51 protein-coding genes, 1 other RNA gene and 1 riboswitch (1 of these 53 only partly in view) are annotated in these 55345 nt (G+C 68.5%); of the genes, 19 read left to right on the plus strand and 33 right to left on the minus strand.

The features are described 5' to 3' along the window. From AC06FD_RS15340 to AC06FD_RS15350, 3 genes are all read right to left on the minus strand, one after another. A protein-coding gene (locus AC06FD_RS15340; protein WP_478078270.1) for a TonB-dependent hemoglobin/transferrin/lactoferrin family receptor crosses the window boundary here: on the minus strand, nucleotides 1-63 show its 5' end (the start). The gene continues 2184 nt to the left of window position 1, outside the view; 63 of the gene's 2247 nt are visible here — the first part of the coding sequence; the start codon lies at nucleotides 61-63; the stop codon falls past the left edge of the window. Between the two features lie 171 nt (nucleotides 64-234). Next, nucleotides 235-432, minus strand: a complete 198-nt coding sequence (hemP, locus tag AC06FD_RS15345) for a hemin uptake protein HemP (RefSeq protein WP_019182448.1) — start codon at nucleotides 430-432, stop codon at nucleotides 235-237. A gap of 987 nt (nucleotides 433-1419) precedes the next feature. Continuing rightward, nucleotides 1420-2391 (minus strand): potassium channel beta subunit family protein, encoded by a 972-nt coding sequence (locus AC06FD_RS15350; protein ID WP_478078271.1) that lies wholly within the window; start codon nucleotides 2389-2391, stop codon nucleotides 1420-1422. A 193-nt stretch (nucleotides 2392-2584) separates the two neighbouring features. On the opposite strand from AC06FD_RS15350, the gene AC06FD_RS15355 reads away from it, so the two are divergent. Together AC06FD_RS15355 and AC06FD_RS15360 are read left to right on the plus strand one after the other, a co-directional pair. After that, nucleotides 2585-3883 (plus strand): NupC/NupG family nucleoside CNT transporter, encoded by a 1299-nt coding sequence (locus AC06FD_RS15355; RefSeq protein ID WP_259209156.1) that lies wholly within the window; start codon nucleotides 2585-2587, stop codon nucleotides 3881-3883. A gap of 26 nt (nucleotides 3884-3909) precedes the next feature. Next, entirely contained in the window at nucleotides 3910-4875 is a 966-nt protein-coding gene (locus tag AC06FD_RS15360) for a ribokinase (RefSeq protein WP_478078272.1), read from the plus strand. A 71-nt stretch (nucleotides 4876-4946) separates the two neighbouring features. On the opposite strand, the gene AC06FD_RS15365 is transcribed toward AC06FD_RS15360, so the two are convergent. Next, on the minus strand, nucleotides 4947-5603 hold the full coding sequence (locus AC06FD_RS15365; protein ID WP_478078273.1) for a phosphatase PAP2 family protein: 657 nt from the start codon (nucleotides 5601-5603) through the stop codon (nucleotides 4947-4949). A 76-nt stretch (nucleotides 5604-5679) separates the two neighbouring features. Between AC06FD_RS15365 and AC06FD_RS15370 the strand changes: the two genes are divergently transcribed. The 6 genes from AC06FD_RS15370 (at nucleotide 5680) to AC06FD_RS15395 (ending at nucleotide 11268) form a co-directional block, all read left to right on the plus strand. Then, a complete protein-coding gene (locus tag AC06FD_RS15370) occupies nucleotides 5680-6537 on the plus strand; it encodes a hypothetical protein (protein ID WP_478078274.1) in 858 nt (285 codons plus the stop codon). 51 nt (nucleotides 6538-6588) lie between these two features. Next, nucleotides 6589-7173 (plus strand): hypothetical protein, encoded by a 585-nt coding sequence (locus tag AC06FD_RS15375; protein WP_478078275.1) that lies wholly within the window; start codon nucleotides 6589-6591, stop codon nucleotides 7171-7173. Next, the gene (locus AC06FD_RS15380) at nucleotides 7170-8507 is read left to right on the plus strand and encodes a YcaO-like family protein (RefSeq protein WP_478078276.1); all 1338 of its coding nucleotides are present in this window, start codon (nucleotides 7170-7172) and stop codon (nucleotides 8505-8507) included. The genes AC06FD_RS15375 and AC06FD_RS15380 overlap by 4 nt, the downstream gene beginning before the upstream one ends. Nucleotides 8508-8521: 14 nt before the next feature. Next, nucleotides 8522-9268: a SagB/ThcOx family dehydrogenase gene (locus AC06FD_RS15385; protein WP_478078277.1), complete on the plus strand. Its 747-nt coding sequence runs from the start codon at nucleotides 8522-8524 to the stop codon at nucleotides 9266-9268. A gap of 169 nt (nucleotides 9269-9437) precedes the next feature. Beyond that, entirely contained in the window at nucleotides 9438-10430 is a 993-nt protein-coding gene (dusB, locus tag AC06FD_RS15390) for a tRNA dihydrouridine synthase DusB (protein WP_259209168.1), read from the plus strand. A 10-nt stretch (nucleotides 10431-10440) separates the two neighbouring features. Further along, nucleotides 10441-11268, plus strand: a complete 828-nt coding sequence (locus AC06FD_RS15395; RefSeq protein WP_478078278.1) for a methyltransferase domain-containing protein — start codon at nucleotides 10441-10443, stop codon at nucleotides 11266-11268. Between the two features lie 24 nt (nucleotides 11269-11292). Here the strand turns inward: AC06FD_RS15395 and AC06FD_RS15400 are convergent, their stop codons facing one another. The 3 genes from AC06FD_RS15400 to AC06FD_RS15410 are packed head-to-tail and all read right to left on the minus strand — an operon-like array spanning nucleotide 11293 to nucleotide 13653. Next, the gene (locus tag AC06FD_RS15400; protein WP_478078279.1) at nucleotides 11293-11733 is read right to left on the minus strand and encodes a hypothetical protein; all 441 of its coding nucleotides are present in this window, start codon (nucleotides 11731-11733) and stop codon (nucleotides 11293-11295) included. Then, the gene (locus AC06FD_RS15405; RefSeq protein WP_478078280.1) at nucleotides 11730-12806 is read right to left on the minus strand and encodes a metal-dependent hydrolase; all 1077 of its coding nucleotides are present in this window, start codon (nucleotides 12804-12806) and stop codon (nucleotides 11730-11732) included. The genes AC06FD_RS15400 and AC06FD_RS15405 overlap by 4 nt, the downstream gene beginning before the upstream one ends. A 40-nt stretch (nucleotides 12807-12846) precedes the next feature. Continuing rightward, on the minus strand, nucleotides 12847-13653 hold the full coding sequence (locus tag AC06FD_RS15410) for a UDP-2,3-diacylglucosamine diphosphatase (RefSeq protein WP_394163875.1): 807 nt from the start codon (nucleotides 13651-13653) through the stop codon (nucleotides 12847-12849). Nucleotides 13654-13991: 338 nt separating this feature from the next. On the opposite strand from AC06FD_RS15410, the gene metK reads away from it, so the two are divergent. Further along, entirely contained in the window at nucleotides 13992-15203 is a 1212-nt protein-coding gene (gene metK, locus AC06FD_RS15415) for a methionine adenosyltransferase (RefSeq protein WP_259209175.1), read from the plus strand. Nucleotides 15204-15234: 31 nt separating this feature from the next. Here the strand turns inward: metK and AC06FD_RS15420 are convergent, their stop codons facing one another. Continuing rightward, nucleotides 15235-15408: a hypothetical protein gene (locus AC06FD_RS15420; RefSeq protein WP_478078281.1), complete on the minus strand. Its 174-nt coding sequence runs from the start codon at nucleotides 15406-15408 to the stop codon at nucleotides 15235-15237. Between the two features lie 255 nt (nucleotides 15409-15663). Here AC06FD_RS15420 and AC06FD_RS15425 point away from each other — a divergent pair, with 255 nt between their 5' ends. Next, the gene (locus AC06FD_RS15425; RefSeq protein WP_256774928.1) at nucleotides 15664-16164 is read left to right on the plus strand and encodes an acyl-CoA thioesterase; all 501 of its coding nucleotides are present in this window, start codon (nucleotides 15664-15666) and stop codon (nucleotides 16162-16164) included. A gap of 167 nt (nucleotides 16165-16331) precedes the next feature. On the opposite strand, the gene ppc is transcribed toward AC06FD_RS15425, so the two are convergent. Both ppc and AC06FD_RS15435 read right to left on the minus strand, forming a co-directional pair. Then, nucleotides 16332-19043: a phosphoenolpyruvate carboxylase gene (gene ppc / locus AC06FD_RS15430; protein WP_478078282.1), complete on the minus strand. Its 2712-nt coding sequence runs from the start codon at nucleotides 19041-19043 to the stop codon at nucleotides 16332-16334. Between the two features lie 199 nt (nucleotides 19044-19242). After that, a complete protein-coding gene (locus AC06FD_RS15435) occupies nucleotides 19243-21768 on the minus strand; it encodes a S9 family peptidase (protein WP_478078283.1) in 2526 nt (841 codons plus the stop codon). Nucleotides 21769-21893: 125 nt separating this feature from the next. Beyond that, a riboswitch (S-adenosyl-L-homocysteine riboswitch) is annotated at nucleotides 21894-21980 on the plus strand. Nucleotides 21981-22060: 80 nt separating this feature from the next. On the opposite strand from AC06FD_RS15435, the gene ahcY reads away from it, so the two are divergent. After that, the gene (gene ahcY / locus AC06FD_RS15440) at nucleotides 22061-23506 is read left to right on the plus strand and encodes an adenosylhomocysteinase (RefSeq protein ID WP_259209192.1); all 1446 of its coding nucleotides are present in this window, start codon (nucleotides 22061-22063) and stop codon (nucleotides 23504-23506) included. Nucleotides 23507-23581: 75 nt separating this feature from the next. Here ahcY and AC06FD_RS15445 read toward each other — a convergent pair whose 3' ends face one another. Continuing rightward, the gene (locus AC06FD_RS15445) at nucleotides 23582-24409 is read right to left on the minus strand and encodes a tetratricopeptide repeat protein (protein ID WP_478078284.1); all 828 of its coding nucleotides are present in this window, start codon (nucleotides 24407-24409) and stop codon (nucleotides 23582-23584) included. A gap of 92 nt (nucleotides 24410-24501) precedes the next feature. Between AC06FD_RS15445 and ybaK the strand changes: the two genes are divergently transcribed. Genes ybaK through AC06FD_RS15460 form a run of 3 tightly spaced genes read left to right on the plus strand, consistent with a single transcriptional unit; the run spans nucleotide 24502 to nucleotide 25860 of the window. Continuing rightward, complete coding sequence (ybaK, locus tag AC06FD_RS15450) at nucleotides 24502-24975, plus strand: Cys-tRNA(Pro) deacylase (protein ID WP_259209196.1); 474 nt, start codon at nucleotides 24502-24504, stop codon at nucleotides 24973-24975. Next, a complete protein-coding gene (locus AC06FD_RS15455; RefSeq protein WP_478078285.1) occupies nucleotides 24975-25490 on the plus strand; it encodes a hypothetical protein in 516 nt (171 codons plus the stop codon). Before ybaK ends, AC06FD_RS15455 begins: the two co-directional genes overlap by 1 nt. Then, the gene (locus AC06FD_RS15460) at nucleotides 25483-25860 is read left to right on the plus strand and encodes an Imm10 family immunity protein (RefSeq protein WP_394163870.1); all 378 of its coding nucleotides are present in this window, start codon (nucleotides 25483-25485) and stop codon (nucleotides 25858-25860) included. Before AC06FD_RS15455 ends, AC06FD_RS15460 begins: the two co-directional genes overlap by 8 nt. Nucleotides 25861-25959: 99 nt before the next feature. On the opposite strand, the gene AC06FD_RS15465 is transcribed toward AC06FD_RS15460, so the two are convergent. Genes AC06FD_RS15465 through AC06FD_RS15480 form a run of 4 tightly spaced genes read right to left on the minus strand, consistent with a single transcriptional unit; the run spans nucleotide 25960 to nucleotide 29318 of the window. Beyond that, a complete protein-coding gene (locus AC06FD_RS15465) occupies nucleotides 25960-26517 on the minus strand; it encodes a DUF3228 family protein (RefSeq protein ID WP_449335776.1) in 558 nt (185 codons plus the stop codon). A 52-nt stretch (nucleotides 26518-26569) separates the two neighbouring features. Further along, nucleotides 26570-27310: a LytR/AlgR family response regulator transcription factor gene (locus tag AC06FD_RS15470; protein ID WP_478078286.1), complete on the minus strand. Its 741-nt coding sequence runs from the start codon at nucleotides 27308-27310 to the stop codon at nucleotides 26570-26572. Then, complete coding sequence (locus AC06FD_RS15475; RefSeq protein WP_478078287.1) at nucleotides 27307-28377, minus strand: sensor histidine kinase; 1071 nt, start codon at nucleotides 28375-28377, stop codon at nucleotides 27307-27309. The genes AC06FD_RS15470 and AC06FD_RS15475 overlap by 4 nt, the downstream gene beginning before the upstream one ends. Nucleotides 28378-28397: 20 nt before the next feature. Continuing rightward, the gene (locus AC06FD_RS15480) at nucleotides 28398-29318 is read right to left on the minus strand and encodes an alpha/beta fold hydrolase (protein ID WP_478078288.1); all 921 of its coding nucleotides are present in this window, start codon (nucleotides 29316-29318) and stop codon (nucleotides 28398-28400) included. A gap of 307 nt (nucleotides 29319-29625) precedes the next feature. On the opposite strand from AC06FD_RS15480, the gene metF reads away from it, so the two are divergent. Beyond that, entirely contained in the window at nucleotides 29626-30453 is an 828-nt protein-coding gene (gene metF, locus AC06FD_RS15485) for a methylenetetrahydrofolate reductase [NAD(P)H] (RefSeq protein WP_259209213.1), read from the plus strand. 49 nt (nucleotides 30454-30502) lie between these two features. Then, the gene (locus AC06FD_RS15490; protein ID WP_394163866.1) at nucleotides 30503-31087 is read left to right on the plus strand and encodes a DUF4124 domain-containing protein; all 585 of its coding nucleotides are present in this window, start codon (nucleotides 30503-30505) and stop codon (nucleotides 31085-31087) included. A gap of 48 nt (nucleotides 31088-31135) precedes the next feature. Here AC06FD_RS15490 and AC06FD_RS15495 read toward each other — a convergent pair whose 3' ends face one another. From AC06FD_RS15495 to AC06FD_RS15505, 3 genes are all read right to left on the minus strand, one after another. Beyond that, nucleotides 31136-32089 (minus strand): Nudix family hydrolase, encoded by a 954-nt coding sequence (locus tag AC06FD_RS15495; protein ID WP_259209217.1) that lies wholly within the window; start codon nucleotides 32087-32089, stop codon nucleotides 31136-31138. Nucleotides 32090-32260: 171 nt separating this feature from the next. Beyond that, nucleotides 32261-34993: a preprotein translocase subunit SecA gene (gene secA / locus AC06FD_RS15500; protein WP_259209218.1), complete on the minus strand. Its 2733-nt coding sequence runs from the start codon at nucleotides 34991-34993 to the stop codon at nucleotides 32261-32263. Nucleotides 34994-35160: 167 nt separating this feature from the next. Then, entirely contained in the window at nucleotides 35161-36111 is a 951-nt protein-coding gene (locus AC06FD_RS15505) for a M23 family metallopeptidase (RefSeq protein ID WP_038690496.1), read from the minus strand. 12 nt (nucleotides 36112-36123) lie between these two features. Between AC06FD_RS15505 and AC06FD_RS15510 the strand changes: the two genes are divergently transcribed. Continuing rightward, complete coding sequence (locus AC06FD_RS15510; RefSeq protein ID WP_478078289.1) at nucleotides 36124-36564, plus strand: DciA family protein; 441 nt, start codon at nucleotides 36124-36126, stop codon at nucleotides 36562-36564. A 289-nt stretch (nucleotides 36565-36853) separates the two neighbouring features. Here the strand turns inward: AC06FD_RS15510 and lpxC are convergent, their stop codons facing one another. The 15 genes from lpxC to mraZ all read right to left on the minus strand — a co-directional run bounded on the left by lpxC (nucleotide 36854) and on the right by mraZ (nucleotide 53772). Further along, nucleotides 36854-37765, minus strand: a complete 912-nt coding sequence (lpxC, locus tag AC06FD_RS15515) for a UDP-3-O-acyl-N-acetylglucosamine deacetylase (protein WP_259209224.1) — start codon at nucleotides 37763-37765, stop codon at nucleotides 36854-36856. 179 nt (nucleotides 37766-37944) lie between these two features. Further along, nucleotides 37945-39171 (minus strand): cell division protein FtsZ, encoded by a 1227-nt coding sequence (gene ftsZ, locus AC06FD_RS15520; protein WP_478078290.1) that lies wholly within the window; start codon nucleotides 39169-39171, stop codon nucleotides 37945-37947. A gap of 284 nt (nucleotides 39172-39455) precedes the next feature. Beyond that, nucleotides 39456-40691, minus strand: coding sequence for a cell division protein FtsA (ftsA, locus tag AC06FD_RS15525; RefSeq protein WP_259209228.1), 1236 nt, complete (start codon nucleotides 40689-40691; stop codon nucleotides 39456-39458). Beyond that, nucleotides 40688-41419 carry a cell division protein FtsQ/DivIB gene (locus AC06FD_RS15530; protein WP_259209231.1) on the minus strand — a complete coding sequence of 244 codons (732 nt, stop codon included), beginning with the start codon at nucleotides 41417-41419 and terminating at the stop codon, nucleotides 40688-40690. The genes ftsA and AC06FD_RS15530 overlap by 4 nt, the downstream gene beginning before the upstream one ends. Beyond that, nucleotides 41416-42411, minus strand: coding sequence for a D-alanine--D-alanine ligase (locus AC06FD_RS15535; protein ID WP_259209233.1), 996 nt, complete (start codon nucleotides 42409-42411; stop codon nucleotides 41416-41418). The genes AC06FD_RS15530 and AC06FD_RS15535 overlap by 4 nt, the downstream gene beginning before the upstream one ends. Beyond that, on the minus strand, nucleotides 42408-43844 hold the full coding sequence (gene murC, locus AC06FD_RS15540; RefSeq protein WP_394163862.1) for a UDP-N-acetylmuramate--L-alanine ligase: 1437 nt from the start codon (nucleotides 43842-43844) through the stop codon (nucleotides 42408-42410). The genes AC06FD_RS15535 and murC overlap by 4 nt, the downstream gene beginning before the upstream one ends. A gap of 31 nt (nucleotides 43845-43875) precedes the next feature. Beyond that, nucleotides 43876-44970, minus strand: a complete 1095-nt coding sequence (gene murG / locus AC06FD_RS15545; protein WP_478047947.1) for an undecaprenyldiphospho-muramoylpentapeptide beta-N-acetylglucosaminyltransferase — start codon at nucleotides 44968-44970, stop codon at nucleotides 43876-43878. After that, on the minus strand, nucleotides 44967-46295 hold the full coding sequence (gene ftsW / locus AC06FD_RS15550) for a putative lipid II flippase FtsW (RefSeq protein WP_259209238.1): 1329 nt from the start codon (nucleotides 46293-46295) through the stop codon (nucleotides 44967-44969). Before ftsW ends, murG begins: the two co-directional genes overlap by 4 nt. Next, a complete protein-coding gene (gene mraY, locus AC06FD_RS15555) occupies nucleotides 46295-47380 on the minus strand; it encodes a phospho-N-acetylmuramoyl-pentapeptide-transferase (protein ID WP_068849228.1) in 1086 nt (361 codons plus the stop codon). The genes ftsW and mraY overlap by 1 nt, the downstream gene beginning before the upstream one ends. Next, on the minus strand, nucleotides 47370-48764 hold the full coding sequence (locus AC06FD_RS15560) for a UDP-N-acetylmuramoyl-tripeptide--D-alanyl-D-alanine ligase (protein WP_478078291.1): 1395 nt from the start codon (nucleotides 48762-48764) through the stop codon (nucleotides 47370-47372). Before AC06FD_RS15560 ends, mraY begins: the two co-directional genes overlap by 11 nt. Continuing rightward, entirely contained in the window at nucleotides 48761-50242 is a 1482-nt protein-coding gene (locus AC06FD_RS15565) for a UDP-N-acetylmuramoyl-L-alanyl-D-glutamate--2,6-diaminopimelate ligase (RefSeq protein WP_478078292.1), read from the minus strand. The genes AC06FD_RS15560 and AC06FD_RS15565 overlap by 4 nt, the downstream gene beginning before the upstream one ends. Further along, entirely contained in the window at nucleotides 50239-52086 is a 1848-nt protein-coding gene (locus tag AC06FD_RS15570) for a peptidoglycan D,D-transpeptidase FtsI family protein (protein ID WP_478078293.1), read from the minus strand. The genes AC06FD_RS15565 and AC06FD_RS15570 overlap by 4 nt, the downstream gene beginning before the upstream one ends. Beyond that, a complete protein-coding gene (ftsL, locus tag AC06FD_RS15575) occupies nucleotides 52083-52346 on the minus strand; it encodes a cell division protein FtsL (RefSeq protein ID WP_259209254.1) in 264 nt (87 codons plus the stop codon). Before ftsL ends, AC06FD_RS15570 begins: the two co-directional genes overlap by 4 nt. Continuing rightward, nucleotides 52343-53311, minus strand: coding sequence for a 16S rRNA (cytosine(1402)-N(4))-methyltransferase RsmH (rsmH, locus tag AC06FD_RS15580; protein ID WP_259209257.1), 969 nt, complete (start codon nucleotides 53309-53311; stop codon nucleotides 52343-52345). The genes ftsL and rsmH overlap by 4 nt, the downstream gene beginning before the upstream one ends. 14 nt (nucleotides 53312-53325) lie before the next feature. After that, on the minus strand, nucleotides 53326-53772 hold the full coding sequence (mraZ, locus tag AC06FD_RS15585) for a division/cell wall cluster transcriptional repressor MraZ (RefSeq protein WP_259209259.1): 447 nt from the start codon (nucleotides 53770-53772) through the stop codon (nucleotides 53326-53328). Nucleotides 53773-54097: 325 nt separating this feature from the next. Here mraZ and AC06FD_RS15590 point away from each other — a divergent pair, with 325 nt between their 5' ends. After that, nucleotides 54098-54907 (plus strand): NRDE family protein, encoded by an 810-nt coding sequence (locus tag AC06FD_RS15590; RefSeq protein ID WP_478078294.1) that lies wholly within the window; start codon nucleotides 54098-54100, stop codon nucleotides 54905-54907. 29 nt (nucleotides 54908-54936) lie between these two features. Continuing rightward, nucleotides 54937-55287, plus strand: an RNA gene (gene rnpB, locus AC06FD_RS15595) — RNase P RNA component class A. The last annotated feature ends 58 nt before the right edge of the window (nucleotides 55288-55345 follow it).

A 55345-nucleotide genomic window follows, 5' to 3' on the forward strand; every position in this document is an offset into this window, starting at 1 on the left:
ACTGGCAGCCATGGGCAGCGCCAGCCACAAGGCGGCGCTCAGGGCGTTCGGACGGATCTTCATGAGGGGGCGGGGATCGGCTGGGCGCGGAAGGAGACCCCCGACCGGCGTCGAGGACCGAAGTCGCCGGCGACGTGTCGAGGGGGAGAGAGCGGTGGACCGAGGCGGGGCCCGGGACGGCAGCGGTCGCGCGGCGGCGCGACGGCAGGCCCGCCCGTGGGGGAGGCAGCGCCGTTACTTGGTCAGGATCAGCTTGTCGTTGCTGGTATGGCGCAAGCGATAAAAGCGGTCGCCGTGCTGGATCAGGATTTCGCGGCGGCCCTTGAGCAGGGCTTCGCTGTCGATCACTTCTTCGGGCGGGACCACGCGGACCGGACGGTCGCGGAGGGTCAGCGTTTCGGGGCGCAGCAGTACAGCAGCTTGAGTGTTCATCGTCTGGACTCGTGCGAGGGACGAGTTAAATGATAATGATTCTCAGTTGACAATCAACAACCATTCTCAACTTAATTGATGGAATTGATGATGGAATTCGTTATTCCGATTGATGTCATCAATCAAAAGCCAGCGAAGGCAGCACCGATCGCCCGGTAGAGCCGAGCCATGCTCGGCTGCGGCGCCGGGATTGCCGGGATTGCCGGATTGCCGAGGTGCGGGGCGGACGGATCTGGGGGTCTGTGGGACATGTAGCCGAGCATGGCTCGGCTCTACCCCTCGCCCGGTAGAGCCGAGCCATGCTCGGCTGCGGGGCCGGGATTGCCGATTGCCGATTGCCGATTGCCGATAGACGATTGCCGATTGCCGATTGCCGATTGCCGATTGCCGATTGCCGGATTGCCGATTGCCGGATTGCCGATTGCCGGGTTGCCGAGGTGCGGGGCTGAGGGATCTGGGGGTCTGTGGGGGCATGCAGCCGAGCATGGCTCGGCTCTACCCCTCGGCCGGTAGAGCCGAGCCATGCTCGGCTGCGGGGCCGGGATTGCCGATTGCCGATTGCCGATTGCCGATTGCCGATTGCGGATTGCGGATTGCGGATTGCGGATTGCGGATTGCCGATTGCCGATTGCCGGGTTGCCGGGTTGCCGGGTTGCCGAGGTGCGGGGCGGACGGATCTGGGGGTCTGAGGGGCATGCAGCCGAGCATGGCTCGGCTCTACACCCCTCGCCCGGTAGAGCCGAGCCATGCTCGGCTGCGGGGCCGGGATTGCCGGGATTGCCGGGATTGCCGGATTACCGGGTTGCGGGGTTGCCGAGCTGCGGGGCTGAGGGATCTGGAGGTCTGTGGGGCATGCAGCCGAGCATGGCTCGGCTCTACCCGTTCCCGCCTCGTTCGCGCCCCGTTCCCGTTCCCGTTCCCGTCCCGCTCCAGTTCCCGTCCCGTTCCAGTTCCGGCCCCAGTCCCAGTCCGCCCCCTCCCCTTCGGTCAGGCGAAAATCGCGTCGACCTGCTGCCACGTGGCGTCATCGACCTGATCAAGCAGGTCCAGCGCGCCCAGGTTCTCTTCCAGCTGCCCCACCCTGCTGGCGCCGAGGATGACGCTGGAGACGTTGGGGTTGCGCAGGCACCAGGCGATTGCCAGCTGTGCCGGCGACACGCCGAGGCTGGCGGCCAGGGTGGTGTAGCGGCGCACGGTGTCCAGGCGGTTGCCGGCCGGGTCGCCCAGCACCTGGTCCTTGAGCCAGCCCAGCTGGCCCTGGCCGAGCCGCGACTGCGCGTCCACGCCGTCGTTGTACTTGCCGGTCAGCAGGCCAGAGGCCAGCGGCGACCAGATCGTGGTGCCCAGGCCCGGGTCGGCATACAGCGACGCGTACTCGCGCTCCACCCGCTCGCGGTGCAGCAGGTTGTACTGCGGCTGCTCCATCGAGGGCAGGTGCAGGTGCTGGGCACGGGCGATGGCCACCGCTTCCTGGATCTGCGCGGCCGACCATTCCGACGTGCCCCAGTACAGCACCTTGCCCTGGCGGATCAGGGTGTCCATGGCCTGCACGGTCTCGGCGATGGGCGTGTCCGGATCCGGGCGGTGGCAATAGTAGAGGTCCAGATAGTCCACCCGCAGCCGCTTGAGGGCGGCATGGCAGGCATCGGTCACATGCTTGCGCGACAACCCGTGCTGGGTGGGGCGAGGGTCGTCGACGGCGCCGAAGAACACTTTGCTGGATACGCAGAAGCCATCGCGGGGCAGGCGCAGGTCGGCGATCACATCGCCCATGACCTGCTCGGCGCGGCCGCGCGCATAGCCTTCGGCATTGTCGAAGAAGGTGATGCCATGGTCCCAGGCGCTGGCGATCAGGTTGCGGGCCTCATCGCGGCCGATCTGGTCGCCAAAGGTGACCCAGGCCCCGAAGGACAAGGCCGACAGCTTCAGGCCGGTGGATCCAAGACGCCGGTAGTGCATGGGGGTTCTCCTCTGCTGCAGGCCCGCATCCGGGCCGGAACGATGCCCGTCAGTGTAGCCGGCTGGACCGCGCGAACCCTTGTGGATACTTGCCCGATCACGGCCGATGGGGACCTGGACGCTGCTTTTCCTTGCCCGGACCCTGCCACCGCTATAGGCTTCCCGTTTTTCGCGGCGCCCCAAGGGAAGTCTCATGGTCGATGGTTTGGGCAGGATTGGCTTCGGCCTGTTCGGGTTGGCAGTGCTGATCGGCATCGCCTGGCTGTTCTCGAACAACAAGCGCGCCGTGGACTGGCGCCTGGTGGTGACCGGCATCGCCCTGCAGATCGCGTTCGCCGCGGTGGTGCTGCTGGTGCCCGGTGGCCGCGACGTGTTCGATGCGCTGGGCAAGGGCTTCGTCAAGATCCTGGAGTTCGTCAACGCCGGCTCGACCTTCATCTTCGGCAGCCTGATGGACACCAGCAAGTTCGGTTTCATCTTCGCCTTCCAGGTGCTGCCGACGATCATCTTCTTCTCGGCGTTGATGGGGGTCATGTACCACCTCAACGTGATGCAGGGGATCGTGCGCGGCATGGCCTGGGCGATCACCAAGGTGATGCGCGTGTCCGGCGCGGAAACCACCAGCGTCTGCGCCAGTGTGTTCATCGGCCAGACCGAGGCGCCGCTGACGGTGCGCCCGTACATCGCCAAGATGACCCAGTCCGAGCTGATCACCATGATGATCGGCGGCATGGCGCACATCGCCGGCGGCGTGCTGGCTGCCTACGTGGGCATGCTCGGCGGCGACGACCCGGTGCAGAAGGCCTTCTACGCCAAGCACCTGCTGGCGGCCAGCATCATGGCCGCGCCGGCGACCCTGGTGGTGGCCAAGCTGCTGGTGCCCGAGACCGGTACCCCGCTGACCCGCGGCACGGTCAAGATGGAAGTGGAAAAGACCTCCAGCAACATCATCGACGCGGCGGCCGCTGGCGCCGGCGACGGCCTCAAGCTGGCGCTGAACATCGGCGCGATGCTGCTGGCCTTCATCGCCCTGATCGCCCTGCTCAACGCCCCGCTGACCTGGCTGGGCGAAGTTAGCGGCCTGCAGGCGATGATTGGTCGCCCGACCGACCTGTCGACCATCTTCGGCTATGTGCTGGCCCCGATCGCCTGGGTGATCGGCACCCCGTGGGCCGACGCCAACACCGTCGGCTCGCTGATCGGCCAGAAGGTGGTCATCAACGAGTTCGTGGCGTATTCCAAGCTGTCGGAGATCGTCAACGGCCAGGTGCCGGGGGTGTCCCTGTCCGAGGAAGGCCGCCTGGTCGCGACCTACGCGCTGTGCGGTTTTGCCAACTTCAGCTCCATCGCGATCCAGATCGGTGGTATTGGTGGCCTGGCCCCCGAGCGTCGCCACGATCTGGCCAAGTTCGGCCTGCGCGCCGTGCTCGGCGGTACCATCGCCACCTTCATGACGGCGACCATTGCCGGCGTGCTGACGCATTTCAGCTGATATCCGTTCTTTGAGAAACAGTCTTTATGAGTAGCAGTGTCGTCGTAGTCGGTTCCTTCAACGTGGATCATGTCTGGCGTTGCGAGTCGCTCCCGGCCCCGGGTGCGACCATCGCCGGGCGCTACAGCACCGGCCCCGGCGGCAAGGGCTTCAACCAGGCCGTGGCTGCCCGCCGCGCCGGTGCGGCGACCACCTTCCTGTGCGCGCTCGGCGACGACGCCGGCGGTGCGATGGCGCGTGGCCTGGCCGAGCAGGACGGTTTCGCCCTGACCGCCGAGGCCAGCAGCGAGCCGACCGGCACCGGCGGCATCTACGTGGACGCCCGCGGTCGCAACACGATCGTGATCGGCCCCGGCGCCAACGCGGCGCTCAGCCTGGACTTCGTGCAGGCCCAGCGCGCGCTGCTGGGCCGCGCCAAGGTGGTGCTGGCGCAGTTGGAGTCCCCGGTGGAAACCATCGAAGCGGCGCTGGCGCTGGCCCGCGAGTCCGGTGCCACCACCGTGCTCAATGCCGCCCCGGCCGACGCCCCCTCCAGCATCGGCCTGCTCAAGCTGGCCGACGTGCTGACCCCGAACGAGACCGAGTTCGCCGCCCTGCTCGGCCGCCATGTCGGTGAGCGCGTGGACGCCAACGACGTCGCCGCCCTGGACGGTGCCAGCCTGCATGCGCTGTGCCGCAAGCTGGTCGGCAACGGCACCGTGGTGGTCACGCTGGGGTCGGTGGGTGTGTTCGTTTCGCATGCCGAGGAAAACCTGCGCGGCGACACCCAGCCGTATTACCGCGTGGGTGCCGAACAGGTACAGGTGCTGGACACCACCGGTGCCGGCGACGCGTTCAACGGCGCGCTGTGCGCCTCGATCGCGCAGGACGGCGAGGCGGCCTTCATCCGTCACGTGCGCTTTGCCAACCAGTTCGCGGGCCGCTCCACCGAGAAGGAAGGCGCCGCCGTGGCGATGCCGCACTTCACCCCGGGTGATGTCGAGAACAAGTAAGCGTCACCGTCATGGATAGCGAGGCCAGCGTTCGCGCTGGCCTTTTTTTGCTTCATCGCCGTCCGCGCAGCTCAGCCGACTGGCCGGCGCGGCCTGCACACGCATCGCGCGATCAACCACGCCAGCGCACCGAGCAGCAGTCCCGCAAGCACGTCCAGCAGATCGTGCTGCCAGGTGGTCACGGTCGACAGCAGGATCAGGCCACAGGCGCCGTGCCACAGCCAGCGCAACGCCGCCGCCTCCGTCCGCAGCACCTGCCGCCAGGCCTGCCAGACCAGCACCAGTACCGCGGCATGCAGCGACGGCGCCATGTTGAACGGCGCCTCGAACGCGCGCAGCTGGGCGAACAGCAGTCCACTGGCGCCGTCCGGCTGCGGCAGGTGACGGATATTGCCGGTTGGCCAGCACACGAAGGCAAGCATGCAGCCGGCCTGCACCAGGGCGATGGCCACCGCGTGGCGGCGCAAGGCCGACCGGGTCGGGCAGATGAAGAACGTCAGCGGGTACAACAGGTTCAACGCCAGGTAGGGCCAGATGGTCCACGCCCAGAACGGGATCGCATCATCCCAGCGACCATGCAGGGTATGGGTCTGGGCCTGGCTGGCCGCCCACTGGTTGGTCCAGCTGTAGCCATGGATGAACATCGCGCCGAGCAGCAGCATCCACAGCAACGCCTCGCGCCAGGGCGGCGGGGTGACCGGAACGTTGGCAACAGGCAGTGTGCGCACGCGCGCACCGTAGCAGAACGTGGCGTGCCTGTTTGCCGTTATTCTTGGGTTTCAACCGATACACGGACCGTACGCAGTGGCAGCAGCAGGCAGTCCCGAACACGCAGTGGCGCAGGCGGACGAACCGCGCTGGACGCGCAATCCGGCCTGGGCCCTGTTTTCGCAGACCCATGCGCAGCGTCAGCTGTTGCTGGTGTCCGGTGGCGCGGACGAGCTGTACGTGGTCGACGAGGCCGATACGCCGACAGCCGTCGAGCGGATCCTCGGCCATTGGCAGGACGACACCCTGGCGATCCTGCAGGACGATGCCGAATGCGGCGCCGCGGTCCGCCAGTTGATCCGCCTCGGCGTGCTGGTGCCGTTGCAGGCAGTGCCCACGGTGCGGCGCTATGCACTGGACTGGCTCGGCGATCCCCTGCCCGGCCTGGCCGACGCGTTCGACCAGCAGGGTGGCGCGGCGCTGCAGCGCGTCGATGCCGTCGCCGATGCCGACCTGCTGGTGCTGGTCCGGCATGGGCTTGGCTGGGAAGCGGCCTTGACCCGGTACCGCACGCAGATGCCGACCCAACCGCACCTGCTGCTGGACCTGAGCTATCACCACACGCTGGCGCTGGGGCCCTATGTGGTGCCGGGCCAGAGTGCCTGTGTGTATTGCCTGGGCAACCGGGTGCTGCGCCGCTGGGGCGAGGCGGCAGTGCCGGCGATGCCGGCGGTCGCGGCGAAACCGGCACGGATCGCGGCACTGGTCGCGCCGTTGCTGGATCAACCCCAGCTGTTGCTGGGCTACTTCGAACGCACCGTTTGGCTGGACCTGCATCGCCTGCATGGCGAGCGCGACCGGGTGCTGCGGCTGCCGTGGTGCCCGGCCTGCCAGCGCGGCGACGCACCCTTGCCAGCGCCGCTGTCGTTGCCCTGGGACGCCGGGCGCCCGTGATACTGTGGCCCACGCGCCGGGCGTTTCCGCCTCGGTCAATGGAGTGACCGTATGTATCGCCTGCCCAACCAGTTCGACGCCAGTGCTTCGCGCCAGGACCTTGCCGCGGCAGGCGGCGGCTCGACCTCGACCACCTGCAGTTCCTGCATCGTCACCCTGCTCGGCACTTCGGTGCTGTCGGCGGTGGTGCTCGGCGGGCTGCAACCGGTTGCGCCCGCGGCCGCCGGCAGTGACGCACACGCCCCGGTCGTCGCCGTCGACACCCCGACAGGCACCGACCACGACACCCCGCAACCTCGATCGCAGCCGGACCCGTCCAGCACCGCGCATCCGGACCTTTCCGACAGCGCCGCCCATGTAGTGCCGGCAGCTGGGATGAGCCGCACCAGCCGGGTGCTGCTGGGGCTGTTCGCCTTGCCGCTGGCGGCGGCCGGCGGTGGCCTCTTCATGGGCATCGCCAACCCGATATTCGGCCTGTTCGTCGCGGTCGGGGTGTATGTCGGGATCTACGCACTCATCTACGAGCGCTCCGGGCGTTCGCTCGGGCGCGGCATCGGCATCGGCATCGCGCTGCTGCTGGGCCTGTTCGTGGTCGGCGCGGCCGAGATGATGCTCTGGCTGAGCGTCATGAAATGAGCCGCTCCGCCGTCGACGCGGCGGACCCGGAAACCCCCACGCTGTCGTCGCACCTGCTGCATGGCGCGGCGCGTCCGCGCTGTGGGCTGGTCCGCCCGGCGCAGGCGATCGACGCCAACCCCTGTGATGACACCGGCCCGTTGTTCGAGGGACGCCGGGTCCACAATGCCGCCACCCCGGCCGACCCGGCCAACCCCTGGCAAGGGGTATCAGGCGCGGTCGCGCTGGACGCCGATGCAGCCGCCGATGGCGCGGTCGCCGAGGCGCTGGAGCGGCTGGCGGCGGCGCAGGTGGGCCTCGAGGTGCGTCGCCGTGATGCGCTGACGCCCGCACAACGCCTGGACGAAGCGACGTTCGCCCTGTTCTCGGCACGCCAACGCGCGACGCCCGGCTTTGCGTGGCCGATGCCCGAACGCGATGACGATCTGTTCGCCGCGGTGCATGCGCTGGATGACAACCGGGTGGTTTGGGTGCCGCAGGAACTGGTGGGGCTGGGGCCGCGCAGCGGCCAGGCGCGGTTGCCGTCGACCTCCAGTGGGCTGGCCGCCTGGCGGGATGGCCGTGATGGCGCCTGGCTGGCGCTGCTGCGCGCCGCCCAGGAGCTGCTCGAGCGCGATGCGCTGGCGGTGACCTGGCTCAATGGCGTGGCCGGCCGGAGGATCGCCCTGCCGGCGCCATGGCATGCCCACGCAAGCGCGCGCGGTGGCGAACTGCAGGCCTTCGACCTGACCCAGCAGTGGAACCCGCACCCGGTCATCGCGGTCGCCGGTGGCATCCCGTTCGACGGCCGCCCACGCAATGTACTCGGCATCGCCTGCCGCGCCGATCCGGGCGAGGCGCTGCACAAGGCGCTGCTGGAATGGCAGCAGTCGCTGACCTTCGCCGCGCATCTGTGTGGCCGCGAAAGTGCCCGGCTGCCGCGCGACCCGGCAGCGCTGCGCAGCTTCGACGAACATGCCGCGTTCTACACCCTGCGCCCGGACCTGTGGCCGCAGCTGCCGCTGCTGCGGGATGCAGGCGCCAGCCCGTTGACCCTGCCGCCGCCCGACGCCGCCCTGCGCCCGCCGGCGCAGCGCGCGATCGCCGAGCTGGATGCGCTGCGGCGGCGGCTCGGCCATGCCGGCATCGCGCTGTACTACCGCGAGTTGACCACCGCCGACGTGGCCGCGGCGGGATTGCGGGTGATGCGGGTACTGTCGCCCCAGCTCAGTGGCCTGCATGCCGACGAGCGCGCGCCGTTCCTCGGTGGCCGGTGCCAGGACGTGGCCTGGCGTTATCCCGGCGTGCCGCACGGCGGTGCGTTTCCCAATCCCTTCCCGCATCCATTGGGCTGATGCCCGAGGACCGCATGCCGTCACCGCCTTCCCCCTGGCAGGATGCCCCGTTGTTCCATCTGTTCTGGCACAACGGCGAACTCAACCCTGCGCGCGCCGAGGTGATGCGCGCGCGCATCGCCGACGATGCCGCACGCGCTGGCTCGCCGCCGCGGCCGTTGCATGCGGCCGGCGGCATCGCCCTGCCGGACCCGGTCCACCCCGATGACGCCCTGGCGCAGCGCCACAGTGGCCGCCGTTTCGGGGACGCACGCTGGGGCGCGCAGGAGCTGGGGCGCGTGCTGGCCCCGCTGCGCGCACGCCCCGGTGCCAGCGACACCCGGCGCCTGCCGTCCGGTGGGGCCAAGTACCCGATCCAGGCCTATGCCGCGCTGTACGCCAGCGACGATGCGCCCACCCCGGCGCAGGGCATCCACTGGTACGACCCGCTCGCACACGCCCTGGTGCCGGTGGCGCCGTGCCCGGCGTGGCCGGCGCTGTCCACGCTGCTCGGCGTGGACTGGCCGGAGCGGCCGGCGGCGGTGCTGTTCCTGATCGCCGAGCCGGCGGGCACGCTGGCCAAGTACGGTGAACGCGGTGGCCGCTTCGTGTTGATCGAGGCGGGGGTCTGGCTGGGGGCGCTGGGGCAGGAAGTGGCGGCGATGAAGGCCGCCGGCTGCGCGATCGGCTCCTTCGAGGATGCCGCCGTACTCGACCTGCTCGGGCTGGACCCACGGCGGCACCTGGCCGTGCTGGCCTATGCCTGTGGCCCGGCGCCTTGAGCACGACCGGGCCCTCAGCCAACTGCCCAGCATCCCCGGTCACTGGGGGCGGTGGAACCAAGGGTCAAGCATATGCTCATGACCGTAGCGCATCAGGCCCTTCCGGATCGGCCTGAACAGGGTGCCCGCCCGCGCGTTGGGCACGGCCGGCGCGCTCTACAATGCGCCCATGCAGATTGGCCCCTACAACATCCAGCCCAACGTGGTGCTGGCGCCGATGGCCGGCGTCACCGACAAGCCCTTCCGGCTGCTGTGCAAGCGGCTGGGCGCGGGCCTGGCCGCCTCGGAGATGACCATCTCCGACCCGCGCTTCTGGAACACGCGCAAATCCCTGCACCGCATGGACCATGCCGGTGAGCCGGACCCGATCAGCGTGCAGATCGCCGGCACCGAGCCGCAGCAGCTGGCCGAGGCGGCGCGCTACAACGTCGATCATGGCGCGCAGATCATCGACATCAACATGGGCTGCCCGGCCAAGAAGGTCTGCAACGCCTGGGCCGGCTCGGCGCTGATGCGCGATGAGGACCTGGTCGCCCGCATCCTCAGCGCCGTGGTCGCGGCGGTGGATGTACCGGTCACGCTGAAGATCCGCACCGGCTGGGACTGCGACCACCGCAACGGTCCGCGCATCGCCCACATCGCCGAGGACAGCGGGATCGCCGCACTCGCCGTGCATGGGCGCACCCGCGACCAGCACTACACCGGCCAGGCCGAGTACGAGACCATCGCCGCGATCAAGGCGGCACTGCGCATCCCGGTGCTGGCCAATGGCGATATCGACTCGCCGCAGAAGGCCGCCCACGTGCTGGCGGTCACCGGCGTGGACGCGGTGATGATCGGCCGTGCCGCGCAGGGACGCCCGTGGATCTTCCGCGAGGTGGCGCACTACCTGGCGACCGGCACGCTGCTGGCGCCGCCGTCGCTGCAGGAGGTGCGCGACATCCTGCTCGGCCACCTGCACGCGCTGCACGACTTCTACGGCGAGCCGCAGGGCGTGCGCATCGCGCGCAAGCACCTGGGCTGGTACGCCAAGGACCGCCCCGAAAACGCGGCCTTCCGCGCGGTGGTCAACCGCGCCGACGATGCCGCCAGCCAGATCGCCCTGACCACCGACTATTTCAACGCGCTCGCCGCTGGCGTGCCGCTGTCCTCTGCTGCCTGAGTCCACTGCCATGACCCCGCCGATCGCCGCCCCGACCTACCTGCATGGGTTCTCCAGTACCGAGCAGCACCGGCTGGTGACCCAGGCCCGCCTGTTCGAATCGAGCATTTTCAGTGGCATCGACTACAGCGGTGCCCAGCGCCTGCTGGAAGTGGGCAGTGGCGTGGGTGCGCAGACCGAGATCCTGCTGCGCCGCTTCCCCGAGCTGCACGTCACCGGCGTGGACCTGAGCCAGGCCCAGTTGGACACCGCGCGCGGCAACCTGGAAAAAACCCCCTGGTGCAGCGAGCGCTACGCCCTGCTGCAGGCCGATGCCGGCGACCTGCCGTTCGGCGCGCGCCAGTTCGATTCGGCCTTCCTGTGCTGGGTGCTGGAACACGTGCCGTCGCCGGCGCGCGTACTCAGCGAAGTGCGCCGGGTGCTGGCCCCGGGCTCGCCGGTGTACATCACCGAGGTGATGAACGCCTCGTTCCTGCTCGATCCGTACTCGCCGCATATCTGGCGCTACTGGATGGCGTTCAACGACTTCCAGTACGACCACGGCGGCGACCCGTTCGTCGGCGCCAAGCTGGGCAACCTGCTGCTGGCCGGTGGCTTCCGCGACGTGTACACCGAGATCAAGACCATCCACCTGGACAACCGCGAGCCGGCCCGGCGCAAGACCATGATCGCGTTCTGGGAGCAGCTGCTGCTGTCGGCGGTCGATGCGTTGCTGGGGGCGGGCCTGGTCGACCAGGACACCGTGGACGGCATGCGTCGCGAGTTCAGCCTGGTGCAGAACGACCCCAACGCGGTGTTCTTCTTCTCCTTCGTGCAGGCACGCGCGACGGTGTATTGAAGACGCGGGCGCGAGGTTGCGCCGCTAGCGCATGATCCAGGCGACGACGGTGGCGACCACCACGCCCGCCAGCACCACCCAGAGCCCCAGCCCGCCGCGATCCCCCGGCGCCACGGTCATGCCGGCGGCGCTGTTGCGGGCAGCATCGCGAGGGCGGGCGCTCGGCGGCGTGCCCACTTCCAGCGTGCCGGTCGCCGGCCGCTGGCTGCGCTCGGTGAGCGTGTTCTGCAGGCGCCGCGCCCGCGCAGGATCGACCTTGGCCAGCGCCTCCAGCGCCACCTGCTGCCGGCGCGCCCGATCAGGCTGCGCCTTGGCCTTGTGCAGGATCTCGCGCAGCGGAACCGCCGGCTGCTCGGCCGACCGCGCCGGGGCCAGGTGCACCGGCAACGCGCGGTACTCCGGCGGCACATCGGCCAACCGCGTATAGCGCGTGCCATTGATCTCCATCTCGAACCGTTCGGTCACGGTGCCTCCGTCAGCCCTGCCTTCGGTGCGATCACCCCGGTGGCGGTCGGGGCGTGCCAGATGCGCTGCCACAGTCCCGCGAACCGGCGCTTCAGCGTCGCCCTGCCCTGCGCGCCTTCATACGCTGGGCGCAGCTGAAGCGGCGTGATCGCCACCCAGCCCTCGCCCTCGGCCCGGGCCACCGCGAAGGTGAAGGTGTAGTCCGGTTCCAGCCCCATGCGCAGGTCGCTGAGCTGCAACTGGCCCTGCACGACCTGCGCGCGCATGAAGCCGCGGTTGAACCACGCCAGCCGCTGCACCGCCGGCAGCGCGGCCGCCTGGCGCAGGGCCTGCACATTGGACGGATGCCCCTCGAAGGTCATCGGGCCGTCATCGGCGACCAGCGAGCGCTCGCCGATCACATAGCCACTGGGGGTCATCGCCACCACCTGCCACAGCAGCGTGTTGAACGGGGTGGCCACCGAAAACCGCGGCGCATCGCCCAGGCCCATCGCCGCCAGCGCGCGGTCGGCGTCGCGCTCGACCGTGTGCTTGGCCAGCAGCGACCAGCCCAGGTAGCCGCAGCTGAGCACCAGCCCGGCCACCAGCGCCTTCTGCGCCAGCGGGCGCGCGCGGGCGACCCAGGCCACCGCGCAGGCCAGCAGCAGCCACACGGTGTACAGCGGATCGATGATGAAGACACTGGACCACATGGTCGGCGGGGGCGTGAACGGCCACCACAACTGGGTGCCGTACACGGTGAAGGCATCCAGCAGCGGGTGGGTAACCAGGGCCAGCAGGATCGCCCAGAACCAGCGCGCCGGCGCCTGCGCGACCCGGCCATGGCCGAACCGCTTGAACAGCCACCAGATCAGTGCCGCGACCCAGGGCAGCACCAGCAGGGAGTGGCTATAGCTGCGGTGCTCGGTCATCAGGGCCACCGGATCGGTGGTGGTGAAGCCGAGCAGCAGGGCGTCCAGGTCCGGCAGGGTGCCAAGTGCGGCACCGGCCAGCAGGGCGGCGCGGCGGTGGCCGGCCGGGGCGATGGCGGCGGCGACAGCGCCGCCCAGTACGATCTGGGTAAAGGAGTCCATCGGCCGATGCTAGCAGCCGCGCAGGCGCGATGCGGCGCGCTCAGGCCGCGCGCGGCACGCGGGCGACCGCGGGCGGAAGCTCCACCCGCGTGCGACCGCTGTGGTCGAGCAGCCGCAGGCGGCCATCGGGATCTTCGACCAGCGCGGTGAGGCTCTCCACCCAGTCGCCGTCGTTGGCGTAGACCAGCCCGTCCCGCTCGACCAGCGCGGCACGATGGATGTGCCCGCAGACGATCCCATCCAGGCCACGCCGGCGGACATCCTCCAGCCCGGCCTGGACGAAGCGCTCGATGTAGCGCTCGGCGGCACTGCTGCGCTTCTTGAGGAACGCCGACAACGACCAGTACCGGCGCCCGAGCCGGCGCCGCACGGCATTGAGCAGGTGGTTGCCGGTGAGGATGCGGTAATACAGCCAGTCGCCGAACCGCTCCTGCAGGCCACCGAAATGGGTGACGCCGTCGTAGTCGTCGCCGTGGGCGACCAGCAGCCGGCGCCCGTCGGCGGTGACGTGGATGGCACGGCGGCGTACCTGCATGGCCGGCAGCACCAGCCCGCATACCTGGCGCAGCGATGCATCGTGGTTGCCGGGGATGTAGATGATCTCGGTGCCGGCGCCGCGCAGCGCGTGCAGGGCCTGGATCACCTCGCTGTGGGCCGGTTGCCAGCTCGCCCGGCGGTGCGCCATCCACCACAGGTCGATGATGTCGCCCACCAGGTACAGGCGTTCGCAGCGCAGGTCGGCCAGGAACCGCGCCAGTTCGGTGGCGTGGCAGTGGCGCGAGCCCAGGTGCACATCGGACAGGAATACGGCGCGGCGGTACGGCGACAGTCGGGTCACCGCGTGCATGGCACGCGGTCCTGCATTGCGCTGCTCAGGCGGCTGCATGGCGTGCTCCCCCCGGGCCGGGCGCCCGGATGCGCCGAAGCCTGCGCGCCTGGCAAGGCAGGGCGATGGCGGTTTGGCGACAGCGCGATGACGCTCGCCGGGCCCGGCTGGCCGGACCAGTGTCACGCTGGTGGAACACTGGGCGGTAACCCTGGGCCCCAATCCCGTCACATCGGGCCCTGCGACGGGCACGCGGGCTTAACCACGGGCAACTCGCGCTGGCGCACAATGCAACGGCGCGGGTTGCCGTGTATCATTCGCGCCCATCTTTCCATCCGAATCAAAGGATATTACGCCTGATGTCCAGCTACCTGTTCACCTCCGAATCGGTCTCCGAAGGCCATCCGGACAAGATTGCCGACCAGATCTCCGATGCGGTGCTGGACGCGATCCTTGCCCAGGACCAGCGCGCCCGCGTTGCCTGCGAGACCATGGTCAAGACCGGCGTGGCGATCGTGGCCGGTGAAATCACCACCAGCGCCTGGATCGACCTGGAGGCCTTGACCCGCAAGGTGATCCTGGACATCGGCTACGACAGCTCCGACGTCGGCTTCGACGGCGCCACCTGCGGCGTGTTGAACCTGATCGGCAAGCAGTCCCCGCACATCGCCCAGGGCGTTGACCGCAAGAAGCCCGAAGAAATGGGCGCTGGCGACCAGGGCCTGATGTTCGGCTATGCCACCAACGAGACCGACAGCTACATGCCGGCCGCGATCCACCTGTCGCACCGCCTGGTCGAGCAGCAGGCCAAGATCCGCAAGAAGAAGAACTCGCCGCTGTCCTGGCTGCGCCCGGATGCCAAGAGCCAGGTCACCCTGCGCTATGAAAACGGTGCGGTCTCGGCCATCGACGCGGTGGTGCTGTCCACCCAGCACGCCCCGGGCGTGAAGCAGAAGGACCTCATCGAGGCCGTCCGCGAAGAGATCATCAAGCCGGTGCTGCCGGCCAAGTGGCTGCACAAGGGCACCAAGTTCCACATCAACCCGACCGGCAAGTTCGAGATCGGTGGCCCGGTGGGCGACTGCGGCCTGACCGGCCGCAAGATCATCGTCGACACCTACGGCGGCTGGGCCCGTCACGGTGGTGGCGCGTTCTCGGGCAAGGATCCGTCCAAGGTCGACCGTTCGGCTGCCTACGCGGCGCGCTACGTCGCCAAGAACGTCGTGGCTGCCGGCTTGGCCGACCGTTGCGAAGTGCAGGTCTCCTACGCCATCGGCGTGGCCGAGCCGACCTCGATCTCGGTCACCACCTTCGGCACCGGCAAGATCAGCGATGACAAGATCGAGAAGCTGATCCGCAAGCATTTCGACCTGCGCCCGTACGGCATCATCAAGATGCTGGACCTGATCCACCCGATGTACCAGCAGACCGCCGCCTACGGTCACTTCGGCCGCAAGCCGAAGGACTTCAGCTACCTCAACGGTTCCGGCGAAACCGTCAACGCGACCGCCTTCTCCTGGGAGAAGACCGATCGCGCCGCCGCCCTGCGTGCGGATGCGAAGCTGAAATAAGCCACATGGGCCGCGAAAGCGTCCCATGTTCTTACCGGTTGGCAATGATCGGAAAAGCCGATGGGCCGCGAAAGCGGCCCATCGTCGTTTGGGCGGCAACACCACGGCGCATGGCGATGCGTTCCCCTGCACGGCGCGTCGGCACCATCGCGGCGCGGCCACTTTCGCGGCCCGTCGTCGTTTGGGCGGCAACATAACGGCGCATGGCGGTACGTTCCCCTGCACGGCGCATCGGCACCATCGCGGCGCGGCCGCGAAGGCGGCCCTTCTCTTACCGGTAGAGCCGACCGTTGGTCGGCTTGCCGCGCGCAGCGCGGCAATGATCGAAGAAAACAGGACGGACCGCTTTCGCGGCCCGTCGTCGTTTTGGCATCAGCCCAGGTTGGCGTCGGCCGTCGCGTGCGTCCAGCCGACCAACGGTCGGCTCTCCCTGCAGCCCTACCGGCGCTACACTCCCCCCATGCCCGAATTCAAATCCAACCAGCTGTCCATGACCGTGCTGATGTCGCCGGAGATGGCCAATTTCTCCGGCAAGGTCCACGGCGGGGCGGTGCTGCGCCTGCTCGACCAGGTCGCCTACGCCTGCGCCAGCCGCTATGCCGGCCGCTACGTGGTCACCCTGTCGGTGGACCAGGTGATGTTCCGCCAGCCGATCGCGGTCGGCGAGTTGGTCACCTTCCTGGCCTCGGTCAACTACACCGGCACCTCGTCGATGGAGATCGGGGTCAAGGTGGTGGCCGAGGACATCCTCAAGCGCAGCGTGCGCCACGCCAACAGCTGCTTCTTCACCATGGTCGCGGTGGACGAGGACGGCAAGCCCACCCCGGTACCGCCGCTGCAGCTGGAAACCAGCGACGAACGCCGCCGGCACGCGGCCGCATTGATCCGCCGCCAGCTGCGTGAGGAAATGGAGCAGCGGCACCTGGAGCTGCTGGCGTCCAACCCGCCCTCCCCGGAATAACCCCCGGGAGTGCCGCCCGCTGGCCGGCACGGCGCGATGTTGGACGGAGGTGCAGTGGGCAACGCGTCGCCCCGCGCGCAAGGCCACAACGTGCCGCTGCCCGGCGTTGCGGGGCGCCGGCCAACGGCCGGCACTCCCGGTGACGGGCCACAGACCAACGGTGTGGATCACCCGGTGTTCTGTACACCCTGCGAAACACCGTTGACGCACGCCACCAGCGCGCGCAGCACGTCGTCGTCTTCGCCGCCACTGGCCCGCCAGCGCCGCAGCAGGTCCACCTGCAGCACGCTGATCGGATCGATGTAGGGGTTGCGCAGGCGGATCGACAGCGCCAGGCGCTGGTCGTGCTGGAGCAGTTCGTCCTGCCCGGTAAGCGCGAGGATCACCTGGCCGGTAAGCGCCAGCTCGCGCTGGATCTGCGGGAAGAAGGTGGCATGCAGGCCGCCGGACAGCTGCGAGAACTGCTCGGCGATGGTCAGATCGCCCTTGGACAGCACCATCGCGATGTCGTCCAGGAAGGTGCTGAAGAACGGCCAGTCGCGCGCCATCTCCTTCAGGGTGTCCTCGTGGCCGGCCTCGATCGCCGCCTGCAGGCCGCTGCCCACGCCATACCAGCCGGGGATTACCGCGCGGGCCTGGCTCCAGGCGAACACCCACGGGATCGCGCGCAGGTTGGACAGCGCGGCATCCTCGCCGAGCCGCCGCGACGGGCGCGAGCCCAGCGTCATCCGCTCGATCACGTCGATCGGCGTGGCCAGCCGGAAGTACTGCATGAAGTCTTTCTGGCCGACGAAGGCGCGGTAGGCATCGGCGCTTCTCTCCGCGATCAGGTCCATCACCGGGCGCCACTGTTCCTCGCGCGGCTCCGGCGCGCGCGGGCGCAGGCTGGAGCGCAGCACCGCACCGGTGGACTGCTCCAGCGAGCGCAGCGCCAGCGCACGGATGCCGTACTTGCGATGGATCACTTCGCCCTGCTCGGTCACGCGCAGGCGGCCGTCGATACTGCCACGCGGCGAGGCATCCACGGCGTGCGTGGTCTTGCCGCCACCGCGGCTGATCGAGCCGCCACGGCCATGGAAGAAGGTCAGGCGGATGTCGTTCTCGGCGGCCACCTCCAGCAGTTCCACTTGGGCACGCTGCAGGCCCCAGCGCGAGGCCGCGATACCGCCATCCTTGCCGCTGTCCGAATAGCCCAGCATCACCATCTGCACATCGCCGCGCGCGGCCAGGTGGGTGCGGTAGACCGGGTCGGCGAGCAGGTCGCGCAGGGTGGCGGTGCCGCGCTTGAGATCGTCCACGGTTTCAAACAACGGCGCGATATCCAGCGGCACCGCGCCAGCCTCGTCCACCAGCCCACCGCGACGTGCGAGCGCCAGCACCGCGAGCACGTCGCTGCGGTCATGCGCCATGGAGATGATGTAGCTGCCCAGTGCATCGGCACCGTGGCGATGGCGCGCGTCGGCCAACGCGGCGAACACCGCATCCAGCCGCTTGCCGCCGTCTTCGGTGCTGGCCGGCAGGGCCTGCTCGCCGCTGGCGAACGGTGCCAGCCGTGCCGCCCGGGCCACCGCATCGGCGGCATCCCACGCGTCCTGCCCATCGAGCACGCTGGCCAGCGCGCGGCCGTGCACGCTGGACTCCTGGCGCACGTCCAGCCGCGCCAGGTGGAAGCCGAAGGTCCGCACCCGCCACAACAGGCGGCGCACCGCGAAGCCGCCGGCATGGTCGCCTTTGTTGGCGTGCAGGCTGTCCAGGATCAGTTCGATGTCCTGCTCGAGTTCGTCCGGCGAGGCATATGCGCCGTCGGCATCGTCGAGCGTGGCTTGCACGCGCGCGCGCATGCGGTCGTTGAGCAGGCGGTACGGCATGTCGGCATGCCGCGGGCGCGATGTCACCTGCGGCAGCAGCTGTTCGTAGTGCGCCACGCGCGCCTGCAGCGCCTCGCTCACCGCGATCCGCTCGGTGGATTGGCTGAGCAGGCTGGCCAGCTGCAGCAGGTCCTTCTGGTAGCGGCCGAGCACCGCCTGGCGCTGGGCATCCAGGGTGTTCCGAATGGTGCCGGCATCCACGTTCGGGTTGCCGTCCATGTCCCCGCCCACCCACGTGCCGAAGCGCAGCAGGCGTGGCAGCGGCAGGTCCTGCCCGTAGGTTTCCAGCAGGGCCTGCTGCAGCGATTCGTACAGCACCGGAATCACCCGGTACAGCACCTGCACCAGGTAAAAGCCGACGTGCTCGCGTTCGTCGTCCACGGTGGGCCGCACCGGCGAGGAGTCGGTGGTCTGCCAGGACGCGGTGAGCGCCATGCGGAAGCGCGCCGCATCGGCGGCGGCCTCGCCCGGGGTGCGCTGGCCGTCGAGGTTGTCGACCAGGCTGGCCACCATCAACTGCTCCTTCTCCAGCAGCGCGCGGCGCACGGCTTCGGTCGGATGCGCGGTGAACACCGGCTCGATGTCGATGCGCGGCAGCCATTCGGCCAGCTCGGCCAGGGTCACGCCCTGCGCCTTGAGCTTGAGCAGCGCATCCTGCAACCCGTCCGGCTGCGGCGCGGCGGTGCCGGCGCGCTGGTAGTCACGACGGCGGCGGATGCGATGCACGCGCTCGGCGATGTTGACCACCTGGAAGTAGGTGCTGAACGCACGCACCATCGCTTCGGCGCGCTCGGGCGGCAGGCCGGTGAGGGCATCGTTGAGATCGGACAGCGGTGCGTCGCTTTCGCGGCGGGCGATGGCGCGCGTGCGCACCTGTTCCACATCATCGAAGAACTGCGTGGACACCTGCTCGGCGAGCAGGTCGCCGACCAGTGCGCCGAGTCGGCGTACGTCGTCGCGCAGGGGGATATCGGGAGTGGCAAAAACGATGCTGCTTCGGTACTCGTTCATCTGCGACGCACTGGCCTCGGGAACGGAATCCACCCAAGCCTACCCCACAACGAGGTCAATGCTGCGTCGCGCAACTAGTTACATCTGGTAGTGCCGGCCATTGGCCGGCCCCATGCGATGTCGTGCGCCGCGAGGAGCCGGCCAACGGCCGGCGCTCCTGGTCCTTTGCGGTACCGGCCAACGGCCGGTACCTGCCGCCTCAGCGCTGCGTCTTGATCGGTTTGCCCGGACCGACCGTCTGTTCCAGCCAGCGCTCGCTTTCGGCCAGCATGGTCATGATCGACTCGCGCGCGCGGTAGGCGTGCGATTCGTTGGGCAGCATCACCAGCCGCGCGGTGCCCCCCAGGCCCTTGACCGCCGCGAACATGCGCTCGCTCTGGATGGGGAAGGTACCGGAGTTGTTGTCGTCCACGCCGTGGATGAAGAGGATCGGGTCCTTGATCTTGTCGGCGTAGTTGAACGGCGCCATCTTCTGGTACACGTCCTGCGCCTGCCAGTAGTTGCGCTCCTCGGCCTGGAAGCCGAACGGGGTGAGCGTGCGGTTGTAGGCGCCGCTGCGCGCGATGCCGGCCTTGAACAGGCGGGTGTGCGCGAGCAGGTTGGCGGTCATGAACGCGCCGTAGGAATGGCCACCGATCGCGATGTGCTCGCGGTCGGTCACCCCGCGTCGGACCACCTCGTCCACGGCCGCCTCGGCGTTGGCGATCAACTGCGGCAGGTAGGTGTCGTTGGGCTCCTTGTCGCCCTCACCGATGATCGGCATCGACGGGCTCACCAGCACCGCATAGCCCTTGGCCAGGAATGCCTGCGGGCCCCAGTAGCTGATCGCGTTGAAGCGATACGGCGAATCGGTGACCTGGCTGGCGGCGGCGGCGGTCTTGAACTCCCCCGGATAGGCCCACATCAGCAGCGGCAGCGGGCCGTCCTTCTTCGCGGTGTAGCCCGGCGGCAGCATCAGCGTGGCGGTCAGGTCCACCCCGTCGTTGCGCTTGTAGCGGATCTGCTCCTTGCTCACCCCACGCAGCTGCGGCAGGGGGTGCGCGAAGTGGGTCAGCGCGCGCGGCGCGGCGGTGGGGTCGGCCAGCGACTGCACGTACACGTTGGAGGGTTCTTCCGGCGATTCGCGGGTGAGCAGCAGCGAGGTGCCGTCCTGGTCGAGCAGGGCGATCGGCGCCGAGTAGGTCGGTGCCTGCGAGTGGAACAGGCGCGTGGTCTGCTTGCTGGCCAGGTCGAGGCGGTCGACGAACGGACGGTCGCCTTCCGGCGATGCGCCCTGGCCGTAGAGGAAGATGCTGCGGCCATCGGCGCTGATCTGCAGGCGCGAGCGCCCGTTGACGTCGCGCACCAGCGCCGGCCGGCCCGGATCGTTGTAGCGGTCCTGCGAGGAGCGCGAGGACAGCAGCTCCGGCGCCTGCCCGGGCTGGTCCGGGGCGATGCGCCACTGCTTGACCTCGCGGCTCTTCCACCACGATTCGTTGAGCAGGGCCAGGTCGCCCCGCCCCCACTGGATGCCGGCGTAACGGCTGCCGAGCTGGGCCAGGGTGATCGGCGGGGTCTCGAACGGCGCCGCCTGGGTCAGCACCGCGTCGCGCACCTTGGCCTCGCGGTTGGGGTCGCCACCATCCTGGGCTTCGGCCCAGACCAGCGTGGCCGGGGCATCGGCGCGCCAGCTGATGTTGCGCACGCCGGTCGGCACGGCGTCGTTGCCGGTCGGCAGGCCTTCCACCAGCGGCAGGTTGCTCACCGTGTGCACCAGCGAACCGTCGGCGGCGGACAGCACCTCGATGCGCCGTGCGAAGTCATCGACCGGGACCAGGTAGGAGTACGGGCGCAGCACGCGCTCGCTGAGCAGGTAGCGGCCGTCCGGTGAGACGCTCGTGTCCAGGTAGACGCCGCTGCCGGATAGCGGCGTGGTCACGCCATTGAGGGTGATCCGCGCCGGCTGCGCGCTGGCGTAGTAATCGAACTGGCGGGCATCAGCCTCGTTCCTGAGCAGGTCCTGGTAGGTGCGGATCGAGCGCACCCCGGCATCGGCCTCGGTCTGCTGGATCGCCGGGCCGGCGGGAATGCCGCCCGCGGCCGGTGCAGGGCCCTGGCCCTTGAGCTGCTGCATCACCAGCAGGCCGCGGCTGTCGGGCAGCCAGCTGTAGCCGTCGCCGAGCACGGTGTTCAGGTCGGCGAGCAGGCGCCGCGCCGAACCGGCGGCGACATCGACGATCCATAGTTCATTGGCGCCGGTGGCCGCGTGCACCTGGTTGAAGGCCAGGTACTGCTGGTCCGGCGACCAGGCCAGGCTGGCGATCGACAGCGGCTGCGGCAGGCCGGTGATCTGGCGCTCCTTGCCGTCGGCCACGGTGGTCAGCCAGAGCTTGTTGCCAAAGCTGAAACGGCTGGCCGAATGGGTGGCCGGGTTGATGCGCAGGCCGGCCAGTTTCAGTTCCGGCTGCGCGACCTCGGCAATCGACGGCAATGCCGGTGTCTGCAGCAGCGCCGCCACGTCGCGGCGCGGGGACAGGTGCAGGGTGGGCGCGCGCGGCGCGTCGACCACGGCCTGCAGGGCCGCCGACGGCAGCTCATAGCCCTGCGCGCCCCTGGCGGCAGCCACCTGCGGGGCGGCGGTCTTGGTGGCCGGTGCGGCCAGCCCGAGCGGGGCCACGGCCAGCAGTGCCATGCCCACGATCAGGCTCCCCCAGCGCGCCCGGCGCCGACGATCAGTGCGAGTCATCTTCCATCCCATGTTGATGCAAACCTTGGACCTTAACAGCCGCGGCCCGCCCGCCCCCCTGCCGTTGGTTGGGGGCGGTGCCGGATTCATGCCAGTGCAGCGCGCCGGGATATAATGGGCGACCCTCCACCGAGGGGCGCTGCGACCGTTGTGGACCCTGTCCGCGCGGCCAGGCTCGGTGGCCAGGATCGTTCCAACGGCGCCCGGCGATTGCGAGTCTTGCTGTCATGCAGGTGTCCGATGACCGACATCGCGCTTGACGAGCATGGCGCGTCACTACCGGAGCTTTCCAATGAATGCTGTTGCCAAGACCTTCTCCACCGAAGGTGATTACAAGATTGCCGATATCAAACTCGCCGACTGGGGCCGCAAGGAACTGGACATCGCCGAGCACGAAATGCCGGGCCTGATGTCGATCCGCCGCAAGCACGCCGCCACCCTGCCGCTGAAGGGCGTGCGCGTGACCGGCTCGCTGCACATGACCATCCAGACCGCGGTGCTGATCGAGACCCTGAAGGACATCGGCGCCGACGTGCGCTGGGCCTCCTGCAACATCTTCTCCACCCAGGACCATGCCGCCGCCGCGATCGCCGCGTCGGGCACCCCGGTGTTCGCCTGGAAGGGCGAGTCGCTGGAAGAGTACTGGGACTGCACCCTGGACGCGCTCACCTTCACCCTGCCCGACGGCACCCTGACCGGCCCGGAGCTGGTGGTCGATGACGGCGGCGACGTGACCCTGCTGATCCACAAGGGTTACGAGCTGGAAAACGGCAGCAACTGGGTCAACGAAAAGGCCGCCTCGCACGAAGAACAGGTCATCAAGGACCTGCTCAAGCGCGTGGCCAAGGAGCGTCCGGGTTACTGGGCCCGCGTGGTCAAGGACTGGAAGGGCGTCTCCGAAGAGACCACCACCGGCGTGCACCGCCTGTACCAGCTGGCCCAGGCCGGCACCCTGCTGATCCCGGCGATCAACGTCAACGACTCGGTCACCAAGAGCAAGTTCGACAACCTCTACGGCTGCCGCGAGTCGCTGGCCGACGGCCTCAAGCGCGCGATGGACGTGATGCTGGCCGGCAAGGTCGCCGTGGTCTGCGGCTACGGTGACGTGGGCAAGGGCTGCGCCGCCTCGCTGCGTGCCTATGGCGCGCGCGTGGTGGTCACCGAGATCGATCCGATCTGCGCCCTGCAGGCGGCGATGGAAGGCTTCGAGGTCAACACCATCGAATCCACCCTTGGCCGTGCCGACCTCTACGTCACCACCACCGGCAACAAGGACATCATCCGCATCGAGCACCTGAGCGCGATGAAGGACCAGGCCATCGTCTGCAACATCGGCCACTTCGACAACGAGATCCAGGTCGATGCGCTGGTCGGCTTCCCGGGCGTGCAGCACATCAACATCAAGCCGCAGGTGGACAAGTACGTGTTCCCGAACGGCAACGCGATCTTCCTGCTGGCCGAAGGCCGCCTGGTCAACCTGGGCTGCGCCACCGGCCACCCGAGCTTCGTGATGTCCAACTCGTTCGCCAACCAGACCCTCGCCCAGATCGACCTGTGGGCGAACAAGGACAGCTACGAGAACAAGGTGTACCTGCTGCCGAAGAAGCTGGACGAGGAAGTGGCGCGCCTGCACCTGGAAAAGATCGGCGTGAAGCTGACCACCCTGAGCCAGGAACAGGCCGACTACATCGGCGTGCCGGTGGACGGTCCGTTCAAGCCGGAGCATTACCGCTACTGATCGGCCTGCCGATCCTGGTGCGTTGAACACAGACGGGCGCCGAAAGGCGCCCGTTTTTTTGTGCCGGAATGCCCTTCAGTCCTGGCCGAAACACCTGCGGTCGTCGTTCAGGACGGCCTGGCACTGCGCGGCGAAGTCCGCTTGCCAGCGCGACAGCGCGAACCCTTCCCGTTCCTGGAACGACACCGTTTCGCCCGCAAGCACGTAGCAGCGGTTCTGCGACAGTCGCAGCGCGGTCAGCGCGTCACCGGCCGCCCAGCAGTCATCGATGCAGGCCTGCATCAGCGCGTAATCCGGATTGGTCTTCGCGCCGCCGAAGGCGAAGCCCATCCGCTGCACCAGGGCGATCACCGGGTCCATGCTGGCCGGGGCAGCGCGCAGGATGCGCAGCATCCCGGGCTCGGGAATGCCAAACGCCCAGTTGGCCAGCACGGCCGACCGTGCCGCATCGATCGCCGCGTCACGCTGCCCCTGCCGCAGGTACTGGCTTGCCAGCAGCACCCAGCCCGGCTGAAGCTCCGGAAACGCCGTGCATGCTGCGCGCAGCCGTTCAATGGCCTGCTCGACCTGCCCTGCCAGCACGTGCGCACGTGCCTGCTCCAACTGCAGGGTCGGTGAACCGGGATCCTCGACCTCACGCTCGCCATAGTCGCCACCGTTCACGTCCAGCCAGCGCGAGAACACCTGCACCGAAGAATGGCGCAGTTCCATGCGCCCTTCGTCATGGAACATCTCGCACACGAACGGCGCGTCCGCCTCACGCCCCAACGGCCAATACAGCCCGAAACAATCGCCATTGCCGAGCGCGCCTTCCGCGATCGATACGAACCCCTGGGGAGGATACGGTCCACGCGCCACGTCACGGTCGAAGCTGAGCGCGTTGCAGTGACCAGAGAGGCGCATGGGATCTTTCCAGACGGGACTGTCCCCATTATCGCCGCGATCGCAGTCGCCTCGGTCAAGGCAGCCGGTCCGCACCGCGTTACGATGCACCCATGACCCCGGCCATCAACCTGCTCAAGAAGCACGGCATCGTCCACAGCGTGCTGTCCTACCCACACGATCCCGATGCCGACTCCTACGGCGGCGAGGCGGTGCAGCAGCTCGGGCTGGACCCGGCGCAGGTGTTCAAGACCCTGCTGGCCAGCACGGAGAAGCACGAACTGCTGGTGGCGATCGTGCCGGTCAGCGGCACGCTCGACCTGAAGGCGCTGGCCGAGGCGGCCGGCTGCAGGAAGTGCGAGATGGCCCCGCTGGAACAGGCACAGCGCGCCACCGGCTACCTGGTCGGCGGGATCAGCCCGCTGGCACAGAAGAAAAAGCACCGCACCTTCCTCGATGCCAGCGCGCAGGCGCTGGCCACGCTGCATGTGAGCGCCGGCCGGCGCGGGCTGGAGGTGGCGGTGGCACCGGCCGACCTGCTGCGCCTTACCGATGGCCGCTATGCCGCCATCGGCAGGGCCCGCTGATGCGCTGGCCCTTCTCCCGGGAGCCGGCCGCCCCCACCGAAGGACCCGGCGCGCAGCACCTTCAGGCGCTGTTGTCGTCGGACCCCGACCGCATCTACCGCGCGGCCTGCGCCATCGCCCAACTGCGCGATCCGGCCGAACTGGACGCGCTTGCGCCGTGGGTCGAACGGATCGAGCGCGCCACCGCGCACATCGCGCTGCGCGGCGCCTTGTTCGCCAACGACCATCACCTGCAGTTCGCCTTGCGACGGCTGCGCTTCTGGCGGGACCAGGCCGGTTGCCTGTGCGCCCTGTACCCGCATTACCCGTTCTTCGATCCGCGTCGCGAGGCCGCCCGTGGGCACGTGGTCATCGATGCGGTGGGTGAAGCCGAGGGCGGCTGGGGCGAGGCGCATTCGGTCACCTGCGTGGACTGCGCGGCGCACTGGCTGGCCACCGACCGCGAGTACCACTACCCCTGGTGGGAGTGGGCCCTGACCCTTCCCACCGTTGACGGACCCCCATCGCATGCATGACTTCATCGCCGCCGTCGTCCATGTCGGCGCGGACGACGGCGTGCTGATGGCCGGCCTGGCCGACCACGCACACGACACCCGCCGCTACCTGCTGCTGCAGAAGGCCGAGCATCCCGACGCGCAGGACATCGCCCTGGGCCACGACGGCGTGCATGTCTGCCTGCATGCGCAGGCACGCGCGGCCTACGGCGGCATCCACGCGGCGCAGCTCTCGGCCGACGCCCTGGCGCTGCACCTGGACGCCATCACCACCGATGCGCTGGGCCTGGCGGCGTCGCCGCTGCGCATTGCGCTGGCGGCCCCGCCGGAGGACGTGGCCGCATTCGCCGCGATGCTCCGGCGCATGGGCATCCCGGTGGATGCGTCATAGACCTGTAGCGCCGCGCCATGCGTGGCTGCGTTCCGCGCCGGTCCGCGTGCAGCCCCATGGGGTGTCGCTACGGGGGCCGCGTGCAGCGCGCCCGGGCGCTCAGGGGCGCCAGTTGGCGTTGCTCTCCCAGAACGCCACGGCGCGCTGGTAGGCATCGCGGTCCAGCGGCACCCCGGAACCGCCCTCGTCCACCCCCAGCGCGTTGCGCATCATGGTGATCGGGGCCATCGGCACTTCCTCCGGCTCGGCGGTGTAGATGCAGCCGACGATGCCCCAGTCGGCGTCGATCGGCGAGCCCTCCAGCGCCAGTTGCGCGGCGCTGTACAGGATCACCACCAGGTAGTTGGCGCGCGGCGACTCGACGCCCTCGAACCAGCGCACCAGCACCGGCAGCTCGTTGCGGTTGCGCGCCTCGTAGCCGGTGTGCAACTGGTGGCGGTTGGCGTCGGTGATGGGCACGGTGAGGCAGCGCGTGCTGGTCCAGTTCTCGTAGACGAACAGCTTGCAGAACGGCGCGTAGCCATCGAGCACCTTCAATGGTGCATGCGTGTTGAGGTACGCCTGGAACTGCTCGGCGGTGCAGTCCTGGAGGGTGTTGCCGCGCGGGGTACGCGGGAACAGGCGGGGACGGGCGAATTCGGTGAGGACGATGGACATGGGCACGGGCAGGCGGCGGAGATCGTGCACAGGGTAACGCGTGCGGCGCGCCCTACAGCGCCAGCCGCTCACGCAGCTCGCGCGCCTGGCGCCGCGAGACCTCGACCTGGCTGCCGTCATCCAGGGTCAGGTCGTAGCCATCACCGAGGGACGGTTCGATCGCACGCACGCGGCGCAGATTGACCAGGGTGTTGCGGTTGGCGCGGAAGAACAACGCCGGCGACAGCCGGGCCTCCAGCGTGCTGAGGCTGCGCGCCAGCACGGCGTTCTGGTCGCGGAACCACAGCCGTGCGTAGTTGCCGTCGACCACGACCTTGCGGATCTCGCCGAGCGCCACGAACCAGCACCGTTCGCCATCGCGCAGGAACACCTGGTCGTCAGCGCCCAGCGAATCGCGAGCGGTGTTCGTCGCAGGGGAGACGGCCGGTGCCGCGAGGCGCTCCCGGCCACGCTCCAATGCCGCCTGCAGGCGGCCCGCCTCCACCGGCTTGACCAGGTAGTCGAGTGCGTTGGCGTCGAAAGCGCGCACCGCGTACTGGTCGTAGGCGGTGACGAACACCACCATCGGCACCGTCTCCAGGCCGTCGAGCACATCGAAGCCTTCGCCCGAGGGCATCTGCACATCCAGCAGCACCAGATCGGGCCGCTCGCGCAGGATCGCTTCGCGTGCGGCGGGCACATCGTCCGCCTCGCCCACACATTCCACCCAGGGGATCGCCGCCAGCAGGGTGCGCAGTTCGCGGCGCGCCAGCCGCGCGTCATCCACGATCAGCACGCGCAGTGACGCACTCATTGCTGCACCTCCAACCGGGCCAGCATGCGTTCGCCCTGACGTTCCAGCAGGAACGTGCCCCGGTCGAGGGAGGATGCCGCCGCGTCGATGCCAAGCTGGGCGCGCAGATAGGCCAGGCCGATACCATGGCCTTCGCTGCCGGCCTCGTGCGGGGCGGGATTGTCCACCTCCACCCGCAGCCAGCGACCATCGCGCCGCACGCGGATCGTCAGCTCGCCACCGCCGGCGTGGACGGCGATGCCGTGCTTGATGGCGTTCTCCACCAGCAGCTGTAACGCCATCGGCGGCAGCCGTGCGCGCAGCGCGTCCGGATCGATATCGGTCCGCACGCGCAGGCGGTCTTCGTAATGGATCGCCTCCACCGCCAGGTAGTCCTGCACCACGCGCCACTCCTCGGCCACGGTGACCCAATCGCCATCGGTATGGACCAGTGCGTGGCGCAGCGTGCTGGACAGATGAGTGACCATCTCGCGTGCACGCGCCGGGTCTTCATTGATCAGCGCGCGCAGGTTGTTGAGCGCGTTGAACACGAAGTGGGGATTGAGCCGCGCACGTAGCGCCTGGTGCTCCAGCGTCGCCCGCTGCGCTTCGGCGCGCAGGTGCGCCATTTCGCTGTTGCGGGCCCGATGCAGCGCGCGGCGGCCGGTCCACAGTGCGCACCACACGCTCAACACGATGGCAGTGCTGAGCCAGTAGTTGAACGTATCGACCGGCCGGTAATGGGCGCGCTGTCCCGGCAGCGCCACCCAGTCCCATGCAAGCGCGGGGAGCAGCACGGCGGCGGTGAGGAGCTGGATGGCGGCCGCGACACCCACCACGGCCAGCGCCATCCGCCACGTCAGCCCCAGCAGATCGCGTTGCAGCCACGCATGGCCAAGCGCCCAGTGGCGTATCAGTGCAGTGCCGGCGAACAGGCCAAGCGCGACCATCACATAGATCAGGGTCCCGCCGGACCAAGGGCCACGGTAGGCGATGCCCATGCCGATGCTCACGCCCAGGTAGCCAGCCCACAGGCCCGCGTTCGCCCACCAGAAACCCGAATTGCGTGCTGCCTGCCTCGTGTTCATCGTCTCCACGCCGCTGTCGATCAGTGCGCCACGGGCAGGTCGAGAAAGTCCCGGATCTGCGCCTGCAGCCAGCGCGGATCATCCCACATCAGGAAGTGGTAGCCGGCGCGGCTCATCTCGATGCGTACGTCGGGCAGCGCGGCGTACTGGGCCTCGAAGACCTGGCGCGTGCTGGCTTCGGTCGCACCGAACGGCTGGTAGGCCGCCCACGCGCCCAGCACCAGCACCGGCACCCTGATGCCGGCGATCGGCTGGCGCAGGTCGGTCATCGTCATCGAATACACCGCGCTGGCGGTGGCGCCGCGATCGCTGTCGCGCCCCCACTGCTTCAAGGTCGCCACATGCGCGGGGGCATGCGCCATGTTGGCGACCGCGGCATCGGTCTGCGCCGCGTATCGGGTGGCGTCCACGGCAAGCATGCCGGCCCGCACTTGCTCGGCCATCGGTTCGAGCGTGGCCGGCGTCGCCGCCGGATTCTGCGCGGCCCCCAGGTACGGCAAGGCATCGACGATCACCAGGGGGCCGATGTGCCGGGGTGCCGCGATCGCCATCTGCAGCGCCAGCACGCCGCCGAGGCTGTGGCCGATCACGGCGGGATGATCGAGCCTGCGGTCCGCGCTGTAGGCCAGCAGGCGGTCACGCATGGCGCCCAGGAAATCATCGCTGGCCGTGGCAGGCGCGCCGGCGAAGCCCGGCAGCTGGATCAGATGGCATTGCACCTGCGGCTGCAGCGCGGCGCAGGTCTCGCGCCAGACCTCGGCACCGCTGTTGAGGCCGGGGATCATCAGCACCGGCCGGCCGCTGCCGATGACCTCGACCTGCAGGCCCTGGAACGGCTCGATGGCCGCATGGGCGGGGCTGGCCAAGGTGGCCCATGCGGTCAGCGCAAGCGCAGCAAACGGGGCGATGGCGTAGATGCGGCGGGGACGGGCGGTCGACATGGCAGGCTCCTGCTGGATGAGCGTGGAGCGTGACGCGCGCCGAGGCGGTGCGGGCAATTACATGAGCAGCGGACGCAGAAGGCGGTGAGCGGTCGCGGGAGGCGGACGAGCCTTGCGGCCTCGGCGAGCCGGCGCCCCAGCAATCGGCTGCCCTGCGTGGGGCGGCGATGGGAACGCGACGCCGTCGGCCAGCGCATTTACCGGCGGCAGGGTCCGCCCGGTCAGCCGCAGCCGGCCTCACGCACTTCACATTCATCGCGATGAAAAGATATGATTGATCCACATCCGCCGACGTTTCCCGCCGCCCATGACCGCCATCAGCTTCGAGTTCTACCCGCCCAAGACCGACGAGCAGCGCGCGCAGCTTGATCGTACCGCGAGCAAGCTCAAGGCCTTCGCGCCGGAGTATGTCTCCTGTACGTTCGGGGCCGGCGGCTCGACCCTGAGCTACACCTCCGAGACCGTGCGCCACCTCAAGCAGCACCATGGCTTCGACGCCGCCCCGCACCTGTCCTGCGTGGGCGGCAGCCGCGAGGAGATCCGCGAGCTGCTCAAGCTGTACCGCGCCATCGGCTGCCGCCGGATCGTCGCGTTGCGCGGCGACCTGCCCTCGGGCATGGGCCACCCCGGCGACCTGCGCTATGCCTCGGACCTGATCAGCTTCATCCGCGCCGAACACGGCGACGCGTTCCGCATCGAAGTGGGCGCCTACCCCGAGACCCATCCGCAGGCCGACGATGCCCTGCTGGACCTGAAGCACTTCAAGACCAAGATCGATGCCGGTGCCGATGCGGCGATCACCCAGTATTTCTTCAATGCCGATGCGTACTTCCACTTCGTCGATGCGGTGCGCAAGCTGGGGGTGGGCGTGCCGATCGTCCCGGGGATCATGCCGATCTCCAACTTCAGCCAGCTGCGCCGCTTCTCCGAGCAGTGCGGGGCGGAGATCCCGCGCTGGATCGGCCGCAAGATGCAGGCCTACGGCGACGATGCCGAATCGGTGCGTGCGTTCGGGGCGGAGGTGGTGGCCGGGCTGTGCGAACGGCTGGTCGCTGGTGGCGCGCCGGGGCTGCACTTCTACACCCTCAACCTGGCCAAGCCGACCACCCAGGTGCTGAAACTGCTGCGCGGCTGAGCGCGGCCACATCGCTTGCAGATAACGTGCGCATCGTTACTCTGCTGCGATGAAATCGCTCGTCCTGCTCCTGCTGTGCGCGTCGTGCCTGCCCGCTCCGGCATCGGCGCAGGCGCAGCGCGTGAACCGCTGCACCAACGCCCAGGGCCAGACCGTATTCACCGACCGTAGCTGCGACGCACTGGGCGCCACCGCACGCATGCCGGCCCGCACGCCCACCGTGGGCAACACCGGCATCTACCGCGCCGGCTGCGCGCGTCGGCTCAGCGAGTTGACCGGGCAGATCCGCGATGCGGTGAGCCAGCAGGACGTCAACCGTCTGTCCTCCATCTATCTGTGGAACAACGTCTCCAACGCCACCGCCAACCAGATCATCGGCCGGCTGGAAGCGGTGGTGCAGCGGCCACTGGTGGACATCGCGCCGGTGTACCCGCAAAGCGAGGCGGCGCTGACGGAGGGCCCCGCCAGTGCGCCGCTGCCGGGCGGCGATGCGCAGCCGCTGGCCGATGTCGCGCCGCGCCGGCCACGCCCGGTCGGGCTGCGCCTGGAGCAGACCCTGGGCAACACGGCCACGCCGGCGCGCACGGTGTTCGGGCTGCGTCGCCAGTACGGGTGTTTCTGGATCACCTTGTAGCGGCGATGGGCTGCGGATGCCGGCCAGCGGGCGGCGCTGCGTGGCCGCTCAGGCCGGCCACAGTGCGCGGATCGCGGCGATGCCCTGCGCGCCGTGCTGGCGGGCCTTCCCGATATCGTCCGGATGCAGCCCGCCCAACGCATACAACGGCAGCGAGACCTGCTCGCGCAGCTGCTCGAACGCCTCCCAGCCCAGCGCGGTGGCGCCCGGATGGCTGGCGGTGGCCTGGACCGGGCCAAGCACGGCGAAGTCGCAGCCCAGCCGCTGGGCGGCCTGCAGCTGCGCCAGGTCGTGGCAGGAGGCAGCCACCAGCTGCCCGGCCGGCAAGGGCCGTGCGTCCAGTTGCAGCACTTGTTCCGCGCCCAGGTGCACGCCCACGCCGAGCCGGCGGGCCAACGCGATGTCGCGGTTGAGCAGCCACTGCACGGCACCGCGATGGGCGCCGATGGCCTGCTCGGCCAGGGCCACCCGGGCCGGGCTGGCCGGGGTGCGCAACTGGATCCGGTTGACCCCGGCGGCCAACGCCTGCGCCAGGCGCTGGTGCCAGTCATGGTGGGCCTGGGCGTGGTCGGCCTCGGGTTCGGGGGTGATCAGGTAGCGGTCGGGCTGGCGCAACGCCGCCACCACCGGCACATCGGCCGGCGGCATCGAATAGCGGGAGAGCTTGTCCGGGGTGACCCAGGTGATGGCCTGTCCTTCACGGCCGCGCGGGCTGCCCTTCCAGCTGCTGATCCGCCGCACTTCCAGGCGCAGGCGCTTGTCCGGGTACATCTGCGGCACGTCCATGATCCACGCGCCGACCTCCGCCTCGATCCCCAACTCCTCGCGCAGCTCGCGCACCAACGCCTGTTCGGAGCTTTCGCCGGGCTCGCGCTTGCCGCCGGGAAACTCCCAGAGGCCGCCCATGTCGCGGTCTTCGGTGCGGCGGTTGAGCAGGATGCGGCCGCGGGCGTCGGTGATGACGCCGGCCACGACGTGGATCGATCGTTTGGGGGAAGGCATGGGGGGAGCATGCCGAAAACCGCCTTGCCGGCGCAATGGCCCGGGCGCCGGCACCCGCGGCGACGCGCACCGGGCCACGCACGGCCGACAACAAAAAACCCCGCACGCGGCGGGGTTTTCTGCGTGCCCCGGGGGGGCCTCCACGCAGGGCGTGGATCTACGCTGTCCGGGTCAGGTGAGCTGCCCGTGGCAGTGCTTGTACTTCTTGCCGCTGCCGCAGGGGCACGGGTCGTTGCGGCCGACCTTGGGCTCATCCAGGCGCACCTGGGCCACCCCGTTCTGCGCCGAAAGCACGTCCGCCGCCTCTTCGTCGGCGCTGTAGCCGCCGGCGTCCTGGTGCTGGAACTGCGACTGCAGCAGGCGCGCTTCGACCTGCTGGCGCTCGGCTGCTTCCAGTGCCGCCACTTCCTCTTCGCTGCGGATGCGCACGCGCGCCAGCAGGGTGACCACTTCGCGCTTCACGTTCTCCAGCATTTCCGAGAACAGCTCGAACGCTTCCTTCTTGTATTCCTGCTTCGGCTGCTTCTGCGCGTAACCGCGCAGGTAGATGCCCTGGCGCAGGTAGTCCATGCGTGCCAGGTGCTCTTTCCAGCTCTGGTCCAGCACGGTCAGCATGACGTGCTTCTCCAGCGCGCGCATGGTCTCCTCGCCCACGCCGTTTTCCTTCTCGGCGAAGTGCTCGTCGATGCGCGCCTGGACCTTGGCGGCAATCGCCTCAGCGTCCAGTTCCTCATGCAGCTTGACCAGGCCGGTGAGGTCCATCTGCACGCCGAAGTCGGCGGCCAGGGTGGCTTCCAGGCCCTCCAGGTCCCACTGTTCGTCGATCGAGTTCGGCGGCACGAAACGCGCCACGATGTCGAAGATCACATCGCCGCGGATGCCGTCCACGTTGTCCTTGACCGACTCGGCGTCCAGCAGCTCATCGCGCTGGGCGTAGATCACCTTGCGCTGGTCGTTGTTGACGTCGTCGAAGTCGAGCAGGTTCTTGCGGATGTCGAAGTTGTGCGCTTCCACCTTGCGCTGCGCCTTCTCGATCTGGCGGCTGACCAGGCGGTCCTCGATGACGTCGTCTTCCTTCATGCCCATCATGCGCATCGCCTTCTGGACCCAGTCCGAGGCGAAGATGCGCATCAGGTTGTCTTCCAGCGACAGGTAGAAGCGGGACGAACCCGGATCGCCCTGGCGGCCGGAACGGCCACGCAGCTGGTTGTCGATACGGCGCGACTCGTGGCGCTCGGTGCCCACGATGTGCAGGCCGCCGGCCGCCTTGACCGCGTCATGGCGCTTCTGCCACTCGGCCTTGGCCTGCGCGCGCTGCTCGTCAGTGGCGCCTTCGCCCAGCTCGTGCAGCTGCGCTTCCAGCGAACCGCCCAGCACGATGTCGGTACCGCGACCGGCCATGTTGGTGGCGATGGTCACCGCGCCGGGCATGCCGGCGTTGGCGATGATGGTCGCTTCGCGGTCGTGCTGCTTGGCGTTGAGCACCTCGTGGCGCACGCCGGACTTGTTCAGGTGCTCGGACAGCATCTCCGAGGTTTCAATCGAGGTGGTACCCACCAGCACCGGCTGGCCGCGCTCGTTGCAGGCCTGGATGTCGGCCAGCACCGCGTTGAACTTGCCGTTGCGGTTGAGGAACACCTGGTCCGAACCGTCCTTGCGGATGGTCGGGCGGTTGGTCGGGATCACCACCACTTCCAGGTTGTAGATGCTCTGGAATTCGTAGGCTTCGGTATCGGCCGTACCGGTCATGCCGGACAGCTTCTTGTACATGCGGAACAGGTTCTGGAAGGTGATGCTGGCCAGCGTCTGGTTCTCGCGCTGGACCGGCACGCCTTCCTTCGCTTCCACCGCCTGGTGCAGGCCATCGGACCAGCGACGACCGGCCAGGGTACGGCCGGTGAACTCATCGACGATCACCACTTCGCCATCGCGCACGATGTAATCCACGTCGCGCTGGTAGATGGCATGCGCGCGCAGGGCGGCATTGAGGTGGTGCACCACGGTCAGGTTCTGCGCCGCGTACAGGCCTTCGGTCTCGGCATTGAGGATGCCCGCTTCCACCAGCAGCGCCTCGGCATGCTCCATGCCCGCTTCGGACAGGTGCACCTGCTTGCCCTTCTCGTCCACCCAGAAATCGCCCTCGCCTTCCTCGGCCTCCTGCTTGATCAGGTGCGGGACGACGCGGTTGACGCGGATGTACAGCTCGGGGGAATCATCGGCCGGGCCGGAGATGATCAGCGGGGTACGCGCTTCATCGATCAGGATCGAGTCGACTTCATCGACGATGGCGTAGTGCAGGCCGCGCTGGTAGCGGTCCGCACGCGACAGCGCCATGTTGTCGCGCAGGTAGTCGAAGCCGAATTCGTTGTTGGTGCCGTAGGTGATGTCGCTGGCATAGGCCTCGCGCTTGTCGCCGTGCGGCATGCCCGGGTAGACCACGCCCACGCTCAGGCCCAGCCAGTTGTACAGCTTGCCCATCTGCGCCGAGTCGCGGCGGGCCAGGTAGTCGTTCACGGTGACCACGTGGACGCCCTTGCCTTCCAGCGCGTTCAGGTACACCGGCAGCGTGGCGACCAGGGTCTTGCCTTCACCGGTGCGCATTTCGGCGATCTTGCCCAGGTGCAGGACCATGCCGCCGATCAGCTGGACGTCGTAGTGGCGCATGCCGAGCACGCGGCGGCTGGCCTCGCGGCAGACCGCGAACGCTTCCGGGAGCACCTTGTCCAGGGCTTCACCGTCAGCGATGCGCTGCTTGAACTCCGGGGTCTTGGCCTTGAGCTGCTCGTCGGAGAGCTTTTCGATTTCCGGCTCCAACGCATTGACCTTGGCGACGATGCGGTTGAGCTGGCGCAGCTGTCGTTCATTACGACTGCCGAAGACGCGGGTAAGCAGGCTGTTGATCATTGAAGGAACCGGTTGGAATGAGACGCCCCAACGGCGACGCTCCCCCGGGGGAATCGTCCGCCGCAAACGAAACAGGGCGCACTGCGCCCTGTCTATGGCAACACCCATTGTAGCTTGGGTCGGGGGCCTGGCGTTTCAAGCACCCCCTTCCGAAGCGAAATCCGCGATCAGCCGCGCGAAACGCGCCCGACCGGGGTATTGCCGCCGTCACCGAGGAACTTGCGCGGGTTGACCACCTGGCCCCGCTCCCAGACCTCGAAGTGCACGTGGGCACCGGTGGAACGGCCCGTGGAACCGGCCTTGGCCACTTCCTGACCGGCCCGGACCAGGTCGCCCGGCTTCACCACCAGGCGGGAATTGTGCGCATAGCGGGTCACGTAGCCGTTGCCGTGGTCCACGTCGACCACGTTGCCGTAACCGCCCTTCACGCCGGCGAAGCTGACCACGCCGTCGGCCACCGACATCACCGGGTCACCGACCTTGGCGTGGAAATCCATGCCCTTGTGGGTGGCCGCACCACGACCGAACGGGTCGCTGCGGGTGCCGAAGTTGGAGGTGATGTAGGTGTTGCGGATCGGCATGCGCCCCGGCACGGCATTCTGCTCGAGCTGGTGGTCGAACATCAGCGATTCCATCACCGACAACTGGCGGCCTGAAGCAGCGAAGCGCTGCTCCAGCACCTGTAAGTCGGCGTTGACCGCGCTGACCGGGATGTCCTGGGTCGGGCCGGGCTCGCCTTCACCGAGGCCGGGGGTCTCGTTGAAGTCGAATTCACCATCTTCCAGCTTGCCCATCTGGGTCAGCCGTTCGCCGAGGGCGTTGAGACGGGTGGCCTGGGCCTGCAGTTCACCCATCCGCGCTGCCAGCGCGTTGACCTGGGTCTGGGCGTCCTTCTGGGCCTGGGCCAGCTCGCGTTCCTGCTGGGCGACCTTGGCGTGGAGCCGCGAATCATTGAACATGCTGCCACCGATACCGGCACCGAAGCCGATCAGGCAGCCTACCCCCAGCACACTGCCCAGCAGGGCACGGGGTGAATCCTCGAAGTAGAAACGCAAACGCGCCAGGGGCGTCTTGGCCTTTCCTTCACGCGTTTTGATTACGATCTTTTTGAATGCCATCAGTGAGTTTTCATGTCTGAGCCGAAATCCAGTGCCCGTACCCCGTCAGCGCCGAAGCCGGCGCTGGATGTGGTCATGGCGGACAAAGCCGGTAACCCGCTGCGTCGTGCCCTGTGGCTCGACGCGCTTGACCGTCAATTGCGCCCCCATTTGCCGCCTGCACTGGCCACCCGTTGCCGGCTGGCGAATGTAAACGGCGAGCACCTCGTTTTTCTCGTCGATTCCCCCGTGTGGCACGCCAGATTGCGGCTTGCCGAGGCACAGTTGATCGACGCGGCCCGGTCCATCGGGCTGAAGGTCACCAAGGTGACCGTCAAAACCGCGTCTGCCCCTCCTCCACGCTCCCCAGCGATCGATAACAGGAATGGCCCCCACGCAGTTTCAGCCGCCACGCACAAAGGGCTACGCGACGCGTTGGCTTGCCTGAAGGACATGGATCTACTCAAGTCCTGAAGGCATCGGGGCATCCGGCCCCTTCCCGGACGCGTCACGAGTACGTGAATTTGTCTGGGAACCGGCCAGCATCGTAGCCGTCGATCGTCGCGCAGTCGTTAGTCTTTTATTAAAAACTCGTTAAATTCAGCAATAACCTCGATCAGGTTCACAATTCCGTGACCTGCGTCCGTAGACGGTTCATTGACGTCAAGGTCACCCCGGGTTGGCCCCAGGAAAGCAGAACGGCGCCTTGGGCGCCGTTTGGTTTTCAATCAATTCAATGACTTGCGCCAGCGTCGCGGGCGGATCACGCGTAGGCGGGCGCCCCGTAGGCGACCGGGGCCGTCGCGGCGGCCGCGTCGTAACTCACCCACTCCCACGCGCTGGCATCGGCCATCAGGGCCCGGACCAGCTTGTTGTTGAGCGCATGGCCGGACTTGAAGCCTTCATAGGCCCCCAGCACCTGGCCGCCGGCCAGGTACAGGTCGCCGATCGCGTCGAGGATCTTGTGGCGCACGAACTCGTCGGCATAACGCAGGCCGTCGTCGTTGAGCACGCGGAACTCGTCCAGCACGATGGCGTTGTCCATCGAACCGCCTAGGCCCAGGTTGCGCTCGCGCATGTACTCCAGGTCGCGCATGAAACCGAAGGTGCGCGCGCGGGAGATTTCCTTGGTGTAGGCGGCCGTGGAGAACTCGATCTCGGCGCGGGACTGCTTGGCCGGGATCATCGGGTGATCGAACTGGATGGTGAAACCGAGCTTGTAGCCCTCGTAGGGCTCGAAGCGGGCGACCTTGTCGCCTTCGGTGACTTCCACCGTCTTGAGGATGCGGATGAAACGCTTGGGAGCGTCCTGTTCGGCGATGCCTGCCGACTGCAGCAGGAACACGAACGGACCGGAGGACCCGTCCATGATCGGCAGTTCGGCCGAGGACAGCTCCACGATGATGTTGTCCACGCCCAGCCCGGCCAGCGCCGACATCAGGTGCTCGACGGTCTGGATCTTGGCCTCGTGGTAGGTCAGCCCGGTGCACAGGGTGACTTCGGTGACCAGGTCCGCACGCGCGGGCACTTCCACCACCGGATCCAGATCGACCCGCCGGAACACGATGCCATGATTGACCGGGGCCGGGCGCAGGGTCATGTAGACCTTGTCGCCGCTGTGCAGGCCAACGCCGGTGGCGCGGATCGTGTTCTTGAGGGTGCGTTGCGGGATCATGGGGGGCAGGACCGGGAATGCGCGCGGTCAGCGCGGCTGAGACAAACAAGAATAACACGCACTACCACCACCCCTTTCTGAACCAGAACACGGGCGGCAGACTGCCGGGCCACTCCGGGCCCGGCAGCAAGGGACATGGAGGCGCCTACCGGGGAGGACAAGACCCCGGCACGCATTCCTCAGTCCGCCTGGCGGCGCAGGAACGCCGGGATGTCCAGGTAGTCGTTGGGCAGCTCGGCGGCGGCCGGCGCCGAAGACGACGGGGTCGACGCGGTCGACGCGTCCGCGCTCGGACGACGCAGGCCCATGCCCATGCCACCGACGGCCTTGGACACGGCATCGCCGCCGGTGTCGAACTCGCCGAACTCCGGCTGGCCGGTGGTGGCGTTGCGGACCAGCTTGATCGGTGCACGCTCGCCCGGACGCTGGGTCTTGGCGGCCACGGCACGGTTCAGGCCGGTGGCGACCACGGTCACGCGGACTTCGTCCTGCATGTCCGGATCCAGCACGGTACCCACCACCACGGTGGCGTCTTCGGAGGCGAAGCCATCGATGGTGCGGCCGATCTCGTCGAACTCGGCCATGGTGAAGTCGGCGCCGGCGGTGATGTTGACCAGGATGCCGTTGGCACCGGCCAGGTTCACATCGTCCAGCAGCGGGTTCTGGATGGCGGCTTCGGCGGCGGCCTGGGCGCGGTCATCGCCACGCGCGGTGCCGGTACCCATCATCGCCAGGCCCATTTCGGACATGACGGTGCGCACGTCGGCAAAGTCGACGTTGATCAGGCCCGGACGCACGATCAGGTCGGCGATGCCCTGCACGGCGCCCTGGAGGACGTCGTTGGCGGCACGGAAGGCCTGGATCATGGTGGCGTTGCGGCCCAGCACGGTGATCAGCTTTTCGTTCGGGATGGTGATCAGCGAATCGCAGTGCTGGCTCAGTTCCTCGATGCCCTTCAGCGCGACCTGCATGCGGCGACGGCCTTCGAACGGGAACGGCTTGGTGACCACGGCGACGGTCAGGATGCCCATCTCCTTGGCCAACTGGGCAACCACCGGGGCTGCGCCGGTGCCGGTGCCACCGCCCATGCCGGCGGTGATGAACACCATGTCCGCACCCTGCAGGGCATCCATGATGCGCTCGCGGTCTTCCAGCGCGGCCTGGCGGCCGACCTCCGGGTTGGCGCCTGCACCCAGGCCCTTGGTGACGTTGGTACCCAGCTGCAGCTGCAGCTTGGCACCGCAATTCTTGATGGCCTGCGAGTCGGTGTTGGCGGTGATGAATTCCACGCCGTCCACGCTGGTGCTGACCATGTGCGCCACGGCGTTGCCGCCGCCGCCGCCCACGCCAATCACCTTGATCACCGCATTGGGTGCCATCTTTTCAATCAGTTCGAAATGCGCCATGTCCGTGTCCTCTTGATGCCGTTTACGCGGGACGGGGGCGTTGGAGATTCCTTCTCCTGTCCTCCCCCACCGTCGTGCCGGCGAGTTGTAGTTGGTGTTGCCCTGGCCGGATCGCACCGGTTCGGGCCGTGTTGCCTGTTTCAAGAAACGGCCGGGGGGCCGCGGTGTTGCTCGTTGTTTTATCTACATCGCACTGCGTGGTATTGCGGGTATTGCATGGACTACGTGGATTTTCGGGAACTGCTTATCGCGTGTTGCATGTGTACTGCGTGTCAGGACCGCGCTCAGAATTCGCCGCGGAACCAGGTCTTGAGTTTCTTGAACATGCTGCCCGCGCGCCCGGTGGGCAGCGACGGACGGCGCGGGTGTTCGATCTGGCTGCCCATCAGCAGCAGGCCCACGCCGGTGGCGTGCACCGGGTTGCCCACCACTTCGCCCAGCCCGGTCACGTGCTGCGGAATGCCCACGCGCACCGGCATCTGCAGCATTTCCTCGGCCAGCTCGACCACGCCTTCCATCTTCGAGGCACCGCCGGTGAGCACCATGCCGGCGCGCACCAGTTCCTCGAAGCCGGAGCGGCGCAATTCGGCCTGCACCATCTCGAAGATCTCTTCGTAACGGCCCTGCACCGCCTGGGCGAGTGCGTGGCGCGGCATCCGGCGCGGCGGGCGATCGCCGACGCTGGGCACCTGGATGCTTTCCTCGGCCGTGGCCAGCTGCGCCAGCGCGCAGGCATAGCGCACCTTGATCTGCTCCGCTTCCGGGGTCGGGGTGCGCAGCATGTGGGCGATGTCGTTGGTGACGTGGTCGCCGGCGATCGGCAACGACGCGGTGTGGCAGATCGCGCCCTGCACGAACACGGCCAGGTCGGTCGTGCCCGCGCCCATGTCCACCAGCACCACGCCCAGCTCGCGCTCGTCGGCGGTCAGCACGGCCTTGCTGGAAGCCAGCGAGGACAGCACCAGGTCATCCACCTGCAGGCCGCAGCGCTGCACGCACTTGCTGATGTTGGCCGCGGCCGATTGCGCGCACACCACCAGGTGCGCATGCACCTCCAGGCGCACGCCGGTCATGCCGACCGGGTTGCGGATGCCTTCCTGCGAATCGTCCAGCACGTACTCGCGCGGGATCGCATGCAGGATCTTCTGGTCGGCCGGGATCGCCACGGCCTTGGCCGCGTCCAGCACCCGGTCCAGGTCGCCCCAGGTCACTTCGCCTTCGCGGATCGGCACGATCCCCGGCGAGTTCCGGCACTGCACGTGGTTGCCCGAGATGGAGGCGTACACCGAGCGGATCTCGCAGCCGGCCATCAGCTCGGCCTCTTCGACCGCGCGCTGGATCGACTGCACGGTCGACTCGATGTCCACCACCACGCCGCGCTTGAGCCCGCGCGATTCGTGCGAGCCGATGCCGATGACCTCGATCGGATTGCCCGGCGAATACTCACCGACCAGCGCCACCACCTTGGAGGTGCCGATATCCAGTCCGACAATCAGTGATTTGTCACCCTTGCGATTCATGTCCTGTCCTGCGCCGGTTTGGGCGCGGTAGCGGCCGGGGTACCCCAGCTCAGCGTGAAACCATTGGTATAACGGAGGTCGGCGCGTTCGATCGGCGCCTGCTGGTTGGTCAGCTGCGGCAGCACGCGCACGAAACGCTGCAGGCGCGAACGCGCGTCGTCGCGGCCCACGACCACTTCGGTGCCGTTGCTGAGCAGCAGCGACCAGCTGCCACGCGCGTCCATGCTGACCCGCTTGACGTCCACGCCGGCCGGCGCGAACAGCGCGCGTGCATCGTTGTAGAGCGCCACCACTTCCTCGGTCTGGCTGTCCGGTCCGTCCAGGTCAGGCAACGCCAGGTCCTGCAGCTTCTTGGGCGTGGCAAACAGCTTGCCCTGCTCGGACAGCAGGCGGTCGTTGCCCCAGCGCGCGAACGGCTTGTGTTCGACCAGGGTGATTTCCAGCACGTCCGGCCACTGCTTGCGCACCTGCGCGCTTTCCACCCACGGCAGCTTTTCGATGGCGTCCTGGGCGTCCTGCAGCTTGACCGCGAAGAAGCCGGCCTTGGCGAACGGCAGCACCACCTGCTGCAGCTGTTCGGCCGGCACCCGCTTGAATTCGGCGTGCACGCGCAACTTGGCCAACGGCCAGCGCTCGGCACCGACCCAGCCGTTGAGCACCGCCACCACGGGCAGCGCCACCACCGACAGGGCCAGCAACCAGACGAAGATGCGCAGCACCGCGTTCATGCGTGGGCGCGCTCCCGGTCGGTGCCGTCCTGCAGGTTGGCCGGCAAGGTCTGCTCCAGCACGCGCCAGACCAGTTCCTCGAACCCGATGCCGGCCTGTGCGGCGGCCTTGGGCACCAGCGAGTGGCTGGTCATGCCGGGTGCGGTGTTCACTTCCAGCAGGTAGAAGCGGCCGCTGGCGCGGTCGCGCATCACGTCCACCCGGCCCCAGCCACGGCAGCCGGCGGCCTGGAAGGCGGCCAGCGCGATGCGGCGGATCTCCTGCTCGTCCTCGCCGTCCAGGCCCGGGCACAGGTACTGGGTGTCTTCGGCGATGTACTTGGCGTTGTAGTCGTACCACTGGCCCTTGGGCACGATGCGGATCGACGGCAGCGCCTGGTCGCCGAGGATGGCCACGGTGAGTTCGTCGCCGACCACCATCTGCTCCATCAGCAGCTGGCCGTCGTAGCGCGTGGCCAGCGCCACCGCGTCATCCAGGCCGGCATCGTCGACGACCCGGCTGATGCCCACGCTGGAGCCTTCGTTGGCCGGCTTCACCACCACCGGCAAGCCGAGTTCGGCGGCGGCCGCGTGCACGTCCACGCCTTCCACCAGCTTGACGTAACGCGGCGTCGGCAGGCCCAGCGACAGCCAGACCTGCTTGGTGCGGATCTTGTCCATGCTCAGCGCCGAGCCGAGCACGTCCGAACCGGTGTACGGCACGCCGAAGGCCTGCATCAGGCCCTGCACGATGCCGTCTTCGCCGCCGCCGTTGTGGCCATGCAGGATGTTGAAGACGCGGTCGAAACGCTGTTCGACCAGTGCCCGTGCCAGCGCCGGGATGCCGTCCACGGCCACCGCGTCGACGCCGCGCGCACGCAGCGCCTCGATCACGTTGCGACCGGAATCCAGCGAGACGTCGCGTTCGCTGGAGGTGCCGCCCAGCAACACCGCGACGCGGCCGAAGCGGGCCGGGTCGGTGATGCGCAGCGAGGGGAAGAAGATCGGGTTCATGCCGCCGGGGTCTCCGTGAAGCCTTCGGTGGCGATCAACTGTGCGATGTGGCCGATGTCGCCGGCGCCCATCATCAGCAGCAGGTCGCCGTCCTGCAGGACGTCGGGCAGGACGTGCGACAGCTCGGCGGTCTGGCCGACCACCACCGGTTCGCTGCGGCCGCGGGCGCGGATGGCGCGCGCCAGCGAGCGCGAATCGGCGCCGGGGATCGGCGCTTCGCCGGCCGGATAGACCTCGCTCAGCACCAGCGCGTCCACCTCGGACAGCACCGCGGCGAACGCGTCGAACTGGTCGCGGGTGCGGCTGTAGCGGTGCGGCTGGAACGCCACCACCAGGCGCTGTTCGGGCCAGCCGCCACGCGCCGCGGCGAACACCGCCGCCAGCTCGCGCGGGTGGTGGCCGTAGTCGTCGATCACCCGCACCTTGGCGCCGGTGGCGGTGGTGACGATGCCCAGGTCGTTGAAGCGGCGGCCGATGCCGGCAAAGCTCTCCAGCGCGCGGGCGATCGCCTCGGGCGCCACGCCCAGCTGCCAGCCCACCGCGGCGGCGGCCAGGGCATTGAGGACGTTGTGCGCGCCCGGCAGCGCCAGCGTCACCGGATGGCTGCTGCCTTCGGGCAGGCGCAGGGTGAAGCGCATGCGCGGACCGTCCTGGACCACGTCCTCGGCACGCACGTCGGCCGTGCTGCTCATGCCGTAGCTCATGACGTGGCGCGGGGTCTGCGCGGCCAGCGCGGCCACTTCCGGGTCATCGATGCACAGCACGGCCAGGCCGTAGAACGGCAGGCGCTGCAGGAATTCGGCGAAGGCGGCCTGGACCCGGGCGAAATCGTTGCCGTAGTTTTCCAGGTGGTCCGAATCGATGTTGGTGATCACCGACACCAGCGGGTTCAGGCGCAGGAAGCTGCCATCGCTCTCGTCGGCCTCGGCCACCAGCCACTGGCCCCCGCCGAGCTTGGCGTTGGCACCGGCGGCCAGCAGCTGGCCACCGATCACGAAGGTCGGGTCCAGCCCGCCTTCGCTCAGTACCGCCGCCGTCAGGCTGGTGGTGGTGGTCTTGCCATGCGTGCCGGCTACCGCGATACCGCGGCGGAAGCGCATCAGCTCGGCCAGCATGGCAGCGCGCGGCATGATCGGGATGCGCTGGCTGCGCGCTTCCATCAGCTCGGGGTTGTCATCGCGGATCGCGCTGGACACCACCACGCAGTCGGTGCCCAGCACGTTGGCGGCCGAGTGGCCGCGCATCACGCGCGCACCCAGGCTGGCCAGGCGACGGGTCGCGGCGTTGTCGGCGTTGTCCGAACCGGACACTTCGTAGCCCAGCGTCAGCATCACTTCGGCGATGCCGCTCATGCCGGTGCCGCCGATGCCGACGAAGTGCACGCGCGGGAACGCGCGGACCAGGTCGTTGGTGTCGTGCAGGCGGCGGATCATGCGCGGCCTCGCGGCAGGCGCGTAGCGGTCTTCATTTGGATTCCTCGAGAATGATGTCGGCGATGCGCTCGGCGGCATCGACTTTGGCCAGGGCACGCGCGGCGTTGGCCATCTGCATGCGACGGGCGGAATTTTCGGACAATTCGCGCAGCACGCCCTGCAGGTGCGTGGCCAGCGTTTCATCCTGCTTCAGCAATACCGCCGCGCCCCGTTCGACCAGGTACTCTGCGTTGCGGGTCTGGTGGTCGTCGACGGCGGCGGCGAACGGCACCAGCACGCTGCCGATCCCGACCGCACACAGCTCGGCCAGGGTCGAGGCGCCGGAGCGGCACACCACCAGGTCGGCCCAGGCGAACGCCTCGGCCATGTCGGCGATGAAGGCATCCACGCGCGCGGTCACGCCGGCATCCTGGTAGGCCTTCAACGCTTCGGCATGCAGTTTTTCGCCGCTCTGGTGGCGCACGTCGAACGCGCTGCCGGCGCCCAGCGCGGCCAGCGCCTGCGGCACGGCGGTGTTCAAGGCGCGCGCGCCCTGGCTGCCACCGAGTACCAGCAGCCGCAGCGGCCCCTGGCGGTTGGCCAGGCGCAGTTCGGGCGGGGTGATCGCGGCGATCTCGGCACGCACCGGGTTGCCCACCGCTTCCTCGCGCTGGGCGAAGCTGCCCGGGAAGCCGGTCAGCACGCGCCGTGCGAAGCGCGACAGGATGCGATTGGTCAGGCCGGGCGCGCGGTTCTGTTCGTGCACCAGCAGCGGCAGGCCGTGCAGGCGCGCGGCCAGGCCGCCGGGGCCGGAGGCGAACCCGCCGAAGGCGATCACCGCGCGGGGCTGGCGGTCGCGGATCAGGAAGCCGGCCGCGCGCACCGCGCGCAGCAGGCGCCCCGGCGCGGTCAGCAGGGCGAGCTTGCCCTTGCCGCGCAGTCCGCTGATGGCCAGCGTGTCGATGTGGATGTCGTGCTGCGGCACCAGGCGCGTTTCCATGCCACCGTCACTGCCCAGCCAGGTCACCGGGATGCCGCGCTCGCGCAGCACCCGGGCCACGGCCAGGCCGGGGAAGATGTGGCCACCGGTGCCGCCGGCCATGATCAGCACCGGGCGCGCGGAGGACGGGGTGGAGACGGTGCTCATCCCATCCTCCCCAACGTCGGTTCGATGCGTTGCTGCATGCGGCTGGTGCCGCGTGGCGAACTGTCGCGCGGTGCCGCGTCATGCGCGGCGTCCTGCATCGCAGCGGCCACGGCGGATGCGCCCGGCGCCCTGCCCGGTTCACCGCCCACCGGCTCGTCGCCTTCGGCGGCGCCCATGCGCACGGCCTGGCGGCGCTCGGCGCGATCCAGTTCGTAGGACACCCGCAGCAGCAGGCCCATCGCCACGCAGGTCATCAGCACGCTGGAGCCACCGGAGGAAATCAGCGGCAGGGTCAGGCCCTTGGTCGGCAGGATGCCGAGGTTGACCCCGATCGAGACGAAGCTCTGCATGCTGATCCACAGCCCGATGCCGAAGGCGATGTAGCCGGAGAAGTGGCGCTTCATCTCCACGCAGCGCATGCCCAGCCAGAAGGTGCGACCGACCAGCAGGGCGTACAGCGAAATGATCAGGCAGGTACCGAGGAAGCCCAGCTCCTCGGCGGTGACCGAGAAGATGAAGTCGGTGTGCGCCTCGGGCAGGTAGTAGAGCTTCTGCACCGAGTTGCCCAGGCCCACGCCGGTCCATTCGCCGCGGCCGACGGCCATCAGCGCGTTGGACAGCTGGTAGCCGTCGCCCTGCTGGTCGGCCCACGGGTCGAGGAAGGAGGTGATGCGGCGCATGCGGTACGGTTCGATGATCGCCAGCGCGCTCATCGCCACCAGCCCGAACACCACCGGCATGGACATGCGCGGCATGTTCACCCCGCCCAGCACCAGCATGCCGGCGGTGATCGCCAGCAGCAGGGTGGAGGAGCCGAAGTCCGGCTGCAGCAGCAGCAGCACCACCAGCGCGCCGGCCACGCCGAGTGGCTTGAGCATCGCCGGCCAGGTGGCATTGACCTCATCGCGGAAGCGCACCAGGTAGCTGGACAGCCACACGATGTAGAGCACCTTGACCGCTTCGACGGTCTGGAACTTGGAGATGCCCAGGTTGATCCAGCGGCGCGCGCCGTTGACGCTGCTGCCCAGGCCGGGCACGAACACCACCACCAGCAGGGCGAAGCAGCCCAGCAGCAGCACCTGGTTGTACTGTTCGATGCTCTTGAGCTCGGTGCGCATGGCGATGATCGCCAGCACGATGCCCACCGCCAGGAAGATCAGGTGGCGGTTGAGGTAATAGAACGGGCTGCTCATCAGCGCGATCGAGCTCGACGCGACCATCACCACGCCCAGCCCGGTGAGCGCGATGATCGCGCCCAGCAGCCACTTGTCGAAGTGGCCTCCGATGGCTTCAAGGCGGGTTGCCTGGCGCGACAGGTCGTTCATCAGCGGACCTTCAACGTGGCCAGGCCGATCAGCACCAGCACCACCGAGATGATCCAGAAGCGCACGATCACGCGCGGTTCGGGCCAGCCCTTCAGTTCGAAGTGGTGGTGGATCGGCGCCATCCGGAACACGCGCTTGCCGGTCAGCTTGAACGAGGCGACCTGGATCATCACCGACAGCGTTTCGATCACGAACACGCCGCCCATGATCACCAGCACCAGTTCCTGGCGGGTGATCACCGCGATGGTGCCCAACACCGCGCCCAGCGCCAGCGCGCCGATGTCGCCCATGAAGACCATGGCCGGATAGGTGTTGAACCACAGGAAGCCCAGGCCCGCGCCGGCGATCGCCGCGCAGATGATGACCAGCTCGCCGGCCCCCGGGATCTGCGGGATCTGCAGGTAGTTGGAGAACACCACGTTGCCCGAGGCGTAGGCAAACACGCCCAGCGCGCAGGCCACCAGCACGGTCGGCATGATCGCCAGGCCGTCCAGGCCGTCGGTCAGGTTGACCGCGTTGGAGAAGCCGACGATCCAGAAGTAGGCGATGGCCACGAAGCTGATCCCGGCCAGCGGCAATGCCACCGACTTGAACATCGGGATATAGAACGTCAGCGCGGCCGGCACGTCGGCGGTGTAGAACAGGAACAGGCCCGCGGCCAGGCCGAAGATCGACTGCAGCAGGTACTTCCAGCGCGACTTCAACCCGTTCGGGTCGCGGCGCACGATCTTGATCCAGTCGTCATACCAGCCGATGGCGCCGAAGCACAGCATCACCGCCAGCACCACCCACACATAGCGGTTGCGCAGGTCGGCCCACAGCAGCACCGACAGGGTGATGGTGAGCAGGATCAGCGAACCGCCCATGGTCGGCGTGCCGGCCTTGGAGAAGTGGGTCTGCGGGCCGTCGGTGCGGATCGGCTGGCCACCCTTGAACTGCGCCAGCTTGCGGATCATCGCCGGGCCCAGCCACAGCGACAGGAACAGCGCGGTAAGCGCGGCCAGGATGCCGCGCAGAGTCAGATAGCCGAACAGCCCGAACAGGCTCTCCAACTGCTGCAACCATCGGGCCAGTTCAAGCAACATTGGGGCTTTCCTCTCCTCGCGCCAGCAGCGCTTTCACAATTTTGTCCATGGCACTGCCGCGCGAGCCCTTGACCAGGCAGCGCACGCCAGCATGCAGTTCGTCGGCCAGCGCCGCGGCCAGGCTGTCGTGGTCCTGGAAGTGCCGGCCGCCCTCGCCGAAGGCGGTGGATGCGGTCGCACTGAGCGTGCCCAGCGTGTACAGGCGCTTGAGACCGGCCTCGCGCGCGCGGCGCCCGGCCTGGGCATGCAGCGCCTCGCCATCCGGGCCGAGCTCGCGCATGTCGCCCAGCACCAGCCAGCCCTCGGCCTTGCCGCCGGCCAACGCGTCGATCGCGGCGGCCAACGAGCCGGGATTGGCGTTGTAGCTGTCATCGATCAGCACCGCGCCGTTGCGCAGCTGGTGCGCGATCTGCCGGCCCGGCACCGGTTCGGCACGGGCCAGGCCCAGTGCGATCTGGTCCAGGCCGATGCCCGCGGCCAGCGCCAGCGAGGCAGCGGCCAGGGCATTGCTGATGTTGTGCCGCCCCGGCAAGGCCAGGGCGATCTCGACCTGCCCGTGCGGGCTGGTCAACAGGAACTGGCTGCCGGTGGCGGTCGGGCGGATCGCCAGCGCCGAGACGTCGGCACTGTGGTCCAGGCCGTAGCGCAGCACGCGGCTGCGCGGGGGCTGGCCGACGATGTGCTGCTCGAACCAGATCCCGAAGGCGTCGTCGGCATTGATCACGGCCACGCCGTCGGCCGGCAGCGCGGCGTAGATCGCGCCCTTGGTGGTGGCCACGCCCTGCAGGCTGCCCATCCGCTCCAGGTGCGCCGGCGCGATGTTGTTCACCAGCGCGTAGCGCGGGCGCACGATGTCGGTGAGGTAGGCGATGTCACCCGGCTTGCCGGCCCCCATCTCGTAGATGGCGAAGTCGGCATCCTCCGGCGCATCGAGCACGGCCAGCGGCAGGCCGATCTCGTTGTTGCGGTTGCCCGGGTTGGCGTAGACCACCTTGTGCTGCTCGCGCGCGACCTGTTCCAGGATCGCCAGCAGCAGGCTTTTGACGCTGGTCTTGCCGTTGCTGCCGGTGATCGCGAAGACCTCGGTGGCGCGGTCACGCTGCATGCCATGGGCGATGCGCCCCAGCGCGTACTCGCCGTCGGCGACCACGATCTGCGGCAGCGCCACGTCCAGCAGGCGCTCGACCAGCATCGCCGAGGCACCGCGCGCGACCGCATCGGCGGCGAAGTCATGGCCGTCGAAGCGTTCGCCGCGCAGCGCCACGTACAGGCTGCCCGGGCCCAGGGTGCGGGTGTCGTTGCTGATGGCGTCGATGGCGGTGTCATCGCCATGGATCTCGCCACCGGCCCAATGTGCGATCAGCGACAGCGGGGTGCGCTTCATTGCGTCACTCCCTGCCGCGATGCCAGCACGCGGCCGGCCACGTCGGTGTCGTCGAAGGCATGCTGCACCCCGTGCACTTCCTGGTAGGGCTCATGGCCCTTGCCGGCGATCAGCACGATGTCGCCGGCGCCGGCCAGGCCGATCGCGGTGGCGATCGCGGTGGCCCGGTCGCGCTGCACGGTGGCGGCGGCGGGCGAGCTCAGCCCGGCGACGATGTCGGCGACGATCGCATCGCCGTCTTCGCCGCGCGGGTTGTCGTCGGTGACGATGACGACGTCGGCAAGCTTCTCGGCGATGGCGGCCATCTGCGGGCGCTTGCCGGTGTCGCGCTCGCCGCCGCAGCCGAACACGCACACCAGGCGCCCGGCCAGGTGGTCGTGCAGGCTGCCAAGCGCCTGTTCCAGCGCGTCGGGCGTATGCGCGTAGTCGATCACCACGGTCGGCAGGCCACGCTCGCCACCGAGGCGGTTCATGCGCCCGGCGATCGGCTGCAGCTGCGAGAGCAGCGCGGCAATCGCCGCCGGGCGGTGGCCGAGTGCGAACAATGCACCGGCCACGGCCAGCAGGTTGTCCACGTTGAAGCGGCCCAGCAGCGGCGACTGCACCGGATGGCGGGCGCCATCGACCACCAGGTCGAAGGCGATGCCGCGGCCATCCAGCTTCAGCGAATCGGCGCGCAGCGTGGCCTGCTGCGCGCCGCGCGAGCTCAGCCCGATCTGCTGGACGCCGGCATCGACGGTGCGCAGCAGTTCACTGCCGAAGCTGTCGTCCAGGTTCACCACGGCGGCCTTGAGGCCCTCGCGATGGAACAGCCGCGCCTTGGCCACGCCGTACTGGACCATGTCGCCGTGGTAGTCGAGGTGGTCACGGGTGAGGTTGGTGAACACGGCCACGTCGTAGTGCACGGCATCCACGCGGCCCTGGTCGAGCGCGTGCGAGCTGACTTCCATCGCCACCGCCTGCGCGCCGTCATCGCGCAGCTGCGCGAGCACCTCATGCATCTGCAGCACGAGCGGGGTGGTGAAGCCGGTCGGGATCACGTGGCCATAAAGCCCCACGCCCAACGTGCCGATACTTCCACTGGCGGTGCCGAGCAGGTGCCAGGCCTGGGCCAGCAGCTGCACGGTGGAGGTCTTGCCGTTGGTACCGGTCACGCCGACCATCGTCAGCGCACGCGACGGCTGGCCATGGAACTGGTCGGCCATCGCACCCATGCGCGCGCGCAGGCCCGGGACCGCGATGGCGTCGGCCGGTGCGGGCAGTTCGATCGGTGCCGGCGGCTCGAACAGGATCGCCGCGGCGCCGTTGGCGCGCGCCTGGTCGACGAAGCCCAGGCCATGCGCGCCGAAGCCGGCGATCGCCACGAAGGCGTTGCCCGGGCGCACGGCCCGGCTGTCCAGCACCAGGCCGGTGATGGACGGGTCATGGCCCAGCGCCACGTCGGGAATCAACTGCGAAAGCAACATCGTCTGGCTCATTGCTGGGTGCCTCCCTGCGCGGGCGGCACCGGGGCGTGCGCGCTGGGCAGCGCGGCATCGAATTCGGCGGCGGCATCCGGGGCGATCACCGTTTCCGGGGGCGGCATCGGCAGCACCGAGGCGGCGTGGCCCATCTTTCCGGACTGCTGGGCGGCCAGCCACGACTCGATGTCATCCGGCGGCACGTCCATCAGGCGCAGCGCGCCTTCCATCACGTTGTGGAACACCGGCGCGGACACCAGGCCGCCGTAGTACGTGCCGGCCTGCGGGTCGTTGATCACGATGACCGTGGCAAAGCGCGGATTGGTGGCGGGCACCACGCCGGCGAACAGCGCGTTGTAATGGCCGCGCTCGTACCCGCCCGGGCCGGCCTTGCGCGCGGTACCGGTCTTGCCGGCCACGTGGTAGCCCAGCACCGCCGCCTGCTTGGCGCCGCCCTGGGTGACCACGGTTTCCATCATCGCCACCACTTCCCTGGCGATCTTCTCGTCGATGATCTGCTTGCCTTCGCTGCGCTGGCCCTTGACGAAGGTCGGCGCGATCAGCTTGCCGCCGTTGCCCAGCGCCGAGTAGGCCGTGGCGATCTGCAGCGGGGTGACATTCAGGCCGTAGCCGTAGGACATGGTGGTCTTGGACGAGCCACTCCAGCGCGCCGGCCGCGGCAGCACGCCGGCCGATTCGCCGGGGAAACCGCTGTGCGGGGACACGCCATACCCGAAGCTGTGGACGTGGTCGTAGAAGACCTGGTCCGGCATCTTGGCCGCGATCTTGGCCGCGCCGATGTTGGAGCTGCGGGTGATCACGCCGGTGACGTTGAGCACGCCGTTGTTGCGCGGCACGTCCTTGATGGTGAACCGGCCCACGGCCATGTAGCCCGGGTTGGTGTCCACCGTGGTGTCCTTGGTGACCACCCCGGACTGCAGCGCCGAGGCGATGGTCAACGGCTTCATGGTCGAGCCGGGCTCGACCAGGTCGGTCACCGCGCGGTTGCGGCGGGTGTCCGGGGCGGCGCCGCCGACCGAATTGGGGTTGTAGGTGGGCAGGTTGACCATGGCCAGCACTTCGCCGGTGGCCACGTCCATGATCACCATCGAGCCGCCGGCGGCCTTGTTGGCGATCAGCGCGTTGCGCAGCTCCTTGAAGGCCAGGAACTGGATGCGGCGGTCGATGCTGAGGGTGAGGTCCTTGCCCGGCTCGGCGGCGCGCAGCAGGTCGCTCTCGACGGTGTCGCCCTTGCGGTTGCGGATCACCCGCTTGGCGCCGGCCTTGCCGCGCAGCCATTCGTCGAAGGCCAGCTCCAGCCCTTCCTGGCCGCGGTCGTCGATGTTGGTGAAGCCCAGCACGTGCGCCATCGCTTCCCCCTGCGGGTAGAAGCGGCGGAACTCGCGCTGCGAGGCCACGCCCGGAATCTTCAGCGCCACCACCTTTTCCGCCTCGTCCGGATTGATCCGGCGACGCAGGTACATGAATTCCTTGTCGGCCTTCTGCGACAGCTTGGAGGTCAGCTCGTCCAGCGGCATGCCCAGCGCGGTGGCCAGCTCGGGGATGCGGTCCGGGGCGCGCAGCAGTTCCTGCGGGTTGACCCAGATCGAGGCGACCGGGGTGGACACCGCCACCGGCTCGCCGTTGCGATCGGTGATCATGCCGCGCGATGTGTTGATCGGCAGCTCGCGCAGGTAGCGCGCTTCGCCCTGGCGCTGGTAGAAATCGCTGTTGATGATCTGCACGTAGGCCGCGCGGCCAACCAGCGACACCGAGCACAGCCCAAGCGCCAGGCCCACCCACTTCAGGCGCTGGCGCAGGTTGAAGCTGTTGCGTGCGCGGTTGCGGCCGGACTTGTTCATGGCCGCACCACCACCACGTCCGCCGCTTCGGGGAACTTCATGCCGAGCTTCTCGCGGGCGACGCGGTCGACCCGGGTCGCCTCGGCCAGGGTCGCCTGCTCCAGCTGCAGGCGGCCGAATTCGATATTGAGCTCATCGCGCGCACGCTCGACCCTGGACAACTCGATGAAGGTCTGGCGGTGGCGGTGGCGCATGAACACCACCCCGATCGCCGAGGCGACGGTGCAGGCCAGCAGCACGATGAGCAGCAGGCGACTCACCCGGCCACCTCGCGCTTTTCGGCCACGCGCAGCACGGCGCTGCGCGAGCGCGGGTTGACCGCCAACTCGTCGTCTTCGGCCTTGATGGCGCCGCCGTGCAGGTCCAGGCTCGGCACGAACGGCTGCGCCTCGGGCAACCGGCGATTGCTCGGCGGGGCCTTGGCGTGGCGGTTCATGAACTGCTTGACGATGCGGTCTTCCAGCGAGTGGAAGCTGATCACCGCCAGCCGGCCGCCCGGCTTCAGGCGCGCCATCGCCGCGTCCAGGCCGGCTTCGAGGTCGGCCAGTTCGCGGTTGATGTGGATGCGGATGGCCTGGAAGCTGCGCGTGGCCGGGTTGATCTTGTCCTTGCCACGCGGCATCACCGCGGCGATCGCATCGGCCAGCTCGGCGGTACGGGTGAACGGCTGCTTCTCGCGGCGCGCCACCAGGGCGCGGGCAATGCGCCGGCTCTGGCGTTCTTCGCCGTAGGTCCACAGCACGTCGGCGATCTCACGCTCTTCGGCACGGTTGAGCCACTGCGCCGCGCTTTCGCCGCTGTCCGGGTCCATGCGCATGTCCAGCGGGCCGTCCTTGCCGAAGCTGAAACCACGCTCGGCCACGTCCAGCTGCGGCGAAGAGACGCCGAGGTCGAACAGCACCCCGTCCAGGCCGTCGGCGGTGGCGTCCCAGTGCAGCAGGTCGGCGAAGCTGCCACGGAAGATCGACACGCGCGGGTCCGGCGCGAAATCGCGCTCGGCCACCGCAATCGCTTCGGGATCCTTGTCCATGACCAGCAGCCGGCCTCCAGGACCGAGTTGCTCGAGCACGCCGCGGGCGTGACCGCCACGACCAAACGTGCCATCGAGATACGTACCGTTTTCGATCACCTTCAGGCCATCCAGGACCTGCGTGTACAGCACCGGCAGATGCCCTGCCGGCGACTGCGACACCGGAAGGTGACCGGTCTGCGCTGCTCCGCGCATCCGGGCACCCCGGCTCACAACTTCAGGTCGAGCAACCCATCGCCCAGATCCCCGTCAGACAACGTCTGCTGGATCAATGCGCGATGTGCCTGCTCGCTCCACAATTCGAATTTGTCGCCCATGCCGAGCAGAACCGCCTTCTTTTCAATGCCAACGGCACCGCGGTGGCTGGCAGGAATACTGATGCGGCCGTTGCCGTCCAGCTCCAGATGCGCGGCCGAACCGACCAGCTTCTGTTGCAGCAGACGCACGACGCGCTGTGTGTTGGGTTTGGCCATGACGTCGTCGCGGACCCGCTCCCACTCCTGTTCGGCATACAGCCAGAGGCAGCCGGACTCGAACGGGTTGTAGGTCAGGACCAGGCGGTTGTTGCTCACACGTGCGACAAGGTCGCGATGCGCGGTGGGAACCGCCATGCGTCCTTTGTCGTCAACCGTGATGGCCGTCTCGCCCTGAAACACGACGCGTGCACCTTTCCTTCGCCTGGATGAAACATTGAACCACGAAAAACCACAAAAAACCCGGTTTTGCCTCTGTTGCCCACCTTAGCAGTGCCGATTGGGTTGTCAACAACTTTGCGAGCGAGAAATCGCCTTGGACATCAAGGGCTTGCAGCAATGTTTAGAGACTTGTTCAAGGCTTATCCACAAGTCGCTGTTTCGTCTCATTTTTTGAGATTGGGGCGAAGTTCAGGCGCGTGTAGAGGGCGTGAAACATAGGCGCGCATTCATCCCGAGCCCCGTCGCCATTGACTCGGTCTTGCGCAAACCCCGGCACAATGACGCCATGTGCCTGCTCGCCCTCGCCTGGAAAACCCATCCCCGCTGGCAACTGGTCATGGCGGGCAACCGTGACGAGTTCCACGGCCGCCCCACCGCGCCGCTGGCGGCCTGGCCAGCGCCGGACACCGGGCTGCTGGCCGGACGTGACCTGCGTTCGGGCGGCACCTGGGCCGGGGTTGCCGCGGGTGGCCGGATGGCCGTGGTCACCAATGTCCGCGATCCGCTCGCGCGCCAGACCGGCCCCTCACGCGGGGCGCTGGTGGCCGATTACCTGCGGGCGGGCACGTCCGCCGTGGCCTTCGCCGACGAACTGGCCTCCCGCGCCACCACCTTCGCGCCATTCAACCTGCTGCTGGCCGACCAGGAAAGTTGCCAGTTCCTTGGCAACCACCCGCTGGGCAGGCAGGCGCTGGCGCCCGGCATCCATGGCATGTCCAACGGGCCGCTGGATGCGCCCTGGCCGAAAACGTTGCGGCTGAACGCGGCACTGCGGGCCTGGATCGATCATGGCGAAGACGACCTGAGCGGTCTGTGGCGGGCCCTGGCCGATGAAACCCGGGCCGACGACAGCACCTTGCCCGACACCGGCATCGGCCTGGAGCGCGAGCGCTGGCTGAGTGCGGCCTTCATCCGCAGCCCCGAGTACGGCACCCGCGCCAGCACGGTCATCGCGCTGGATGCGGGCGGACAGGGCTTCATCCATGAGCGTCGCTTCGGCCCGGACGGTGCCTGCATCGGCGAGACGCGGCTGGGGGTCGGGCATGCGTCGCCCGGGCCGGTGGCGGATGCGCTCTCGCATCCGTCGCCCCTGTGACCGGGCGGATGTGCGAAAATGCGCGCGGCGGAGTCGGCCAGACAGTCGCGTCATCCCTTGCGGATGCCGAGGAAAGTCCGGGCTCCATAGGGCAAGGTGCCAGGTAACGCCTGGGCGGCGCAAGCCGACGGAAAGTGCAACAGAAAGATACCGCCTACGTTTCCTTCGGGAAGCCGGTAAGGGTGAAATGGTGCGGTAAGAGCGCACCGCGAGTCTGGCAACAGACCGGCACGGCAAACCCCACCTGGAGCAAGACCAAATAGGGACCTAATGGCGTGGCCCGCGTCGGGTCCGGGTAGGTTGCTTGAGCGCTGCGGTGACGTAGCGTCTAGAGGAATGACTGTCCACGACAAAACCCGGCTTATCGGCCGGCTCCGCCGCTTTTTTCGTCGTGACGAAAAAAGCCCCAAGGTTTGCAGCGCAAACCTTGGGCCCCGG

It is taken from the genome of Stenotrophomonas sp. Steno-Z1 (assembly GCF_056393175.1).

What these genes read in the sequence shown, in the direction of transcription:
- AC06FD_RS15530 (WP_259209231.1), bottom strand. Translation starts at nt 41,419, where the DNA reads ATGAACGCGGTGCTGCGCATCTTCGTCTGGTTGCTGGCCCTGTCGGTG.
- AC06FD_RS15560 (WP_478078291.1), bottom strand. Translation starts at nt 48,764, where the DNA reads ATGAAGCGCACCCCGCTGTCGCTGATCGCACATTGGGCCGGTGGCGAG.
- AC06FD_RS15590 (WP_478078294.1), top strand. Translation starts at nt 54,098, where the DNA reads ATGTGCCTGCTCGCCCTCGCCTGGAAAACCCATCCCCGCTGGCAACTG.
- ppc (WP_478078282.1), bottom strand. Translation starts at nt 19,043, where the DNA reads ATGAACGAGTACCGAAGCAGCATCGTTTTTGCCACTCCCGATATCCCC.
- AC06FD_RS15355 (WP_259209156.1), top strand. Translation starts at nt 2,585, where the DNA reads ATGGTCGATGGTTTGGGCAGGATTGGCTTCGGCCTGTTCGGGTTGGCA.
- AC06FD_RS15420 (WP_478078281.1), bottom strand. Translation starts at nt 15,408, where the DNA reads ATGCGCCGTTATGTTGCCGCCCAAACGACGACGGGCCGCGAAAGTGGC.
- AC06FD_RS15570 (WP_478078293.1), bottom strand. Translation starts at nt 52,086, where the DNA reads ATGAACAAGTCCGGCCGCAACCGCGCACGCAACAGCTTCAACCTGCGC.
- AC06FD_RS15510 (WP_478078289.1), top strand. Translation starts at nt 36,124, where the DNA reads ATGTCTGAGCCGAAATCCAGTGCCCGTACCCCGTCAGCGCCGAAGCCG.
- AC06FD_RS15435 (WP_478078283.1), bottom strand. Translation starts at nt 21,768, where the DNA reads ATGACTCGCACTGATCGTCGGCGCCGGGCGCGCTGGGGGAGCCTGATC.
- AC06FD_RS15505 (WP_038690496.1), bottom strand. Translation starts at nt 36,111, where the DNA reads ATGGCATTCAAAAAGATCGTAATCAAAACGCGTGAAGGAAAGGCCAAG.
- AC06FD_RS15460 (WP_394163870.1), top strand. Translation starts at nt 25,483, where the DNA reads ATGCATGACTTCATCGCCGCCGTCGTCCATGTCGGCGCGGACGACGGC.
- AC06FD_RS15565 (WP_478078292.1), bottom strand. Translation starts at nt 50,242, where the DNA reads ATGAGCCAGACGATGTTGCTTTCGCAGTTGATTCCCGACGTGGCGCTG.
- ahcY (WP_259209192.1), top strand. Translation starts at nt 22,061, where the DNA reads ATGAATGCTGTTGCCAAGACCTTCTCCACCGAAGGTGATTACAAGATT.
- ftsZ (WP_478078290.1), bottom strand. Translation starts at nt 39,171, where the DNA reads ATGGCGCATTTCGAACTGATTGAAAAGATGGCACCCAATGCGGTGATC.
- AC06FD_RS15380 (WP_478078276.1), top strand. Translation starts at nt 7,170, where the DNA reads ATGAGCCGCTCCGCCGTCGACGCGGCGGACCCGGAAACCCCCACGCTG.
- AC06FD_RS15350 (WP_478078271.1), bottom strand. Translation starts at nt 2,391, where the DNA reads ATGCACTACCGGCGTCTTGGATCCACCGGCCTGAAGCTGTCGGCCTTG.
- dusB (WP_259209168.1), top strand. Translation starts at nt 9,438, where the DNA reads ATGCAGATTGGCCCCTACAACATCCAGCCCAACGTGGTGCTGGCGCCG.
- AC06FD_RS15495 (WP_259209217.1), bottom strand. Translation starts at nt 32,089, where the DNA reads ATGCCTTCCCCCAAACGATCGATCCACGTCGTGGCCGGCGTCATCACC.
- AC06FD_RS15360 (WP_478078272.1), top strand. Translation starts at nt 3,910, where the DNA reads ATGAGTAGCAGTGTCGTCGTAGTCGGTTCCTTCAACGTGGATCATGTC.
- AC06FD_RS15410 (WP_394163875.1), bottom strand. Translation starts at nt 13,653, where the DNA reads ATGCACGCGGTGACCCGACTGTCGCCGTACCGCCGCGCCGTATTCCTG.
- AC06FD_RS15465 (WP_449335776.1), bottom strand. Translation starts at nt 26,517, where the DNA reads ATGTCCATCGTCCTCACCGAATTCGCCCGTCCCCGCCTGTTCCCGCGT.
- murC (WP_394163862.1), bottom strand. Translation starts at nt 43,844, where the DNA reads ATGATCCGCCGCCTGCACGACACCAACGACCTGGTCCGCGCGTTCCCG.
- ybaK (WP_259209196.1), top strand. Translation starts at nt 24,502, where the DNA reads ATGACCCCGGCCATCAACCTGCTCAAGAAGCACGGCATCGTCCACAGC.
- AC06FD_RS15425 (WP_256774928.1), top strand. Translation starts at nt 15,664, where the DNA reads ATGCCCGAATTCAAATCCAACCAGCTGTCCATGACCGTGCTGATGTCG.
- AC06FD_RS15475 (WP_478078287.1), bottom strand. Translation starts at nt 28,377, where the DNA reads ATGAACACGAGGCAGGCAGCACGCAATTCGGGTTTCTGGTGGGCGAAC.
- AC06FD_RS15445 (WP_478078284.1), bottom strand. Translation starts at nt 24,409, where the DNA reads ATGCGCCTCTCTGGTCACTGCAACGCGCTCAGCTTCGACCGTGACGTG.
- AC06FD_RS15455 (WP_478078285.1), top strand. Translation starts at nt 24,975, where the DNA reads ATGCGCTGGCCCTTCTCCCGGGAGCCGGCCGCCCCCACCGAAGGACCC.
- AC06FD_RS15490 (WP_394163866.1), top strand. Translation starts at nt 30,503, where the DNA reads ATGAAATCGCTCGTCCTGCTCCTGCTGTGCGCGTCGTGCCTGCCCGCT.
- metF (WP_259209213.1), top strand. Translation starts at nt 29,626, where the DNA reads ATGACCGCCATCAGCTTCGAGTTCTACCCGCCCAAGACCGACGAGCAG.
- murG (WP_478047947.1), bottom strand. Translation starts at nt 44,970, where the DNA reads ATGAGCACCGTCTCCACCCCGTCCTCCGCGCGCCCGGTGCTGATCATG.
- AC06FD_RS15480 (WP_478078288.1), bottom strand. Translation starts at nt 29,318, where the DNA reads ATGTCGACCGCCCGTCCCCGCCGCATCTACGCCATCGCCCCGTTTGCT.
- ftsW (WP_259209238.1), bottom strand. Translation starts at nt 46,295, where the DNA reads ATGAACGACCTGTCGCGCCAGGCAACCCGCCTTGAAGCCATCGGAGGC.
- lpxC (WP_259209224.1), bottom strand. Translation starts at nt 37,765, where the DNA reads ATGATCCCGCAACGCACCCTCAAGAACACGATCCGCGCCACCGGCGTT.
- AC06FD_RS15535 (WP_259209233.1), bottom strand. Translation starts at nt 42,411, where the DNA reads ATGAACCCGATCTTCTTCCCCTCGCTGCGCATCACCGACCCGGCCCGC.
- AC06FD_RS15470 (WP_478078286.1), bottom strand. Translation starts at nt 27,310, where the DNA reads ATGAGTGCGTCACTGCGCGTGCTGATCGTGGATGACGCGCGGCTGGCG.
- AC06FD_RS15395 (WP_478078278.1), top strand. Translation starts at nt 10,441, where the DNA reads ATGACCCCGCCGATCGCCGCCCCGACCTACCTGCATGGGTTCTCCAGT.
- ftsA (WP_259209228.1), bottom strand. Translation starts at nt 40,691, where the DNA reads ATGAATCGCAAGGGTGACAAATCACTGATTGTCGGACTGGATATCGGC.
- hemP (WP_019182448.1), bottom strand. Translation starts at nt 432, where the DNA reads ATGAACACTCAAGCTGCTGTACTGCTGCGCCCCGAAACGCTGACCCTC.
- rsmH (WP_259209257.1), bottom strand. Translation starts at nt 53,311, where the DNA reads ATGCGCGGAGCAGCGCAGACCGGTCACCTTCCGGTGTCGCAGTCGCCG.
- AC06FD_RS15385 (WP_478078277.1), top strand. Translation starts at nt 8,522, where the DNA reads ATGCCGTCACCGCCTTCCCCCTGGCAGGATGCCCCGTTGTTCCATCTG.
- secA (WP_259209218.1), bottom strand. Translation starts at nt 34,993, where the DNA reads ATGATCAACAGCCTGCTTACCCGCGTCTTCGGCAGTCGTAATGAACGA.
- AC06FD_RS15375 (WP_478078275.1), top strand. Translation starts at nt 6,589, where the DNA reads ATGTATCGCCTGCCCAACCAGTTCGACGCCAGTGCTTCGCGCCAGGAC.
- metK (WP_259209175.1), top strand. Translation starts at nt 13,992, where the DNA reads ATGTCCAGCTACCTGTTCACCTCCGAATCGGTCTCCGAAGGCCATCCG.
- AC06FD_RS15405 (WP_478078280.1), bottom strand. Translation starts at nt 12,806, where the DNA reads ATGGACTCCTTTACCCAGATCGTACTGGGCGGCGCTGTCGCCGCCGCC.
- mraY (WP_068849228.1), bottom strand. Translation starts at nt 47,380, where the DNA reads ATGTTGCTTGAACTGGCCCGATGGTTGCAGCAGTTGGAGAGCCTGTTC.